Below are 57,671 nucleotides of genomic sequence, written 5' to 3'. Positions count from 1 at the left end.
CTGGGACGAAATTCATGAAATTGCAGAACAACTGGAACATATCGATTCGAAAGAGTTGACCGAAAAACTGGACAGTTTTCTGGGTAATCCGCAATTTGACCCACATGGAGACCCGATTCCGGATGCAAAAGGTAAAATGCCGATGCTGAGATCGCGCAAACTCTCAGAAATACCTATCGGGCAGACGGTTGCAATGGTTGGGGTATCGGTACATTCACCGGCCTTTTTACAACATCTTGATAAAAACCATATCACTTTAGGATGCCAGATCCGGATACAGGAAGTAAGCGATTTTGATAAATCGTATATTGTATCAATAGACAATACACACGTGGTATTTGTTAGTAATGAGGTAGCCAAAAATGTGCTGGTACAATAAAACGTGTTAAAGTTTTATAAATTCAGCAGAAGGTGCGCTTCTTTTCATAATTTTGTACGTTGAAACAGATAGCCTTGTAAGAGAATAGAGCATATTCTCTTCTTTTTTTGGTTATAGAGTTTATTAATAAGTCTTGCATGAATATACTTGATAAATATTTAATCAAACGATTTCTCACCACTTACATTTTTGCGGTTCTGGTTATCGTTTTGATTATTATGGTGATTGACTTCGTGGAGAAAAACGATGATTTCATCGAAAAACAGGCACCCATGCGGGCAATCCTTCTGCAGTATTATGCTAATCTGGCGCCTTATTGGGCCAATTATATAAGCCCTTTGATGATTTTCATCTCTACAGTTTTCTTTACTGCCCAGATGGCTTCTCATACAGAGATTGTTGCCATTCTGAGCAGTGGGGTAAGTTTCCCGAGATTAATGTTCCCTTATTTTATCGGGTCTTCTATTATTGCCGTTTTTTCTTTTGTAATGGTAGGATGGATACTCCCCCGGGCAAATACCGAGCGGCTGGCCTTTGAGAATGTGTATGTGAACGATAAGTTTTACTTCTCTACCCGTGATTTCCACATAGCCGTGGCGCCGAATACCTATGCGTATATGTCGAGCTATAATAATGATGCTAAAACCGGATACGATTTTACGCTTGAAAAAATTGTCAACAATAAACTGGTAGAGAAACTGTCGGCCAAAAGGATTGACTGGAATGATAGTACTAAAAAGTGGCGTATTCACGATTACAAAATCCGGAACCTGGGTATTATGAAAGATAAAATGGTATACGGAACGACTCCTAAAGATACTGCTATCAATTTGTCTCCCAGTGATTTTGAGAATGAGCATCAGATACACGAGTCGTTTACGATTCCGGAATTGCGCGAAAAAATAGACCTGATAAAAACCCGTGGTGCCGAAGGCATAGAATCTTATGAAATTGAGTTATACCAGCGCTTTGCTACTCCCTTTGCTGTTATTATTCTCTCATTGATGGGTCTTATTGTTTCAGCTCGTAAAGCAAGAGGTGGTGTTGGTTTTCAGATTGCCGTGGGTTTTGTACTGGCCTTTGTCTACATTCTGTTTTATATCATGTCTAAAGGTATTGCCGAGTCGGGCAATATGCCACCTATACTGGCCGTCTGGCTGCCGAATATTGTTTTCGGAGCCATAGGTACTGTGATGTATTTTACTGTGCCGAGGTAATCGTCAGTCCTTTGTTCGCGCATGTCTACAATATTTGTAATTTAATACGGGAACTTAACGGCAGAAGTCCTATTTTTGCAAAATTTTATTAAAACTTACATTCCCGTTTCGGCGGCTGATATAATTATGAAAGTTGTTTTAGCCTATAGTGGAGGATTAGACACCTCGTTTTGTGTAAAATACCTGACCGAAGAATTAGGTCATGAAATACATTCCGTATTGGTAGATACGGGTGGTTTTACTGAAGAAGAAATCAAGGATATTGAAACAAAGGCGTATGAATTGGGTGTAAAAAACCATCATACTGCCCGCATGGTGGGTGAATATTATCAGAAATGTATCCGTTATCTGGTGTATGGTAATATCCTGAAAAACAACACCTATCCGCTTTCAGTAAGTGCCGAGCGCATGTTTCAGGCAGTGGCTGTTGCTGATTATGCCAAAGAAATTGGGGCCGAAGCCGTAGCTCACGGAAGCACGGGCGCCGGAAACGATCAGGTTCGTTTCGATATGGTTTTCAGAATTGTATTGCCCAATGCACAGATTATTACGCCAATACGCGACTTACGTTTATCGCGTGAAGCTGAAATAGAGTTTTTGAAATCGAAAGGAGTGGTGCGCGAATGGCACAAAGCGGCCTATTCTATTAATAAGGGTTTGTGGGGAACATCGGTAGGGGGGAGAGAAACTCTGACTTCAGACGGTTTCTTACCTGAAAGCGCATTCCCGACACAGGTAACCAAGAAAAAAGGCAGTGAAGTAACCCTGCAGTTTGTAAAAGGTGAACTGAAAGGTGTAAATGGCCGTAGATTCAAAAATCCGGTAGATGCCATCCGTCGTTTATCTGAGTTGGCATCGCCTTATGGTATAGGTCGTGATATCCACGTGGGCGATACCATTATCGGTATCAAAGGCCGTGTGGGTTTTGAGGCTGCTGCACCGTTGATCATCATCAAGGCGCACCATTTATTAGAAAAACACGTGCTAACCAAATGGCAACAATACTGGAAACAGAACCTGGCTGAATGGTATGGCATGTTACTACACGAAGGTCAATTCCTGGAGCCTTTGATGCGTAACATTGAGACTTTCCTGGAAAGTACGCAGGCAAATGTAACGGGCGAAGTACGTGTACAACTGGCACCGTATCATTTCCAGTTATTGGGTATAAAATCAGATTATGATATGATGTCTCCGGTATTTGGCAGCTATGGTGAAATGAACAATGCCTGGTCGGGTGACGATGTGAGAGGATTCTCGAAAATTATGTCAAATCAGGTAATGATTCATGAGAAAATAGCAGAACTGGCAGCTAAGAAGTAATGCTTATTAATAATATTTCGGAAAGCCTGTTAACATTCTTGTGTTGACAGGCTTTTTTGATTAATCAGAATGGCCCTTTGGCATTTATTTTGTCCGCATGTTTTGCTGCTCCGGGCATTTCTCCTCTGATATCTTTTTCCGGCAATGCTTTTCCTGTTTCTCTGTGATACCAGTCAGGAGTCAGTTTTGCAGGACTTGTATCACCTGTTTGCGACTGCCATAGCTGCAAGGTATTCTTAAGTTGACTAATAGTAGCCTGATATTTGGGAACGTTAATCAGATTTTTCAATTGCTCAGGGTCATTTCTCATATCATAAAACTCGACAGACGGCCGGGGTTGTATGAAAACCTCTTTTTGTAACGGTGTGAGTTTATCTTTATATTCTTTCAAAGCCAATGCAGCTGGACTCTGATTGGCATCAATAGGGCCGCCGTTATCGAGTTCGGGTCTTTGGTTGATCAGGTATAGAAAGTCTTTCGTGCGCACAGCCCTTTCATACGCTTCATAATCATGCCAGTTGTGCTCAGCAAAAACATAATTTCTGAATGATGCTTTAGGCGTTTTTAAAAGTGAGGCAAAGTTTTTTCCCTGAACAGTGCTGGCTGGTTTTATCCCTGCCAATGCTAATAGTGTAGGGGCAATGTCGATGGTGCTTACCAGAGCATCGGTTTTCTGTGAGCTTTTGATACCCCCTTTCCATTTCATGATAAACGGCGTTTGAATGCCTCTGTCATATAGCAGCGTTTTATTGCCGGGGAAAGGCCGGGCGTTATCAGCCGTGAAAACGATAATGGTATTATCTGCAATGCCCTGACGCTCGAGTTCTTTCATTAACTCACCAATGTAATAATCCAGCCGGCCAATTTCATTATAATAAGAGGCGAGGTCTTGTCTGGTTCCTTTGGTATCAACGAGGGTTGTTGGCACTCGTACATCTGTTTCAGGATTGTGTCTGATTTTAAAATCATCTGCAGACCAATTCCGGTGTGCATCAAAAGGAGCCAGCCAGAAAAAGAAAGGTTTGTCTTTAGGTCTTGACTGTAAGATATTAATCCATTGGTCTTCACCGCCTAAGCCGTTTAGTTTTTCACCCGCCAGTAGAGTGTCGTAGGCTCGTTTGGTATTTTTGCCCTCATGCCATTTACCCAAAAGCGCTGTAAAATAGCCTGCTTTCCGAAGCTGTTCCGGGAAATAAGTCAGATGCGTAGGTAGCTCAGTGTGTAATTCAGCCGCACCTGTATTATGCGGGTATCGGCCTGTGAGAATACTGCTTCTGCTGGGGCTGCAGGAGCTGGAAGTAACAAACATATGGTTGAACAGCAAGCCACCTTTAGCCAACTGGTCAATGTTAGGCGTTTTTACAAGAGGGTTGCCATAGCAACCGATATCATCATGGCTGATGTCATCACCGATAATGAAGATAATATTCGGGGGTGAGGGCTTAGGAGTGATCTGCCAAGCAGAAAAACTTAGCCCTATTAACAGCAGAAAAGATATCCAGAGATATTTTTTCATCTTTTATAGTGATTAGAGGTGATATTTTTCAGCAGCTACAATGGTAGCTACGGCTTTGCACTTATCAAAATCGGCTTCGTATATTTCAAATTCGTTGGTAAGGGCGGCACTCGCCATGCTCACATCGGCTTTACGGTATTCCATCTGGCTATTTACAATTCCTTTTCCGGTCATGTGCAGAGCATGAACACCCGCTTCTAATAATTGCGCTGCATTCTGGACACTCACACCACTCCCTGCCATAATTTCAATTCGGTTGCCAGCCTTTTCCGCCAATTGTTTTAATAAATCTATTCCTTCAATAGCAGTATTTTTTTGTCCGGAAGTAAGTATTCTTTCACATCCGGTCTCTATAATTGTTTCTAATGCCTTAAAAGGCTCTGCAGTTACATCAAAAGCCCGGTGAAAAGTTACTTTCATGGGGTGGGCCAGTTCAACCAACTCCTTGGTACGGATAGTATCTACCGATCCATCCGGATTTAAAATACCGAATACAACGCCATCAGCACCTAATTCTTTGGCAGTCTGGATATCTTCTTTCATCACTTCAAACTCGGTATCTGAATAGCAGAAATCACCCCCACGCGGACGAATCATGACATATAGTTTGATAGAAAGATGCTGCCGCGCCAGTTTAATCAATCCGGCGGAAGGACTGGTTCCCCCCTCAAACATACCCCCACATAACTCAACACGATACGCTCCCGCCGTCTGGGCTGTCAGGCATGATTCTAAAGAAAAGCAACAGATTTCAAGCATAAATTGAAATATAAGAGTGTGAGATTATACAGGAAAACGCATTTCACACTGTCAACTCCCTAAAAACCTCTTCCATAGCTTTACCATCTTTTTTGAGATTGGATAAGATGCTGTCGGCTACTATTTTCCCACGGTTAATGATTACCACGCGGTCGCAGATGGCCTCTACTTCCTGCATGATGTGCGTGCTGAAAATCACGGTTTTATCTTTACCAATGTTCTTAATCAGGTCTCGTATTTCAACCAGTTGGTTAGGGTCAAGGCCGGTAGTAGGTTCGTCCAGAATCAGTACGTCAGGATTATGTATCAGTGCCTGAGCAAGACCTACCCGTTGGCGATACCCTTTCGATAATTGTCCTATTTTTTTATGTTTTTCGAGGCCAAGTCCTACACGTTCAATTGTGTTCTCTATTTTGTTCTGTAAATCTCTGCCTTTCAAACCATATAGTGAACCTGCAAAAGCAAGAAATTCTCGCACGTACATATCCAGATACAACGGATTATGTTCAGGCAGATACCCTACGTTCTTTTTTACCTGTATCGGGGCGGTTTTTACATCAAAGCCGTTTACCTCCGCCGTCCCTTCTGTAGCCGGAATATATCCGGTCAGGATTTTCATAGTCGTTGATTTCCCGGCACCATTCGGCCCAAGAAAGCCAATGATTTCTCCCTTATTTACTTCAAAAGATATATTATCAACGGCTTTTTGTATGCCGTAAACTTTACTGAGATGCTGAACTTTGATAGACATGGTCTGGCGGTTCTATGATAAAATACTGATAATTCAGGGTCAGATAAACGGCTGTTTTAGTCAGTATACCTAATGGTTTTACTAGTTCTAAACGCAAAAATAAGTTTTATAGTGAAAAGATTCTCTAAAAAATATCTTTGCTCCGCTTTTTAATTAAATTTGTTTTTATTCAACCTGATTTATACCTATGAAAAAAATTATTCTTCTATTATTTGTTACCATTCAGGTAGCCTTTGCACAAGACAAAGTGGTTCGTATGGGTATTGTGGGCATGACCCACGACCACGTAAGACAAATCCTGCACACCATTAAACATGAAGGTGTTGAAATTGTAGGCTTTGCCGAGCCTGATAAAGCCCTGGCCATGAAGTATCTGGCACAGTATAAATTGCCTGAAAGCCTGTGGTATGCCAGTCTCGACGAAATGATTGAAAAAGCGAAGCCGGAAGCCGTTTGCGATTTCAGAAGCATTATTGAGCACCTCGAAACCGTGCAAAAATGTGCACCTAAGGGTGTGCATGTAATGGTTGAAAAACCACTGGCAGTTAATTTTGAAACGGCCAAACAAATGGAAGCGCTGGCTAAAAAGCACAAGATTCAGTTGCTGACCAATTATGAAACTACCTGGTATGCCAGTAATCATGAAGCCTACAAAATGATTAACGAGCGCAATGAAATAGGTGAAATCAGAAAAGTGGTGATACATGACGGACATTCAGGTCCTAAAGAAATCGGTGTGACCAAAACTTTCCTCGACTGGCTGGCTGACCCGGTGAAAAACGGTGGAGGAGCCATTATTGATTTTGGTTGCTATGGTACAGATATTATGGCCTGGATCATGAAAGGCGAAAGACCATTGTCGGTAACGGCAGTGACGCAGACCATTAAACCGGAGACCTATCCGAAAGTAGATGACGAGGCCACTATCATTGTTACTTACCCTAAAGCACAAGGTATTTTTCAGGCCTCATGGAATTGGCCTTTTGATAGAAAGGATGCCGAGTTTTACGGTAAAAACGGATACATTATTGCCGACAGAACCTTGCAAATGCGTGTAAGAAAAGGAGGCAGAAATGCACCACCGGAAGAAAAGGTGGAGATACAGCCATTGGCATCGCCAATGAATGATCCTTTCAGTTACTTTGCCGCGGTGGTACGAGGCAAAGTAAAATCTGAAGATGATTTAGGGTCTTTGAAAATCAATATGGTAGCGATGGAAATTCTTGATGCAGCCGTGAAATCGGCCAAAGCCAAAAAAACCATTGAACTGAAATAACTAACGTGGGCCGATTACGTCGCTTATGGTAGAAACACCGTTTTCGTTGAAAGCCTCAATTGCGAAATAATACTTTTGTCCTACGGTTAAAGCCCTTAATTCAAGATTGGATGGGGCATCGCCCCAAATCTGATAAGTCTGATACAGCTTGTCAGGGGCGATGCCCCATAAAATATTATAGCCTACAGCATCAGGTACTTTCTGCCAGCTGATGTCAGCATTGCGGTCGTCAGCTTGTCGGCTTATTGTAAGTCTTTGTGGTGTAATCGGAGCCTTGCCGGTACCTTTTCCAAAGATACGTATATCGCTTATCGCCAGATTAGGCATAGGCACGTGTACATTTTCAAATTTGATATAACGCGCGCTTATAGGCTTGGCCAATTCTTCATAGGCATTGGGGCGGTCTCGCTTCTCATTCGTATTATCTACAATCTTCGCCCAGCTTTTACCGTCTGTAGAGGCATAAATTCTGTATTGGATATATACTTTTGGTAAAGCGCTATCGTAGATGTCCGACTTATAATCGGTATAATTGATTTGCAGTGAATGCACCTCCTGTACCTTTTCTAAATCAATAGTCAGGGTTTCTCCGCTTTTGTTGGTTTTCGCTACCCAGAATGTCCGCGGGTTTTCATCCGTTACCAGATTAGCCGAAAACTTATCATCCTGCATTGATGAAGACGTAACAGGCTTTTTATAAGAAAGCAGCATCCAACCGGCAAAAAGTTCGTTTTTGTCTGTCCATTTCTTGGTAGGCAACAATTGTGGGAAATCGGCAAAGCGGGTGTTGGCATACATCTGTCCGTCTTTATCAAAACCAGTCGGAACCATTTCGATGCGGCGTTCAAAATTCCAGTTAACCGCTATCCAGGGCGTACCGGTGTTCCAGTAATTACCATACAAATCTTTAAAAGTGTTGCCATGCCCCATGCCGGTCATGAATCCCCCCGGTTTGTAAGAAACCGGATTGTAAGGCGCATAGGTAAATGGCCCCAGCGGGTCGTCGCCCACATAAGTGCCATTGGCATAGACATTAAACTCTGTACCGGGGGCACCATATTGCAGGTAATATTTGCCATTGTGTTTAGTCATCCATGCGCCCTCGGTGAAAGGTTTGATGGTATCGCGATGGTCGCGACCGAAACGCTCCCAGCCATGTTTTTCAGGATGCAGGTATATCAGCCCTTTATAGTTATTTTTCTCTTTGTAGGTCAGGTTTTTGCTTTTGTCAAGTTCCGCTCCGAAAAGAGGATATACGTTCGATGACCCCCAGTACATAAACCAGCGGTCGGTATCTTCGTCATGAAACAATGCCGGATCCCAGGGTCCAATATCTTTCGGCAACTGTGGCAACCAGCGGTTATAAAAATGCAGTTTGCCGTTTTCGGGCGTGGTAGTATAGAAAATGGGTCTTTGTTGAAATGTCGATTGAAAGAGATAAAGCGTGTCTCTCACCGAAATTGCCGCAGGCGCACACATATCTTCCATTGGCCATCGGCTAGGTATAATGTAATGCCAGTTCAGCAGGTCTTTCGATTTCCAATAGCCACCCTGAATGGTATGAAAAAGATAGTACTCGTTTTTATGAGTGATAATCACAGGGTCGGCACCAGAGCGATAGGATATTTTTTCGTTGGTCTGTTCCCAGTTATACTGGTAATTAATATCCATCGGATTACAGAAGGTTTTCTGCTTAAGTGGCTTGGGTTTGGCAATGTTGAGTTGAGGGCTTTGTGCAAAGCTAAGCGTAGTAAAAAACAATAGGCTGATTAATAGTTGAAAGAGTTTCATAGGTTATAGTTTAAGTTACAAATATAAAATAAGTCAGTAGAAAACCATGACAATGAAGCAGGGGGAGAAAAAACAAAAGAGGCTCATGACGAGCCTCTTTTAATATAGTTTATCCGGATATTATCTCGAATAGTTCGGAGCCTCACGCATAATCTGAATATCGTGCGGATGGCTTTCCTTGATACCTGCGGCAGTGATTTTTACAAACTTAGCCTGTTGCAAGGCTTCTATGTTACCGGCCCCACAGTACCCCATACCGGCTTTTAAGCCACCTACCATCTGATACAAAATCTCGGCAGCGCGGCCTTTGTAAGGTACACGGCCTACGATACCTTCCGGAACCAGTTTCTTGATGTCGTCTTCGGCATCCTGGAAATAACGGTCTTTCGAGCCATCTTCCATCGCTTCAACCGAACCCATACCACGATAGGTTTTAAATTTACGTCCTTCGTAGATAACCATTTCGCCGGGTGCTTCTTCTGTTCCGGCTAATAGTGAACCCATCATAACCGTATTGGCACCCGCTGCAATGGCTTTGGTAATATCACCCGAGAAACGGATACCACCATCAGCAATAACAGGGACACCATATTTAGCCGCGGCTACTGCCGAATCGGCTACGGCTGATAATTGTGGCATACCGATACCCGCAATGATACGGGTGGTACAGATACTGCCCGGCCCTACACCCACCTTGATAGCGTTGGCACCTGCCTTAGCCAGCGCTTCGGCGGCCTCGGCAGTGGCAATGTTCCCAACAATTACATCCAGTTTCGGGAAAGCTAATTTAATGCGTTTCAGTGTATCAATTACTCCTTTCGAGTGTCCATGGGCAGTATCAATGCTCACTACGTCTACACCGGCTTTTATAAGGCTCTCTACGCGTTTTTCAATATCAGGTGTTACACCAACTGCTGCTCCGGCAATCAAACGACCGAGACGGTCTTTAGCTGCATTGGGGCGGTCTTTCTTTTTCAGAATATCGCGGTAGGTGATTAAGCCGATTAGGCGGTATTCTCTGTCAACAATCGGAAGCTTTTCGATTTTATAATTTTTCAGAATTTCTTCTGCTTCTGCCAGACCGGCTCCTGCATGACCCACGATCAGATTGTCTTTGGTCATTACTTCTGCAATCGGTTTGGTCATTTCCGTCTGAAAACGTAAATCTCTATTGGTAACGATACCCTTCAATTTATTGTTTTCGTCAATAACCGGAATACCCCCCACTCTGAACTCAGACATTAAGCGTAAGGCATCGCCGATAACGGCTCCTTCACTCAAAGTAATAGGGTCAATGATCATGCCGCTTTCCGAACGTTTTACCTTGCGTACCTGCTCGGCTTGTTGTTCAATCGTCATGTTTTTGTGGATAATACCAAGACCCCCTTCCTGCGCCATAGCAATAGCCATTTCATATTCAGTCACGGTGTCCATAGCCGCTGATATGAGAGGAATATTCAGTTGTATATTTTGTGTCAGGTAAGTTTTCGTTTGCGTATCGCGGGGAAGAACTTCTGAATAAGCCGGAACGAGGAGAACATCGTCGTAAGTGAGTGCTTCGTAAAGCAACTTTGAAGAATCTAACATAGCAAATAATTTTCGTTTTCTTATTTGCCAAGCAAAATTACGGAAAATATTTTAATAGACAATTGGAGATGTCAAATTAATTGAAAATTAATATAAAAAGCCCTGTAATTTCTATTTTACAGGGCTTTCATATAACAAATCAGAGATTAGATATATTGATTGATAATCATCTCAAATAATTCCTGCTTGCCGCTGATAACTTTCGGCTCACCGTCTCTCAAGGCAATATCTCTTAAGTCGGTTAGTGTTAGTTTACCTGCTTCAAATGCAGCGCCATCACCACCGTCAAAAGACGCATAGCGGTTGGTACGTAGTTTTTTGTATTCCGATTTCTCCAGAATATCATTGGCAATCAACAAGGCTCTGGCAAATGCGTCCATACCAGCAATGTGCGCAATGAAGATGTCTTCCAGATCAGTTGAGTTTCTACGGGTTTTAGCATCAAAGTTGATACCGCCTGTAGTAAATCCACCAGCTTCAAGAATAACCAGCATAGCTTCAGTCAGTTCAAATAAATCAATGGGGAACTGATCAGTATCCCATCCGTTCTGGTAATCACCACGGTTGGCATCAATACTTCCCAACATACCCGCATCAGCTGCCATTTGCAATTCGTGCGCAAATGTATGGCCAGCCAATGTAGCGTGGTTCACTTCAGCATTGATTTGGAAATCTTTATCCAAGCCGTAATTACGTAGGAAACCGATTACCGTTTGCGCATCGTAATCATACTGATGCTTAGATGGCTCGCATGGTTTGGGCTCAATATAGAATTTGCCTGTGAATCCCTGGCTGCGAGCGTAATCACGAGCGATAGTCAGGAATTGCGCCAGGTGATCAATTTCACGTTTAGTATTTGTATTCAGAAGTGACATATAACCTTCGCGACCTCCCCAGAATACGTAACCTTCACCACCCAATGCGATAGTTGCATCAATGGCATTTTTCACTTGTAAGCCACCATGTGCTACAACTGCAAAGTCAGGATTGGTAGACGCACCATTCATGTAGCGTTTGTGCGAAAACAGATTGGCAGTACCCCACAGTAATTTCACACCGCTTTCGTCTTGTTTTTTCTTAGCAAGAGCTACTATGGTTTGTAGGTTTTTCTCGAATTCGCTTTGAGAGTTGCCTTCCGGAGCGATATCTATGTCGTGGAAACAATAGTAAGGTGTGCCTAGTTTGGTCATGAACTCAAACGCTGCATCCAGCTTGTCTTTAGCTGCCTGAAGCGGATCGCTTGCCTGATCCCAAGGGAAATCTTTAGTGCCCGGACCGAACGGATCACCACCGGTGCCACAGAATGTATGCCAGTAGGCGGTTGCAAAACGCAGGTGCTCTGCCATGGTTTTGCCTGCTACTACACGGTTAGCATCATAATATTTGAATGCTAAATAATTGTTAGATTCTTTACCCTCATAAGTAATAGGCCCTTTGATGAACGGGAAATATTCTTTTTCACCTAAGGTAACTTTTAGATTTGCCATGATTGCTGGTCGGTTGAGCTATGAATAATGTTAATGATGATGCGAAATAAATTATTAAGTGTCAAATGTACAATTATTTTTTGGTTTTTGTTCAAGAAAAACCAAAAGAGTTTGATACAGGTATAAACAAAAAAATCAGACATGAAAATGCCTGTTCAAAATTGTAAGAAAATTCTGAAAATTAAAAGAGCAGCACCGAAACAATACCTGATTACTTCAGAGAGTGGTTGTTATATTTAAACTTGAAGAACAGAATAACCAGGGCAAGTATCAGCGTAACACTATTGGCAGCAATGACAGGCAAGGCATTAACTTTGATACCATAGATCAACCACATGGTAACACCACTGGTAAAAATCAGGAACATGGCCAGAGACACGTCTTTGGCCGATTTGGTTTTATATATCTGTATTACTTGCGGCACAAAAGCAAGAGTAGTTAGTATGCCGGCTATATATCCTAAGGTTTCCATAATATTTTAACAATAAACGTCTATGATTCAATAAATTACTTTTCTGAAAACAAATCATATCTGCTAAAATAATGGAAAAATTATACTAATTAGTTCAAATTACCTGATAATCACAGGTAATACTTCATAAAGTGCAATTTTTGTCTGAGATTGAGCATTCAATTGTTCAGGTAGAGCGTGTCAGCTTTTTAATACAGCTTCTTTACTATGTATACTATTTGAGTCTGCTTTAACTGATGGCTTTTTCCAGAATCTGATAGCTGATATAAGACAGATGATACCTGTTCCTAACCAGAAAAAGTCTGTGCCTGCTACATAATATTGTTTGTCGGCCAGTGTTTTCCAGAGCCAATCGTTAGTAATCAATCCATTGGCTAATGGAACCAGTATAGAAAGTACTCCGCCAAGGTACAGATAATTACGGGTCAGCTTCGCTTCCGTTTTCCAGAACAGACCTATAATGGTCAAAGCCAGCCAGGAAAGGAAAAATGTATTATTGACTAAATCGATATGATTAGTTAGATGGGCAGGTATAACCAGCTCTGCAATGAACAGAATAGCCACTGCCGGAAACAGCCCGAAACAAATAGCCAGATAGCTCATAGTTACCCGATGATGAAAGCGCTTTTGCCTGTCGGTATAGCTTTTTTTATTGCGGGCTTCTTTCCAGAGCAAAACCCCGCTGATAATTACAAAACACGTTACTATTGCAAGAAAGAAGTACACAAATTTGAGCAGTATTCCGCCGAAAGTAGCAAAATGCACACCTGCAATACCAAACAATACCGACTGCACATAAGTCTTGTTTCCCGGCATCATATCCACCAGCTTTTTGCCATCTTTTAATTGTATGGAGATCATCCCATCGCCTGAAAAGAAATTTGGGTCCTTGCCATATACAGTCATCAATGCATCTTCGCGGTCATAGTGTTTCAGGCTTATGGTTTTCAGCGTAAATTCCGGGTATTGTAATCGTATTTCATCCAGTGATTTGCTGATTCTGGTGTTGTTTTGGGTCTTGGGAGATTTTTCGTTCAGAACGATAGACTCATTCGGGCGTAGTAACTCCAATACTTTTTTCTGATCTCCCTTGAAAAAAACCATCACTACTGGCAAAAGTATCAGAATAGACAACATATAATAGGCGCCTGTAATGGCATACATCAATTGGAAAGGTAAACCCAGTAAACCCAGAACCGTATGTGAGCTGGTCCAGATTTGTTTTAATGAGCCTTTCAGCGAAAACCCATAGAATTTAGTGACGATGTTCCTCCAGTGAATCAAAACACCCGTAAGCACGGCAAACAAAAAGAACAAAGCTACAAACCCGGAAACATAACGCCCGATATAGAAAGGAACCTGATCGAAGAAGTGCAGGCGATAGAGGGTCTCACCAACGGTGGTTGCCTCTTCGTCGAGTATTAATTCGTTGTTCTGTGGATAATACTGGCCATGAAAATGGTCTTCTTCACTTTTGGTTTTGGGTATCTGGTGGCCGAAAAAACCAATAACCGGTTTATGTTCGGTAGGCGGATAAAGGTATATGTCATCCGTCTGATCAAAAGAGGGATGTTTTGCTTTAATGCTTGTCAGAAGCGCATCATAATCTACAGGTTTCGTAATAGGCTGGCGGGCTTTGGGGTTTTCCCATTGATAAAACTCATCTCTGAATAGTGTGTATGCCCCTGCAAAGAAAATAACATACAAGGCAAAGCTGATTACAATGCCCGAAACCGTGTGGGTATGAAATACAATATTGTAGGCTCTGTTGGGTAGTCCACCTAGTTTCATGAGAATTATCGGATATAAAATATAATGACAGAAAAAACTAAAATAAGAATGATATAAAGGCCGAGTATTTTCCAGGCGCTTTTAGCCAGAAACGGCAGAATCATCAAGACTCCCCAAAGAAAAAAGAGGGTAAATGTAGAGGTAAGCATCACAATGTCTCTCCCTGCTGTCGGCAACAACGCCCCAAGAAACATATGAAATGTGATAGAGAGAAAATACCCGCCTAGAATTGATGTGGCTATTTTAATGGCTCGCTGGCCCGGGCTTGTTAAATATTCTTTTTTTGCTGGCATGTTTCTATGCTACTTATAAGGTTCAGGGTTTTCTGGAAAGATGATCTCTTGACACAAGGGCTATCTGCAGAACTGCAATGGCAAGCATGTATATACTCAATGCAAGCAACAGCCCGCTGGTCCAGCCCCAATCTGCAACAAGCAGGGCGGCACCTGCAAGAATAAAAATAAGGTTTACCCACCGGTTGGTTCTTATATTTTTTATACTTTTTGGAAAGTACTTTGACTTGGAATAATACAATAAGATTCCTGTTGTTATCAAGGCGATAGCAATCATATTTTGGCTTCAATTTTATTTCTGCAAATATTATATTTATTTAGACTAATTCCAAATAATATCATAACTTTGTGTTTTCAAACTAAATTCGGATGAAAACACCACTATTTCTATTATTGCTATTTTCTGCTCAGCTATTATTGGCACAAAATGGGTCTGTTAAGGGACAGATTAAGAGTACTACGGGAGATCCCATTTCTTTCGCAAGCGTATCTTTAAAAAATACAAATAAAGCTTCACTGAGTGATAGTAGCGGAAGATTTGAAATCAAAGGAATATCTTCCGGAGAATATGTTCTGGTAGCCAGTTCCATTGGTTATGAAACCATTGAGAAAAAAATCAGGATTAATGCCAATACTTCTGTTTCTGAGGCGATTACATTGAAAAGTACAGATACCCAGTTGCAGGAAGTAGTGGTTACGCAGGAAAGGCAAAGCAGGGTGCAGGAAACCAGACCCATAGCCATCAAAAGCATTGAAATAAAGAATGTTATCACTCAGAATGTACTGTTGACAGACGTAATAGACCGGGTGTCCGGGGTTAGAATCCGGCGGTCAAGTTCTTTGGGCGACCGCTCTGATATTTCGATTAATGGTATCAGAGGAGATGCCATCAGGGTATATATTGATGGTATACCGATGGAGCTGCTTTACCCGAATTTTGATATTTCGACCCTGCCCATTGGCAATGTGAAGCGACTAGACATTTACAAAGGGGTATTACCGGTAGATGTAGGTACCGATGCACTTGGCGGAGGGATAAACATCATCACCGAGCAAAAATCTCATAATTCATTAAGAGCATCGTACAATATAGGGTCTTTTAACACGCATCTGGCTGATGTAAACCTGAGTCTTACCAACAAGCAGAATTACTTTCTTAATCTTTCAGGTGCGTATAATCATTCAGATAATGATTACACCATGAAAGCCCTGGTCTATGAAACCAACAAAATAGAAAAAGTAAGACGCTTCCATGACAAATTCCAGTTTTTTTACGGAGGTATTACTGCCGGCGTTCATAGCAAACCCTGGGCAGACGAACTGAGACTGACCTTAAACTATTCGAAAGGATACAAAGAACTACAGAATGGTGCCAGAATATCGCATATACCTTATGGGGAAGCAGATTATCATGCTGAAAACGTAGCAGCTACCGTTAAGTACGACAAGTCTTTTCTAAATGAAAAAATAATACTTAAAACCATAGGAAACTGGAGCGACCAGATACTAAACTATAAAGACACCACATCAAACGTATATAGCTGGAGTGGTAAAATAGTAGGGCGTAATACGCCGGGAGAATACACGGCGGACCAGCTAACAGATAATTACAGCCGAAGCTGGATAAACCGCAGCAGCCTTGCGATTCAACTGGCATCCAAGCACAGATTACTTGCGTCTAATCTATATGCCAAACAAAGACTGAAAGGTGTTGACCATCTTGAAAGAGACATTGCTAAAGATTACCTGCGTATACCCCAAACCCTGATGAAAAATATATCGGGGATTCAATACGAGGGTATCTTCTTCTCTCATCTTACCTTATCAGGAGCCATCAAACGCTTTGATTTTACCCTGAATGGAGCTGAAAATAACACGTTCGTGATGGTAAAGAAGAAAGACGGATTCTGGGGTTGGAATGCAGGCTTGAAGTATGACATCAACCAGAGCCTGTTTGCGCGCGTTTCGTATGAAAAAGGATATTTGATTCCGCAGTTTTTTCAGTTTGTGGGCAATGGTGCTGATATTCTTCGTAATACCAATCTACTGCCCGAGAGCAGCAATAATCTGAATGCCGGAGTTTCTTATCTGGATAAATCAAAACGACTAGTCACTTTTTCGGGTGCAGTAAACGGTTTCTACCGCCGTCAGAATGATATTATCTTCTTAGGTTCAAACATTACCAGAATCTACGAAAACGCCGATCAGGTACGAACCCTCGGTACTGAAGGTGAAGCTACCCTAAAATACAATAATGCCTGGAGCTTAAGCACCAATATTACTTTTTTGCGTAAAAACTTCACCAAAGTAAAAGAGGCTAAAAATCAATATATATTGGGAGCCGCATTTCCTAACACGCCCAACTTTTTTGGTAATCTGGAGCTGGCCTGGCAAAAAAATGGCCTGGGCATCAAAAACTCCTTCTTCAGAGCTTATGCTTTTTACAATTATGTAGCTCCGTTTAACCATATCATGATCGGCAAAAACAATAGCATCAAAAGTACTCCTGATGCCTTTGTACCCGTGCAACACAGGGTAGATGTAGGGTGTTCGTACAAATTCCCCAAACAAAACCTGACCGCCTCTATAAACGCATTGAATATTCTGAATGCTGAACTGTTCGATAACTTCCTGGTTCCACGTGCCGGCATCAATTTCAATGCGAAACTAATTTATGAAATCACTAAATTTTAATATCTAATGAAAACCAGACTACTTTTTTTAGCGCTGCTTGTCAGTGCCCTATTTGCTTGCGAGTCAAGCGAACCAGAAGTTACAGAAGAAACGAAGTACTATGAAGACGGCTACGTGATTTCGTCCGTATCAGAAACCACCGGAAATTTCAGTTACTATGCCGGTTACTATCCTACTGCACCATCGGGTAATATTGATATTACAACCAAAGCAAGCTACAACTACCTGTACCCAAGAGCTGTCTGGAAGAATTTTATATTTGGCAATAACCTGAAAGGCGAAAACGTATTATCTAAAATAGCGGTTTCAAAACAGACCGGCAATCTGGTAGAAGTAGCCAATATGCCATTACTCACTTCACTAAACCAGGTTTTAATTATATCAGAAACAGTGGCCGTGTATACTACATGGGACAACAAAGGGGTTACACTTTTTAACCCGACTACCATGCAGAAAATAACAGACATTGATATGTCTAAATCCAAATCAACCGGAGTTAGCCGTGAAAACTACTCACATCTGGTTTACAGAAAACAAGACAATAAACTATTCCTTTTTCTGTTAGCTGACGATAATAAAACCGGACAATTCTATGATATTCTTGATGTGCATGCCGAGGTTGTCAATCTGAACAATAACCAATGGGAAAAAACGCTTACTTTCCCTAACGCTACTTATGCTATTGCAAGAGGTATGGAGAACCCTTTAGTAGACGAACAGGGAAATATATTTGTGATTACACAGGGCCAGTATGGCTTGGACGGGCAACTTGGCCCAAATTCAAGAAAAGGTTCAAGACCTAAAATTTTGAAAATTCCGGCAGGAACAACCGAATTTGACCTAAACTATGCGTTTAATCCGGTAGATAAAATCGGACAAACTAACCTGATGTTTCAATTGGTTCTAGGAGGTGTTTATTACGCTAACGGAATTGCCTACGCGTGTATCTCAGGGCAACAGGATCCTCCGGCTCTATTGGCTCTTATTGCCAAGCTGGCCAATGGTACTATTACAGAGATTGAATACAACCAATTAAGAAGTCTGGCATTTTATGGCGCTAATCAGCGTTGGGCAAAGCTTGATCTGAACGCCCAAACGGTAACTATTATACAGGATATTCCGCTAACAGCAGGGTTTGCGTATCCTAATAACAGCATTGTTAATGGTAAGGTATACCTTCAGACGTATAACGGAGAGCTGAAAATGAATGGTTTCTATGAGCATGATCCGGCAACCGGAACCAGTAAAAAGGTATTTGATTTAACAGCCGGCGGTATGGCCATCAGTTTTATCAAACTCACTAAGTAATCAATATAAAGTAAAAACCCCGCTGTCACCGGCGGGGTTTTGTTTTAGTTCAGCTCCTGTTGCAGCACTTTGAAACTGTAAGCCAGACCCATAGCCACACTATTAAAATTATCTCCCGATTTCACCTTTTCTTCTCCGAAACGCTCAATAAAGATATTCTTCAGCGGGCGCACCATTGAGGTACCCCCTGTCATAAAAATAGCGTCAATATCCTGTGCACCGATTTGGTATTTCTCAAGGAAACCTATCAGGTAGTCTTCAATTTTTTCGAGGTTTTTATCAATGACATGATGCTCAAAATCTTCAATCGTGATATTCTCTTTGAAGCCAATTTCGTGCTGGTAAAACTCGAAAGTAGCCTCATTCTGATGCGTGAGGTCTATTTTGGTCTTTTCAATCTGTTTAAAGAGTACATAACCCAGGTTGTCTTCTATCAGGGTCAACAGGTTTTTTACCTGAGCATTTTTACCCGAAAACACATAAGATTTACCTATGTTGGTTCGCATCCGTAAAGTATCCAGAAAGTTCATTTTTTCCCATGAACAGATATTCTGAAAATAAGACAGAGGTAAATCCAGAAACTTGCCCGGTGTCAGCTCTTCTTTCACTCCCCGGCCAAAGTGCGTGGTGCCTTTGTGCCACATAATATCAGAATCGAAACTATCGCCACCTATATATACACCTCCTTTGGCAATCATATCGGCCTTACGATCAGCCTGATGAATGGCTTCAGGGTTTAGTCGCATCAATGAGAAGTCTGAAGTACCACCCCCAAAGTCGGCTACCAATACCAGTTCCTGTTTGGTAAGCTGGCGTTCATAAGTGAATGCCGCCCCGATAGGCTCCATCTGAAAATAGAACTCGGTGAAACCAGCAATTCTGGCTGCTTTTGACAAGCGTTCCTGTGCCAACGCATCTTTCTCCGGGTTTTCATCAAATACTACCGGCCGACCAATCACCGCAGTAGTGATGTTCTCTCCGAGAAAATCATCAGCCTGCTTTTTCAGATGAATCAGAATCAATGAAACCAAATCTTCAATGGTATAGCGTTTAGCGCCAATACGGGTGTCAACAAAACTTTTATTGGGCAACACTTTTTTGATTGATTTCATGAAACGCCCTTTTCTGCGGCTTTCTACATATCGCTCTACTGCTTCGTTGCCTATTGAGAAGGCAAGGGCGTCTTCCGGTTTACCTGTATCAGGGAAAAACAACAGGGAAGGAGTAGTAAATAGTTTGACAATGTTGTTTGTTGTGGTATCCAGAATAACAAGGGCAGAATTAGTAGTGCCAAAATCAATTCCGTAAATAAACTGACTCATGAGTGAAAATTCGGTGAAAATGTAAGTGGGGAAAGACACAACAGCGAAATTGAGGAAAAAAGTTTCCTGCGATGAAATAAAATTCAGTGTCGGATAATTTGTATAAGAACAGAACGTAAAGAATAAATGTAGTCTATGCGCCATGCCATCAACGGCGTTGGTGGATGAAAGTAAGGTCTTCGTCTAAATTCAAATAAGATATAAACGGTAAACAAAAAATAGAAGATATATTTATACCCTGAACCATGCCCAAAGGTATAGCGATAGTGGTATCAGTCAGATTCAATCAATGTTGCCTGTATACTTAAATTAAGAAGATGCGTATATTGCATTGAATTTAAAAAAACACAACGCTGTTACTATTTATGTTGGCCGTTACAACCCTTAATTGGCATTTTTAATTCTAAAATTTAATATGAAAAAAACGACACTACTTTCATTAGCTTTTTTCACTGTTACTTATGTTTCATTTGGTCAGGGTTCTTCTGCCTCTGTTGAAACCAAAGCACCGAATTCGACTTATAAATCTGCGTTTCCGGGACAAACAAGAATTGGCGTTGTAAAAACAAAAACCCCTTACGGATTCAAAGTACTTACCGAAGGATTGACTTTTCCCTGGGGTGTTACGAGTCTTCCGGATGGTAGATTATTGATTACCGAAAAAGGCGGGAATCTGCGTATCGCCAAAACAACAGGAGAGTTAAGCAAACCTATCACAGGTTTGCCGGAGGTAAATTCTAATGCGCAGGGTGGGCTGCTTGGCATTACAATCGACCCTGACTTTGCGAAAAACCGCATGGTTTATTGGACATTCTCTGAAAATGTAGAAGGAGGTACGCATACCTCAGTAGCGAAAGGTAAACTATCGGCCGACGAATCGAAAATTGAAGGGGCTACGGTAATCTACCGTGCGACACCGGCACATAAAGGAACATTACACTACGGTGGCCGTATTCTTTTTGACAAAAGTGGTAACCTTTTCATAAGTACAGGTGAACGCTCTGATTTGGTTACTCGTCCGCAAGCACAAGCACTTAATTCGAGTCTGGGAAAAATAATACATATTACTACCGATGGAAAACCTGTAAAGGGCAACCCATTTGAAGGCAAAGAAGGCGCGAAACCTGAATTGTATTCATACGGACACCGCAATGTGCAGGGGTTAGCGTTCCATCCGGTTACGGGTGAGCTTTTCTCAAACGAATTTGGTCCGAGAGGTGGAGATGAGATAAACCATGTTCGTGCAGGTAAAAACTATGGTTGGCCAACCATTACTTACGGAATCGAATATAGTGGCAAAACAGTTGGTGAGGCCATTCAACAAAAAGAAGGCATGGAGCAACCGGTTTACTATTGGGATCCATCGGTATCTCCAAGCGGTATGACTTTCTATAGTGGAAACATGATACCGGAATGGAAAAATAACCTTTTCGTGGGTTGTTTGAGCGGCATGCACATTGCGCGTTTGGTGATAGAAAACAATAAAGTGGTGGGTGAAGAGCGTTTGCTTTCTGAAGAATACCAACGTTTCCGTGATGTAACCCAAGGCAAAGACGGTGCTTTATATGCTGTTACAGATCAGGGAAGATTGTACAGAATCGCGAAGAAATAAGTTATCATTACTAAAAATATCCTCTGGCGACCAGAGGATATTTTTTTATTCATATTTAACCGCTGCACAAGAAAAAGATACTTCAAAACCATTCAAATCTTTAAAAGAAACAACTTTTCTCCCATAAAAAGTCTCAGGTTCTATATCTATTTTCACGCTTTTGCTTTTTAGCATTTCAATAATCTCATCAACGGTCTCAACATTGAACCACAAGCTGGTATCTTTCTTTTCAGGAATGATAGCTCTTTCATCCGGACCAAGCATAAAAGTCGCTCCTTCCCAATTTATTTCAGCCCAATTAAGTTCGAAACCCGGCTCCCAGATATGATTGGTAGCCGTGCACTGAAAGCCGATATACTCATACCATTGTATGGTAGCGGCAATGTCTGTAACTTTTAAAAAAGGAACACATTGTGCCATAGCATCAAGGTTTTGTTAAAATAAAATCAAGATGAAATATTTTCTGCAAAAGCTTTTAATGCAATTGTCGGCTTACCCAATTCTTCCCATGTCCGGATGGCTTCAAACTTTTCCGGGTATTTATTCAAAGCCGTTACAATGTGATAGCCGTAATTGAATTTCTGGCTTAAAGAACCCATCAGTTTCATCATAAACATAGGCGCCCACATGGTGTGCAGTTTTTCTTTGGTATAATGTTTCACAAATAGTTTGGCGGCGGCATCCTGTGTATAGGCTTCTGTGCCCTGTATTACATATTCTTTGTTTTCGTCTTTCAGTATTTTAAATGAAGCAGCTACTTGTCTGGCATAATCTTCCGCAGCTATATAGTAGAGCGGATATTCTGATTTGCCTCCCAGAGCAATCATGTTGCCTTGTCTGGACTGATAAAAAATGCTTTCCATAAAAGTAGACGGATAAAAGATAGTATATGGAATACCCGACGCCTTGATTTTTCTGACCGCCTCCTGCTTGATTCGGAACACCCACCAGTCGAAACCATTCATGCCCTGATACAGATGCACTAAAGATGAAAGATAGCCAATTCTTTTGATGCCCTCGCGTTGAGCCACAGCAATAACGGTATCAATACCTTGCTGCTCTGCATGCCAGTCAGATTCCTTTTCAGTTTGAAGAATAGAAAGGCTCAGGAAGATACCGTCTTGCCCATGGGTGGCCTTTTCAACATCGGCTTCGTTGCGTAAATCACCCTTGATAATAGTTGCCTGCGGGAACAATTTAGTGGCTTGCGGCTTATTTCTAACCAGAACAGTTACCTCAAAACCGGCTTGTATTAAGGCTTTAGTAACGGGCTTTCCTAAGAGCCCGGTTGAACCAAAAACAACTATCTTTTTCATGCCCGAATAATTGATTTTTCTTTATTTCAAAGGTATTTTATTTAGCAATCCGAGTCAAACAAAATTTAGACGGAGGCATTTTTTATTTATCTTTACCACCGGAAAAACTAAAGAAAATCAGATGAACTACATTGTTTTTGACGACAATCAGATAAGAAATCAACTTAAACCATTTACGTTTACCAAACCCGTGGCCGGAATCAGGTGTGGGATTCTTACCATTGCCGAAAAGTGGGAAAGGGTATTGAATACAACGGTTTTTTTTCTTACCGAAAACTACCTGCAAGGTAAGTTCGAACACATCAGTACTGATAATAATCTATACCTTAACGGAGGCGTATGTCCCAATGACCAGCTTCTCACAGAAATCAATCAACTGAATAATGGAGAGATGCTGATATCAGGCGATACCGCTATCGCCATTAAAACCGCAGAAAAACTAAGCTTCCCGATAGATTACACCCAATTTTCAATTAAAGAACTATCAGAACAAAATCTTGTTGTTATACAAAATCTACCGGATATTTATCTGAATAACGGCGGACAAATCAAATCTGACTTTTCATTAATTACCAAAGGCAGACAATCGAAATTTATTACCGATCCGTTTACGCGTATTTATGCGCCCGAAAATGTCTTTGTAGAAGAAGGTGCCAACATTAAGGCCGCCATTATCAATGCAGAAAACGGGCCAGTATATATTGGTAAAAATGCAACTGTTCAGGAGGGAGCTATCATTATTGGTCCCTTTTCAGCCGATAAGGGAAGCATTGTGGCTTGGGGTAGTAAAATGAGAGCTAATACAACATTGGGGCCATTTTGCAGGGCCGGGGGAGAAGTTGGTAATTCTATCTTATCGGCCTATAGTAATAAAGCACACGATGGTTTTCTGGGTAATTCGGTGATCGGCGAATGGTGTAACCTGGGAGCCAATACCAACAATTCTAACCTGAAAAACGATTATACAGACGTAAAACTGTATAGTTATGTAACCGGACAGCTAGAAAAAAGCGGTGAGTTGTTCTGCGGATTGTTCATGGGTGACTACACCAAGGCGGGTATCAGCACCATGTTTAATACCGGCACAGTGGCAGGCGTATGTGCTAATATTTTCGGAGCGGGTTTTCAGAACAAACATATACCCTCTTTCAAATGGGGTGGTGCCGATTCAGGCTATGAACCTTATCGTTTCGAAAAAGCCATTCAGGTGATAAACGAAACCATGAAAAGGAGGGAAAAGGAACTTTCTGCGGTCGACCTACAAATCCTGCAATACATTCATGAGACGGAATCGTCTATTTGATGAGAATGTCTTAACTTTGCGCTATGCTTTTTCGCGAAATCACAGGTCTTGACGATATCAAACAGTCACTTATTGGTACCATAACCAATAATCATGTGGCGCATGCCCAGTTGTTTCACGGAAACGAAGGAACAGCGAATCTGGCATTGGCGTTGGCTTACGCTACCTATATTAACTGTGAAGACAAACAATCGGATGATGCCTGCGGGCGCTGTGCAAGCTGCGCAAAAATGAGTAAACTGGCGCATCCGGATGTCAGCTATCTTTTCCCGACGGCAGGGGGTAAAAGTGTACTATCTGAGAACTTTATGTCTCAATGGCGGGACTTTGTTAAAGAAACACCATACGGCAACCTTTCTGACTGGCTTGAGAAAATAGGAGTAAAGCAGGGGAATATCCCTGCTGAAGAAGCCCGTCAGTTGATTCAGAAGCTTTCGTTGAAATCTTATGAAGGAGGATATAAGATTGTTATCATCTGGCAGGCGGAATATCTGCACAATACAACCGCCAATGCCTTATTGAAGATTCTGGAAGAACCACCCGAGCAGACCCTGTTTCTGCTGGTGGTAAGTAGCATGGAGCGTTTACTGACCACCATTATTTCCCGTACGCAACGCGTAGCTGTCAGGAACTTTACAGAGCAGGAAACAATCAGTTATTTGTCAGCAGGCAAGGAGGTTCCACCGGAAAGAGCCAGACAGATTGCCTTTTTAGCAGAAGGTAATATACACAGGGCACTTGAAATAGTAGATAAATCGGATGATGACGATCATGCCTGGTTTGTAAATTGGATGCGGATGTGCTATGCAAAAAATCTGCAGAAACTGGTGCCGATGGCCGACGAGTTTGATACTAAAACCAAGGAACAACAAAAAGCGATGCTGGAGTATGGTCTGAGCATGTTCAGAGAAATTTTCTTATATACCAATGGCGGGGGAAGTCTTATCAGACTGGAGAACGACGAACTGGTATTTGTACAAAGGTTCTCTTCTGCAATTAACCTCAATAATCTGGAACACATAACCGGGATATTCAGCGAATCGCATTATCATATTGAAAGAAACGCCAGGGCTAAAATAGTTTTTTTAGATATTTCGTTAATGATTGCCCGTTTAATGGCAAAAGCATAAATAGCATAGGTATATGAAAATAAAAATTGGTACCCGCGGCAGTAAATTGGCTTTATGGCAGGCTTATTATGTAGAAGATAAGCTGAAAGCTAAAGGAGTAGACACAGAGATAGTAATTATTGAAACCAAGGGAGATAAAATATTAGACCGCTCTTTGTCTAAAATCGGCAGTAAGGGAGTTTTTACAGAAGAACTGGAAGACCAGCTTCGCAGTGGTGAAATAGACATAGCGGTTCATTCGGCAAAAGATTTGCAATCAGAACTGGAGTCAGATCTCGAAATTATAGCCTTTACCGAACGCGAACAAGTGAACGATGTGCTTGTGAGTTTCAATCAACAATTGTCATTGCAAAGCGGTGAATCTTTTGTGATAGGTACCTCTTCCACCCGCAGGGTAGCCATGCTGAAATATTATTATCCGCATATTAGGGTGGTAGATATGCGCGGTAACCTGCAGACACGTTTACGTAAACTGGAAGAAAAACACTGTGATGCCCTTTTGCTGGCTTATGCCGGTGTACACCGCATGCATTATGACGAGCTGATAGCAGAGCATCTGCCGCTTAATGAATTTGTGCCACCGGTAGGGCAGGGTTGTGTGGCCATTGAAGCATCGAAAGATTTAGCCGACGAAAAAAAGTTGATGATAAAGCTTTTAATTAATGATGCCCAGACCGAGAAGTGTCTGCTGGCCGAAAGAGCTTACCTGAAAAGGCTGCAGGGAGGCTGTTCGATTCCTTCTTTTGGCAAAGCATCTCTTGAATCGAATGAGCGAGGGGGCGTTCATTTAAAAATGACAGCCGGACTCATCAGCCTGGATGGAACAAAACTTATTAAGGTAGAAGAAGAAACAACTGTTGATGACCCCGAAGGCCTGGGTATACAAGTGGCTGAAAATGTTTTAGCTAAGGGAGGAACAGAAATATTAAGAGAGATAAGAGAAAAATTACGGAATTAGCTCAAAAGCCCACGTAGTAGAATGGGCTTTCTTTATTTGTATTCGTGACAAATTCCGCCTGATTGTTTTATTTTACCAGCTTTTAGACACTCGGCTGCCCTCTTCAGTGTTTTCTATTTTTAAGAAAGTCTGTATTTCCTGCTGCAATTCTTCCACGTGCGAAATGATACCTACTATTCGATTTTCTTTACGAAGCGATTTCAAGGTTTCAAAAACTATCTGCAGAGACTCTTTATCCAAAGAGCCGAACCCTTCATCAAGAAAAAAGAAATTATGGCGTGACTGAACACGGGTATGAATATTATCTGCCAATGCCAATGCTAAAGACAAAGCCGCCTGAAACTTTTGCCCGCCCGAGAGGGTTTTGAGCAATCGGGTTTTGCCGCTATTCAGCAAGTCTCGTACTTCAAAATCATTATCGGCATTTACTTCTAAATGCAACTGATGGCGTGTCATGCGGTGAAAACGTTCATTGGCCGCATTAGCCAGGTTTTTCAGATAAATACTTGATACAAAATCTACAAACCCATTGGCCTTAAACAGCTTTTGAAGGGTATCCAGGTTATCTTTTCTTATTTCCAGCCTTTTCTTTTCGGCAGTGAGTATCTGTCTGTTTTTGAGATTTTCGATAGCGCTCTGAATCTCTTTTTCCAGACTTCCTTCCTCTTTCTTTAATTCAGTAAACCGTGCTTCGCTTACTTTAATGGCCTCCTTAATCAGAGTATGTTTCTCCGGCTCATATTGTTTGCCTTGCGCATCTTTTGATAGTTGTTCAAGTGTTTGTAAAGTGGCCAGCAATTCTGTCTGAAAGCTCTGAATCTCCTGTCGCTCTTTTTCAATGGTCAGGTTTTGTTTCAGAATCTCCGCTACTTCTGTTTCAGTTTCGAAACCATCTTGTTTTAATTGTATCCCGATATTATACCGTATCGTCTCCAGAGCCTTTGCATGATTGTCAAGGTTAGACAATAAAGTTTTCAAAACACCTTCAGTTGTTTTTATTAAACCTTCTACAGCACGGTGTTCAGCATCGAGCTGATTAAAACTCTCAACAATTTTTTTATGGTCACTTTCTGCTTTAATCTGTTGAGCTTCTATTTCTTCAATGCTTTTCTCTTCAAAATCACCCGGGATTAGTTGTTTCAATTGACCTGACAATATCGATTTTTGTGCCTCAATACCAGCCAGTTGTTCAGCAAGTTTGGCCAACCCTTTTTCAAATTTTTCGGTTTTCTCAGCATTTTCCTTTTCAATCTGCACACCGAAAAGTTTAATTTGAGCTTCTGCCTGTTCTAATTCAGCTTTCAGACTTTCTTTCTTCTGAACAATCGCACTGATTTTTGCATCAAAATCCTCATCTGAATTAAGGATTTCCGGATGATGCACCGAACCACAGAGAGGGCAGGGTTCGTTATCCTTTAGTGCATCAGCAAACTTTTGTAATGATCTCTGCACCCGTAGATGCACCAGGTCTTCTTCCAGTTTCAGTTCGGTTTTTTGTTCCTTTAGCTCTGTCTTTCTTTTTTCAAGATTGATTTCTACCGTATTTTTATCGTTCAGAAGCTTTTGTATACCCTCTTCTTTTGCTTTTATTAGGTCCTTCCCGTTTGCTATTCTTTCCTCAAGTTTAGTTCTTTCTTTTTCTATGGTTTTCAGACTTTTCAAAGTATTAAGTTCTTTAGCTTTCTCGACATATTCATCCCGTTTATCATAAAAGGGCCTGATTTTATGGAGTTCTGCCAAAATATTCTGAAAACGAATCTGTTTATCTGCCAGTAAGGTTTGGTTAGCACTGATTTCTGACTTTTCGCGATTATATTCTCTTTCTTTAATTATTTTCTGGTCAAATAAAGATTTAAAATTCAGCACGCATTTTTCATAGAGCTTCAATTTATCTTCCCGCATTTTAAACCAGTTTTCTTTCTCTTTCAGTATATCCAGTTTTTGGGTAGTAGTACTCAGGTTGGCAAACAGTTTAAAGAGCTCATCCTGCTTTTTTTCTTCATTTCGCTGGAGTGTGAGTTCGGTTTCAAGGTTTTTGCTCAGTTCTTTTTTCTGCTGTAAATCCTGTTCCCTTTTGGCAATGCTTTCGGGGGTGTCTTCGCCTAAACTTAATAGCTGCCCTTCTATTCGCTGTAATTCCTGCCCGTTCCGTTCAGTTAAACGCTTGTTTTTTTCGGCGAGATCGAACCGTTCCAACCCAAAAAGGACTTTCATCATTTCAGAACGCTCCCGGCCTTTTAATTCAATAAACTCCTGAAAATTACCCTGCGGAATAATTACCGTGCGCCGGAAATTCTCATAGCTTAAACCTATCACCTTTTCAGTTACTTCGTCGATCGAAATGGGCATCCATGTTTCATTGAGCCATTGATAAACCTTTCGCTCAACCTTTACGTCTCTGAAATTCCGGCTGTTACGTCGACCCTGAACAACAAAGCGATATTTGTTATCTTCTTTTCCGGCCAGACAAGTAAAATCTATGAGCAGTTCATCAGAACTCAGGTTGGTCATGTTATAGTAACGCTCATCGCCTGATTTATTCAAGCGTTCAGTGTCGCCATACAGTGCAAAAACGATGGCCTCAAGAATAGAAGACTTACCGCTCCCCACCGAACCGAAGATACCAAACAAAGAAGCCTCAGTAAGATTGAAAAAATCAATCTCCTGCTGGGTTTTATAAGAATAGAGCCCTTTTATTTTAAGATATTGAGGAATCATACATCTAATCAGTTTTTGTTATTCATCTCCTTCCGCCAGCACCTCTTTTAAAAGCAACATCAGTTCGTTTGACACTTCCTGCCCTTTTTTGCTTTTAAAATACTCCTCAAAGAGTTTTTCCACACTCATCGAAAGATCGATTCTTGTAGTATCAAGAGAATTGTCATTCAGGTTCTTGATTTCCGGGATTATCTGAATCAGGCCGTTGTGAGCATCCAATAAACGCTTTTTCTCGGTTGCCTCCAGGTATTTATCAGAAACAATAGTGAGTTGAACCAGCGCATCAGTGTTTTCCTGAAGCCATACCAGTGCCTCATCTATAGTTTCGCATCGTTTTCTCAACAGCACTTTTCCTTTAGTAAGCGCAATGGGTTTATATGTGCCTAATTTACCCATTTCTGCTTCAATGAGTACCACATACTTGGTTTGATTGGCCTCTGAAAAACTGTAAGCAAGTGGGCTGCTCGAATAAATCACAGGTGCGGGAACAGTGTCAATTTCCTGATAGCGATGTAGGTGCCCCAAGGCTACATAATGCACCTGTGGGGGCACATTTTCAGAGTAAATGGCAGAGGCTCCGCCAATATGTAAAATCGGTCTTTCGTCTTCCGGTTCTTCCGGCATTTCTCCGCCTTTTTTCATAAAAAAAAGGTGAGTTGCCAACAAGTTAAAACCCTGATCGTCCAGATATTTATCTGCCAGTGTTTGCCAATGGTTTTGCAGATGAGCACGAAGACCTTCATCGGTTTCGGTTATGCCCAGAAAGGTTTTCAGGCGTTGTTCATTGGCATAGGGAGTCAACAAAATACGCAGCGGGAAATCGTTGCCGGGTATCTGCAATTCAATGAAACCGTTGTCAACTTTTGTAAGTTCAAGCCCGGCGCGGGTTTTAAAAGGTTTGACACGCATATTCGGAAACCCGACAAAGATTATTCCACAGGCCCGTGCCAGGGCATCGGGCACTTCAATGCGTTCGGGGGAGTCATGATTACCGGCAATGGCCACCACCGCACGGCTCCCATTGGCTGATAACCTGTGAAGGGTAGCATATAATAACTCCATCGCTTCCGACGACGGGTTGAAATTATCGAATAGGTCTCCAGCTACAATAACTGCATCAACCGCCTCACGCTCGGCAACTTCACATATTTCCTGCAAAACTTCCCGTTGCTCTTCCAGGCGCAGGTAATTATCCAGCCTTTTCCCTAAATGCCAGTCGGCAGTGTGTAAAATTTTCATGGGTTTGTTTAGATTGTTGAACCTACCCCGATTTGCTTTGAGGGTATTAAACACAAAAGCCACTTATTTCATAAATGAGTGGCTTTAAAACGGGCATCAGTAAGTACTGATATCAAGTTTTTACCATCTCAAGAATATCATCAATATATTCGCGCGAATTACTCAGGCGTGGTACTTTGTTTTGTCCACCCAGCTTCCCCCGTTTCGACATCCATTGATAGAACGTACCATTTTCTACAAAATGTACTTTAGGAGCCAGCAGGGCCATATCTTTATAACGTTTGGCATCATAATCTGAATTAACCTTTCGCAGGGTTTCATCCAGAATCTGCACAAAAAGGCGTTCATCATCCGGTTGTTTCGAAAACTCAACTATCCATTCGTGGCAACCCTTGTTGCCCTCACCCATGTAGACAGGACCGGCAGTATAATCAACCATAGTTACTCCGGTTGCAACGCAGGCTTCTGTAATGGCCACATCTGCATTTTCTATAACAACCTCTTCACCAAATGCATTAATAAAATGCTTGGTGCGGCCGCTTACTTTAATTCTAAACGGATACTTAGAGGTAAACTTCACAGTATCTCCTATTTTATATCGCCATAAACCTGCATTGGTCGAAATCACCAGTGCATAGTTTTTGTCCAGTTCTACTTCATCAAGCAACAACGTTTTCGGATGGTCTTTATCCCATTCTTCCATCGGTATAAACTCATAGAAAACACCGTAGTCGAGCATTAATAACATTTCACCTACTCTTCCAAGTTCATCCTGTATGGCAAAAAAGCCTTCAGAGGCGTTGTAGGTCTCCATATAAGCCACCTGGTCAGATGGAAAGAATTTCTTCTTAAACAGCTCCCGATAAGGCTGAAAAGCAACAGCGCCATGCACAAATACTTCGAAGTTTTCCCACACTTCCAGCATGTTTTTCTTCCCTGCGCGTTCCATAATGTTTTCAAGCAACACGACTGTCCACGTCGGTACGCCGAGAATACTTGTTACGTTCTCCTGCGAGCAAATTTCTATCATTTGCTGCATTTTGTCTTCCCAGCTTTCCATCAGCGCTACATCGATGGGCGGAGTGCGGATAAAATCTGCCCAGGTAGGCAGGTTTTTCATGATTACCGCTGATATATCGCCTGCCTGCGTATTTGGATTAAATGGATTTTTATGAAGCGTTCCTCCTATAGATAAACCTTTGCCTTCAAAAAGCCGGGTGTCTGGACGGTTGTTCAGATACAACGTCATCACGTCTTTACCCCCTCTGTAATGGCAGTCTTCCAGTGATTCTTCAGAAACCGGCAGAAACTTGCTGCGCGAATTGGTAGTGCCTGATGATTTTGAAAACCATTTGATATCTGACGACCATAGCACGTTCTGTTCGCCTTTCAATACCCTTTCTATATACGGATAAAGCTCTTCGTAAGTAGAAATCGGTACCCGCTCCTGAAAATCCTTAATAGTTTCTATGCTTCCATAGCCATATTTCAGCCCCCATTCTGTATAGCGGGCATTTTCTACAAGCTCATGAAAAATACGTTGCTGGGTTTCAATGGGGTATTGCAAAAACTCTTCAATGCGCTCAATACGCCTCTTGATAAAAAAACCGAGTATGTCGTTTAAAATGCTCACACCAAATAAAGTGTTCTAAAATACGGTCTAAATTATATAAATTTCTTTGTATGCTATTTGAAAAATCTTGTTTTATGTACTTAACCCGAAGTGTTCAGATTTGTTTATGAAACATAGTTTTACAAACCTTTTGCTCGGTCAGGGTAGTCGGTTATTACGCCGTCGCAACCCAAAGCCTTTACCTTTTCCATCTCGTCACGTTTATTGACTGTCCATGGAATAATTCTGATGCCCAAATCATGCAGCTGTTTTACTCTTTCAGCATTTACCTGCGTGAAGTAAGGGCTCCAGATATCAGGTTTAAAACCCAGTTTATCAAGATTCACCTGCACATCATTATTAGCTCTGGGGTCTAATAGCACAGCGATGGCCATTTTTTTATATTTGCCTGCCTGTGTTTGTGCATACCAGTGTTTCAGGATATTGTAATCGAAACTCTGCACGTTTACTCTTTCAAGAGGCACTTCTTTCACAATAATATCATAAACCAGATCTGAAAACGCGGTAACATCAGGTTGAGTTTTTCCTATTTCTTTTTCGCTGCTTTTTATTTCCACATTGTATTTTATAGGAGGCAGACCTTTTTTTCTGGTATATTTTTCAATCTCTCTGAAAGTCTCTGTCAATAAAGGTTTATAAGCCTTCATTTTCTCCTGCTCCGGAAACCCCTTATTGCCTCTCGAACCCACGTCATATTTTTTGATTTCCTTATAATCCAGTTCATACAGATTCCCCTGTGTTTCTTTACTTATAAATATGCCTTTAGGGTCGGTTGTGATGTCCGGATTAAAGTAAGTATCGTGCGATACCACCACTTTTTTGTCCTTTGAAATAACCACGTCTAGCTCAATGACATGGGCGCCCAGATCAATGGCTTTTTTAAACGACTGAATGGTATTTTCTGGTACTAAACCACGCGCTCCACGGTGGCCTTCAATTTCGAAAGTTGTAGTTTGTGCCATTGCTAAAACCGGAAACAAAAAGAATAATAAGGCTTTCATTTAATGTTATGATTGAATAGTAAATAATAAACGCAGCACAAAGGTGTGTTATGCGGATTAATCGGAATCAAACGTTCCACCAATAAGTAAATTTCACAACCAGACTTCTGTTCCTGACCTGAAAGGTATCAGAAAAATAGTTGTCGGTATAAACCAGAAACAAGTCAGACGCCGGGCTATACCGCCATTGTAAACGGGTATTGATATTGAAATTGTTGTTCTGGTTGTTAAACTGTACAAAATTAGTCAGGAACAATTTATTTGTAAAGGTAACATCAATTTTAGGGCCTAGCAGCCAAAGATTATATTGTTTATTTATTAATTCTTTCGGCAGAATCGGGTCTTGTTCAAAAGCCAGTCGGTTATAGTTGGCGCTCATGGTAATGGCCACATAAGGCTGGAACCGATACCCTACCTCACCATTTAAACGCAGGCGTGTTCCGTTGGCATAATACCCACCATAGCGCGTTGAAACCAGATAGGTCAACAAGGCCTGTGGCTTAGACGTATAATCAAAACCAAAGGAATTCCATTTGTGTTCGCTCCCGGCCGGTAAAAATACGCCGGCGTAGTTGGTTGGGTCAAAACGATTAAGGAGTTTTACATAATTATGCGCGCCCCATATAAACAGGGTATTGGTTTTTCTGAAATTGATTTTATAGCCAATCAGCTTTTCGTTTTCAGTTTCCTGCGAAAAATCCTTTGTAAGGTAATGAGTCAGTATTAAAGACGGGCCATGACTCAGAATTGTACCCCCGGCTTTCGGAAACAGCAAATATGCAATTTGTGGGTTTACTTTGCCATAATTGATACGTGGCACATATCCGACCTCGGCCGAATAACTGTACCCAACCCGCTCAAACTGCACACCGGTAACCCATTTTTTGGAGGTATAAAGAATATTACCTGCAAAAACATCATCATTATTTTTAGCAGTTGGCGTAAACGAAGTTAAATACAGAAGTTTCCCTGTCCATACATTGTTTTTTGAAGCAAGGTTATACTCAACACCAATATTGCGATTGAATTGTGTGAGATTATTCAATTTAATGATAGAGTCTGAGGTAACTCCATAATTAAGTGTCTCTTTATTAACCATCATAATAGCTATATTAGAACGGGCAAACACCCGGCGCTGCAAAGCTATTACACCGAAATTCTGCGCGGGTATACCCGTTTCATTTTTTCCGGTTTGCATGTTCATAAAGCCAATTCGCCAGTCTTTATTAAGCTTACCGCTTAGTCTGACTCCGAAGTTAATCGGCGCATTCAAACCGATACGCCGCGAAAAGAAAGGACGGATATTCTGGTAACCGAAGTTGGAGAATAAATCGCCGTTTTCCAGAAAGAACTGTCTTCTTTCCGGAAACAATAATTCAAAGCGGTCCAGGTTGGTTTGTTGCTGGTCAACATCTACCTGAGAGAAATCCGGGTTAACGGTTAAATCCAGATTCAGAGAAGACGTAAGACCAATTTTGGCATCGAAGCCGATATCTCCCCGCAGCTTGGTAGGGGAGCTGGTTTCATGATTAGCCCTGACACCGCCCAAAGTATACGGAATAATAGAAATATTCGAGCCTGCCTGTGGTGGTGGTTCATCCCAAACCAGTGAGGCGGCATAAGCTAATGAAGCCGTTGGAAACTGACGGGGAACAGGCGCCCAGGCTGATTTTTCAGTGGTTTTTAAATCCAGACGACTGAAATTTACACCCCAGCGGGTAATACCCTTTTTATAACGGAGTGTCTTAAACGGAATGGCGGCTTCCCAAACCCACTTGTCGTCATCATATTTAACTTCAGACGTCCACTTGTTTTCCCAGCTCAGGTTGGCCGAACTACCATTGTATAATAAGCCATCCCATTGCGCGCCATGTGCATTGGCACCAAAAGTAAAACCGTTGGTCTGGTCGTCGAAAGTATCAATAAAAAGTAAATCGTTGTCGTTTTTACCGAAGTTAAAATCACGTTTCAGCGATTCAACCATGTACGGACCCGGGACTTTTTCGTAATTGATGAATAGAACGTAAAGATTTTTGTCGTCGTAGGTCATCTTTACCTCTGTTTTCACAAAAGCTTTGCTGGTGTCCATAGGTAAAACCTGATAAAAATCAGAGGCCAGTTGTGATTCTGCCCAGGCTCTTTCATCCGGAATCCCGTCGATCTTAATCGGAGAAGTGGCCCGATGAATGCGATATTCTATTTTATCATTTTTCTTCTGAGCATAAGTGTTTAAGGTAAGAAAAACAAAAAGGCTAAGGGTAATGTAAAAAGGTTTTTGTAATACAGGTTTCAAAGTATTAATAAAGATTATAAGGTTGAGACAGTAAATTTACGAAGCTAAAAACAAAAACCTCACAGAATTTAAAATTCTGTGAGGTTTTTGTTTTTAATAGTATTAGATGTGCCTATTGGCTTAATTCATCTGTTGAATCTTTCGTTTTCTTTGCCTGCATATCAAAAATCAGCGTGATACGCCAGGTATTGGCCAGTGCGTTTCCTTGCGAAACCGGAATCAGGTAAGCAAGATCAATACCATAGTTGTTTTTGAATTTTAAACCCAGACCACTTGTAACATATTTCTCCCCGCCTTTGAACGCGCTTTGTACGAAGTATCCTCCCCGAACGGCAAACATATTATTATACAGGTATTCAACACCAAAAGAACCTGTAAATTCTCTCAATTCTTCCTTGAAGCCATCAGGGGCGTCGGTAAATGACGAGAATATGGCCTGAATGGAACTAACATCTTTAGGGTCTTTCCCTTTTACAACGTTTCCGTTATTATCTCTTAACGGAGGTGTCGGTACCAGTAATTTATTTACGTCAACCAGAAAATTGAACTGGTTATAATTATCTATTTTATAGTTTAATCCACCACCCAGTTTAAGATTGGTTGGTATGAAGTATTTCGTCTCACGGCCATAGCTTATTTTACCACCGATGTTCTGAATTACTGCACCACCCGAAAAAGAAGCGCCTTTTTCACGGTTTTTCACACTTGGCGAATTATTCATATAGAAAAATGAGATGTCGCCGGCCACTGTATTCGCCGGTTTACTTGCCACCTGATTAATTACCTGTGTACCAACAAGGTTAGAGTGTATGTATTTAAGATTTACACCCATTGACATGTCTCTGTTCAGTTTACTCGAATAACCGGCTGTAATATTGAAATCTTTTGATTCAAATGTTCCGGTATTTTCGCCATACATATTCATGAAATCAAATCTCCCCTGATCAAAATAGGTCATAGATAAACCTACCGCCTGGTCTCTTTCAAATTTCTTATAAATAGCCGCATGTAGTAGACCCATGTCGTCGATTATATCTCTCAGCCAGGGTGTATATGTAACAGTTGAACCCAGATCCCGGTCAATAAATGACAATTTAGCGGTGTTCCAATACAAGGAATTTGCATCCGGAGAAGAGGCGGCACCGGCATCGCCTAAAGCGGCTCCTCTTGAGTCTGGTGAAAAGGTAAGAAAGGGCACAGCAGTTGAAACCACTCTTTTCTCAAACGTAGGGTTCGTTTGTGCTTGAGCAGACAATGAATTTATTAAAACTAAACATGCCAAAGTGGCCAATAATTTGCTTTTCATGAGAGCTTTTTTTTCATTCCACCCTTTTGGGGGTACTTTTTATATTATATGTATATATCAGATTCTAGTAATTGAAGGCACCAAATATAACAGTTTTTCTTATTTACTTCCAAAATACTAATTTCCCGGACGCATAAGTTTTTATTTTTTTCTCTGAAAAACTGGCAGTAATCCGATAAAAATAAGTGCCGTCTATCAAGTTCTGAGAGTCGAGTGTCATGTCTATGTTTAAGGTATTTAAACAAACATAACATTGTTCATACTTCTCAAAAACTTTCTTACCTGATTTATCAAACACCTCAACGTGAAAGGTAATGTCTTCACCATCAGCGTTATGTTCAATCCGAAAATTAGTTGCTCTCTGAAAAGGATTAGGGTAATTATATACCTGAAGTAGTTTAAACTTTTCGTTGTCTACTACGAAATCTAACGATACCTCCGTGGAATTATTATAAGTATCCCATATTTTTAATTTAAGGTTGTGTGTGCCCGCCGGGAGTTTCCCCAATGCATATTTTAATAAGCCTTTCGTATAATCGTCTGTGCTTGTAAAATATTGATTAGCAACTATTTGTAAGGTATCGTTAAGTGTAATAATTATCTCATGACCAATTCCTGCCTGAGACAGATTAATACCGCTTTCGTCGGAAATGCTGGCTTCCAGAGTATTGTTTTTATCTACAAAAAGTTCAATTTCGGGGCCTTTGGTATCTGCGTTTGTAATGGGCGCGCTTTCGCCTACAAGAATATCGTCAAAACTGCCGATAGCATCGCGGCTACTATCTGCATTAACGGCATAGCAGGTAATTTTCCCTTGCCCCAATTGGTAGTTGATATCTTTAGGAACTATAAAATTAACAGAAAAAATACCTTTTTTAACAGCTACCTTTCCTTCGAAGAGCTTGTTCTGATAAATCTGGTACCTGAATTTCTCCGTTTTCTGGCCAAGTGTGCTTACCGTTGAAGGCTTGTCAAAAACAGAAACGATAACATAACCGTTAAAATCATTTTTTAGTTTGTCGGTATCAGCATCTCTTGTTTCGCCCTCAATAGAAACTTTTGCCAGGGCTTTCAGAACCTGATTCTCCGGATTCTGATTATTTATTTTTGTAATAGTAACTTTATCAGCCGGATAAGCCAGCTTCATAGACGGATCGCCGAGAAGTGAAAAATTACGATTATTGACATGGCTGAGCGAGTTGTTTTTGGTAATTCTGAAAATATCGCCCAACCGCGAGTCAGTATTTTGTTTGTGTAAAACGAAGCCCGAATAAAAAGCCTTGTTCAATAAAAAATTGGTATACGAATAAACAGGTCGGGTGGTAGTCAGTAAACCAATGGCTCCGCCTCGTGGGCTAAGCAAGGCCAGTTCTGCTCCTGAAACTACTGAGGGGTCATCAAAACGACCGAAAGAACACGTGGCGGTCAAAAACAAAGGCATGTTCCCCAGATTTTTCCAGGTCGCAATCTGGTCAGTGGTCAGTATTTTTTCCTCGGTCCATCCTTCAGGGCCACCATGGCCGCTATAATTTACAATCAGACTACCCTCGTTTACTGCTTTGTTTAATGCCTTGTTGGCATCGGGGGCTATTGTACCGGTTGAGGTTGCCAACTGTTTGAAATCATCAACATAAATTTTGTTGATAGATAGGTTTTTATCCTGTGTTTCAAGCGTAGTTGCAATCTGGTCAGCGTCTGACTGATGAACGTTGCCGTCGCCGTCGTCAGCTATAAAACTTATTTTCCCTCGCCATTTTCCGGTTGTTTTGTTGGTTTGCGCATAATAGACCAACTTATCAACAATATTCCGGGCTTCTTCGGCCGACTTGGCGGGCAAGCGCCCCACACCAATATCAAGTGTATGATTCCCCTGATTATCTTCTGTCCAGTCGCCCTCATGTGTTTCCAGAAAACCAAGGTAATCATCAGAAGAAAAACTTAAAACGGGATTCAACGATTCCCGGCTTTCGTAAGTAGGTATATAGAGATTCGGATTGACAAACGAAAACTGATTGTTGTTTTTGTAATCGTAGGTGGCATCGCCGAATAGGAGTAGGTATTTCAGTTTCCCGGACTTTTTAAGCCATAAAAACCGGGCAAAATCGCGAATGGCACTTACATCAGGTTTGCCAGAAGCAAATTCATTGTAAACTTTCTGCGCTGTTACTACCAATACCGAAAGGCCGTCGTTAGCGGTTCTGAAATCGGCCAGTCTTTGCGCCTGGTTTTTCCATTCAGGTAATGTTACAATCAATAGATCCGGCACTTCAGCTTCATGCAGGTTCTGACTACCAATTTTTTCAATGGTTCGGGGTTCCGGCAGGTTTTTATCTGAGAACAGCACAAATGTTTTTAACACACCTTCGGTTGTTATTCCGAAACTGACTTCTGAACCATTGCGTGTATAGGAGATATTTCGGGGAAACAGCGGATTAGTAATATCCCAGATTTTCGATTGCGGCGTGCTTTGGGTTACTCTAAACAAGCTCGTTGCATTTGAACGGCTTTCTAATGACCGGACAATGGTTTGAGATTCATAAAATTGCAGACTCCGTTTCGACTGAATTTCATAATGGTTCAGGTAGGCATTAGCAGTAGATTGTCCGCCTTTATTGTACGTGTAAGTAAGTTTTACTGTATTTCCGTTACCAATGGTAGTGGTAAAAGTGCCGTTGCTTTCGGTTCCTTTCAGGTCATAAATACCTTTTGCATCGTATTGCCCGGCTCTGATCGGAGTAAAGGTGAGATTACCCAGTGAGTTACCGTTAAGTTTCAGATTTAACAGGGTAGCAGCATAAGCAACCCCTATACCTGATGTTTTTACTTTTATGACTGAATTCGGCACCAGACCTTCAATGGTATGGTCAAAACTGAGTTCGGTACTTAGTCCTAAACCCTCGCCATACCATTCTCTGCCAGACCCTCCCAGTTCTCTTGTCCCTGAACTTATCAGGTTTTTAAGGTCTGACTCGTGGAATCTGAAATCATCAAAAGTAGTGATAGCGTTAGTCGATTCAACAGTATTCGCATCCGCAATGCGCAGACCTTTTGAATCAGAAATAGTCAGAAAATAAAACGTAGTATCTGAATAGTAGTTTTGCTGATGCCCGAATTGCTGCGTGGTTTCATTATAAAATGTAATATTCGGGCTTTCGGCATAAAAAAGAATATAATCGGCGTCATCAAATCTGCCGTCGTTTTCACCGGTTACCTCAATGGCATTTTCTGTTAAATCTGTAGGTCGGCTTTGAGAATTGGCCTGAGGTAACATAGCTCCGCCATTACCATAGAGTCTTATATTTTGCGGATTAACTTTGCTGATGTCAACACCGGCTTTTTTCAGAAAGTCAGCGTTTATTTTGTGTATGCCCGTTTGGTTAGTTGCAATTTTATACCATGTACCTTTGCTCAAAACAGAAGGCTGTGCCTGAAGCTTATACAGGCTCAACAGAAAAATACAGGCAGAATATAACCAACTCTTCCATTGAAAAGAAGAGCCTGAAAATCTCCAAAAAGCATTATTTGTCCGATAGAGAGCCATGCACTTATTATCCTTCTGTTAAATCAACCCTCGCAGTGGCCAATATAGTGTATCGTCGTTTAGAATTACGTTCCATGCATAGCACACGGGTGCGACGTTTCTCAATCCGTTGAAAAACCGTATTCCGGAAAGTGAACCATTGATTATCTGGTACATCCGACAACAAGATGCCGCTTTGGGGTGTCAGGTCATGACTTTGTAAAGCTTTTGCCAGAGGCGCATAACTTACTGACGAGGCAGCCGGATTACTCATATATTTTTTCAGAGGTATCAGAATCGGCTCCGGAAAAACATGTTGATTCAGTAACGGAGCCATCAAAACCTGAAAACTTTTCTTCCATTCGGCGCCATGAGGGTCTATTTTCCTGCGTGTTTTGTTAAGCCAGGCGCGCTGATGCGCAATTTCATGAATATAGGTGATCGTGAACGCATAGGCATTCAGATCGTTGTTAATCGTAATTTTATGCTGCCCGTCTTTAAACGTGTAATTGCCAAAGCACGAACTGCGCGTGCGGGTAATTTTAAAAGAAAAGGGTTGTTCTTTCCAGAGTGTCAGGCAATAGTCTACGGCCCATGCAGGCACGTGCTTGTTCAGCATTTCATGCATTTTTCGGGCAACATCCGGGCTGTAGGTAACAGGCGGAGGCGGCGACGGTTTTTCCTGCAGAGCTCTTGTAACGGTTTTAAATAATCGGGTAATGGACATGGAAAACACTTTTTTAATCAAAAATAGAAGATAAAATCTTCAAAGGCACTTTTTTCTTGCAGAAGATACACAGCACACTTTCTATATCTAACAAAATTGTAGCATGAAATATTTCAAAAGTATATGAAATGATAATTTCAGCTGATCCGGCTCCAGTTGGTTTCGTTGTTTCGCAGATTCAACAGATGGTGTTTTACAGGTGCATTTTCGGGGTTTTCTATTTCAGGATCATTATCCAGAATTTCAATGGCGGCCTCCCGGGCATATTTCAGAATCTCTCCGTCTTTGGCTAAATCGGCCATTTTCAGGTCTAGCATACCGCTTTGCTGGGTGCCCGCCATATCTCCCGGTCCACGAAGCGACAAATCAACTTCTGATATTTCAAAACCATTGTTGGTTCTTACCATGGTTTCTATGCGGGTGCGGGTTTCTTTGGCCAGTTTGTAGTCGGTCATTAGTATACAATAAGACTGTTCTGCCCCGCGCCCCACGCGGCCCCTTAATTGGTGCAGCTGCGATAAACCAAAACGATTGGAGCTCTCAATGAGCATAACAGAAGCATTGGGGACGTCAACACCTACTTCAATTACCGTAGTAGCCACCAGTATCTGCGTTTCCTGATTTTTGAAACGCTGCATTTCATAATCTTTTTCTTTCCAACCCATCTTACCATGCACAATGCTCAGGGCATATTCCGGAAAAGCCCGGGCAATACTTTCATAGCCATCCATCAGGTTTTTAAATGAAAGTGTTTCAGATTCTTCAATCAGCGGATACACAATATATACCTGCCTGCCTTTCCGGATTTCGCTACGCATAAATTCAAATACTCTCAGCCGGTCAGAATCATAGCGATGGATGGTCTGGATAGGCTTACGCCCTTTCGGCAGCTCGTCTATCACCGAAACATCCAGATCACCATAAAGTGTCATAGCCAGCGTGCGTGGAATAGGCGTGGCTGTCATCACCAGAATATGAGGCCTGAAATCCAGGTTTTTGTCCCACAGTTTGGCCCTTTGTGCCACCCCGAAGCGGTGTTGTTCATCAATAATACACAGCCCCAGATTTTTGAACTGCACGTGGTCTTCCAGCAAAGCATGTGTGCCTACCAGAATCTGGATACTGCCGTCAAGGATGCCCTCATCAATCAGCTTGCGTCCTTTTTTGTTGACAGAGCCTGTCAGCTCGGCAATTTTGATGCCTATCAGGTCGGCGAACTTTTTCAGATTGGTATAGTGTTGATCTGACAATATTTCCGTCGGAGCCATCAGGCAGGCTTGTGCGCCGTTATCTATGGCCAGTAGCATGGTTATAAATGCAACAATGGTTTTGCCACTGCCCACATCGCCTTGCAACAGCCGGTTCATTTGCTTGCCTGAGCGCAAATCTTCAAAAATTTCCCTGATTACCTTCTTTTGTGCATTGGTTAAATCAAATGGCAGATGATGCTGGTAAAACTCGGTGAGTAACTGCGTTTTGATGAATACCTGTCCGGCAAAATCCTGCTTACGGATAAGCTTTTGCTTAATAAGCCGGAACTGATTGTAGAACAGTTCTTCAAATTTCAAACGCCGGGTGGCTTGCCTGAGTGTTTCGGCATTCAATGGCAGATGAATATGATAAAGCGCATCCTGCTTAGAAATAAGCCTGAACTTATGAATCAAAGAAACAGGCAGTGTCTCGCGGATGTGGGGCCTGGCAGAACCCAGCAGTACTTTCATCCAACGGCTCATCTGTTTACTGTCGATGTATCGTCTGCGGAGTTTTTCAGTCAATGAATAAACGGACTGAAAGTAACCGCCTTGTTCGTTTTCCGGGGTAAGCACATCCATTTCCGGATGGCTTATCTGCCATTTGTTGCCAAAAATAGTAGGCTTACCATACACAATATATTCGCCTTGCAGGCGCAGGGTTTTTTCTAGGAAAGTTAGTCCCTGAAACCAGGTCAGTTCCATGATTCCGGTGCCATCGGTAAACTGGGCTACTAGCCGTTCTTTGGCGCCTTCACCAATTCTGTCCCATGAACGCAACCGGCCTTTGATTTGCGCCGCATACATGGTCTCGTTCAGTTCGCTGATCCGATGAAACTGCGTGCGGTCTTCGTGCCGGAAAGGATAATATTCGATAAAATCGCCGTAAGTGAAGATATTGAGTTCCTTATTAAGCAGCTCGACTTTCGTTGGGCCGATTACTCTCAGGTTTTCAATCTTTGTATCAAAAAAAGATGTTCTTCGCTCGCTCATGGTATCGAATTTAGCAGTAAGGGCAAAAATGAACAAATTTTTTTTGATTTTTTGCAAAAAGTCTCTACATTTGCAATCCTTAAACAGGTATGGAGGTCTTAGCTCAGCCGGTTAGAGCGTCGGATTGTGGTTCCGAAGGTCGTGGGTTCGAGCCCCATATTCCTCCCTTAAACTCCCTTGAAACTTGGTTTCTTGGGAGTTTTTGTTTTTAGGAGATTTTTTTAGAAAAAAAAGGCGACTCTTCCGCTGAAATTATTCATCTGCCTTTTGTAAAATACGTACTTAAAATCCCACATTTTTTCAATAAATTGCTATACGAAAATTAACAAGTATGATATCCAACTCCACCATATCATGCAATTCAAAGTTGAAAAGGTAACGCTGAACGATATCCTGCCGTATCGTGATTTGTTTCTGCAGGAAATAAACCGGCAGGTAAGAAATAATGCCTGTCATGGGCGTGGCTGGTCAGATTCTTATCTGATTTATGCCGATGATATAATCATCGGCTACGGCTCAGTACAAGGGCAGGAAATACCTGACAGAGATACCCTCTTTGAGTTTTATCTGCTGCCTTTGTATCAGCATCTGGCCAGCAGGGTTTTCCCATACTTATTGTCGGCTTCCGGCGTTAAATACATTGAAACGCAGAGCAATGCGCTGTTGCTCACTACGATGCTTTATGAATTTGCTGTGAACGTACATGCACCGGTTGTTTTGTTTGAAGATGGCCCGTATCCCAACTTGCCTGCCCCCGAGGGTGTTACTTTTCAGGCCAGAAAAGAATTTGAAGAGTTATACGGCAAACAAACAGAAAGCGACAGCGGTTATGTGCTTGAGAAAGCAGGGGAAGAAGTAGGCAATGGAGATTTTTTATTGCACTATAACAAACCTTTTGCAGATTTGTATATGGAAATAAAAGAGAGCCATCGCCAACAAGGCTTAGGCTCTTTTCTAATACAGGAACTGAAGCGAGTATGTAACAGGGCCGGGAGAGTACCTGCCGCCCGGTGCAATGTAGAAAATAAGGCTTCGAAGGCTACTTTGTTAAAAGGCGGCCTGAAGGTGGCCGGTGTAATGCTGATAGGAGAAGTAAAAAAATGACAAAACCATGAATTATCACATTTTAAATGGAGGTGCTCTGGCTCATACTTTCAGAGAGGCAGAAATAGAAGGGGATATCATTATTACCCGCGAAGCACTGATTGACGGCAACCTGGCAGGTGAAACTCTTGAAGAGTTCTGGCGAAACAGAGCTGAAAGCCTGGGTATCAGTCTTGATGAATATCAGGCATATTCGGTTTCAGAGTTTGAACAAATATTCAATGCACCGGCCGACGCAGTTTTCAACCTCTGGTTCGGGTACGACTTGTTTTGTCAGGTCAATATGTGGTTTGTTATTTCTTTAATTGATGAATTACCCAATGCCAGAAAAGCATACGTTGTTTACCCGACTTTTCTGGCTGAGGCCGACATCTGGCTGGAATTTGGTCGTGCCGGGGTGGACGATTTAGAGGCAAGTCTTTTAACCCGGATAAAGCTGGAACCGGAAGATATCCAGCTGGCTAAAGATTTATGGCAGGCATACCGGAAACATGACCTGGAGGCTTTGACTCAACTATCTCAGCGTCAATCGGTGTGTTTCCCATATTTGAAAGAAGTCTGTCAGGCACATATAGACCGGTTTCCGGCTGACGGACAATTATCCAGACCTGAGCGTGTGCTGACAGAAATTATGGAAAATGGAGAAACAGCTTTCTACAAGGTGTTCGGACTATTTAGTGAAAAAGAAGGGGTGTATGGTTTTGGAGACGATCAGCTAAAACCTATTTATGATAAATTAGTGTCACGCTGAGCATTTAAGCAAAAAACTCAATGGCTTATAGCGCGATGCCCTGGTTTTTATTAACTTCGTATACAAATATTGAATGATGATATGCTTAAAACTTTGTTTTTGATTTGTATTTCAACAGTAGCTTTTGCACAGAATAGTAAAGAGAATCTGGTAGGAGATTGGATAAAAGAAGAGATTAATTTAAAAGACGGAAGCCCGATTCTGGATAGAAATATAAAGAATATGCAATTGCGCTATATTTTTCAGGAAGACGGCATTCTGAGAGTGGTCTATGACGGGAAAGCCGGTGACAGACCATATAAGGTGAAAAATGATACAATAGCAATCGGAAGCGATACCTTTTATAAGATTGAGCAACTAAGCGATATTAAGCTGGTATTAAAGCAAATATCGGCTGATTCTTCTGCAAACACCCTCCGAATTTCTTTTACACCTGCACATTTATATAACATCGGATTTATGCCCGATAAGTACCGGACCCGTGGTGGTGATACGATTTATGTGCTGAAACCCAATTACATTGAACCCTTTTTTATGGATTCGGAGTTATCGGCAAGCAACTATATTTCCCGGAATTTTGATTTCCCCGAATACAGAGCGGCTGATTTTTATGCCCGCTTTATTATAACTACCACAGGAGAAGTAAAAGGAATAGAGATTCTGAGAAGCACCAGTGTGCGCCATAATAGTAAGTTGATTGCAGCCATTAAAAAAACGGAAGGTAAATGGCAACCGGCAGAATGGGAAGGTAAACCTGTGAACGTGGAAGTAAAAATGGGTTTTGATTTAGGTTGGTCTGAGCAACAGAATCCTTATGCCACTGAAGATGCCGATGAAGATAAATTAATGGAGTCGAACGAGTTTCTGTCGGAAGGGAAGTATTACCTTACACTGAAAAACTATAACGAGGCCATCAGAAATTATACCTGGAGTCTGGAAAAGAACCCCTTAAACGTAGATGCTTATTATGGCAGAGCCAGCGCCTATGCCTTGAAGAAAGATACAAAGCGGATGTGTGAAGACCTGCTGCAACTCAAAAATCTGCAACAAGCAAAGGGAACAGAGTTGTGGGAGAGGTTCTGTAATACTGCTAAAAAATAAATCCTACCCTCTTGAACGAAAGATAGGATTTATCAATGTTATAAAGAAGTATCGCTTAAGAAGCAATCCAGCTGAATTCGTATTCCAAAGTAGGAACCTTCGTACGCTCAGCAACGCGACGTAGCCTGGCAGGTAATGCCATTATGTAGTCGCGGGCGCGTTCACCTGCATCGTTCAGGTTCGGTATGCTGCCTATTTTCCATTCGTCCAGCAAAGACTCCATAATCTCAATGTAGTCAATCGTAGTATATACTCCCAGGCGTTGCGCGGCATCAGAAAAATGTGAGAAAGTCTGACCGATTTTCACACCTGTTTCTCTCAAAAAGTGAGCAGGCATTACAATTTTCTTTTTCATCATATCTTCAAAAGCCAGCATCATTTCAGATGGATCTACCTCAAAAATATGGCTGATAAAAGTTTTGTATGCTTTAGCATGGCGCATCTCGTCAGAGGCAATCACTCCACACATTTTCGACAACGTGTTATTGTTGTATTTCTTAGCTAATGTAGCCGTGCGGCGGTGCGATATATTAGTGGCCAATTCCTGAAACGAAGTATAAACAAAGTTACGGTAAGGGTCACGTCCTGTGCCAATATCAAACCCATCAGCAATCAGAAACTGTGTAGATGTTTCCATGGCACGCATATTCACCCGACCCGACAGATACAAAAACTTATTGAGCAGGTCGCCGTGGCGGTTTTCTTCGGCTGTCCACGCGCGTACCCATTTTGCCCAGCCGTTGGGCTCGTTTACCTGATCAACACCCACTACATCAATCAGCCACGACTCATACGTCGGCAGCGCCTCTTCTGTAATAGTATCACCAATTAATACAGCTATATAATCATAAGGCAATTCTCTGGCGTTTTCTTGCAGATACTTTACTTCCTGAAAAAAATCTTCTTTTGTTGCGTCTGGTAGAAAGTCGGAGGGTTGCCAATTTGTTTCGATGGGTTTCAAAAATTCATCAACAAAAAAATCAATTTTTTGTCCTACAAACTTCATCACCTCTAATCTTAAATTGGATAATTCCATGATAATGTCTTTTAAAGCTCTTTTATTTTATAAAACGTTACAAGGTACGGGTATTTTATCTAAGAATAGTAAAATATTGGGCCAATTTATGAAAAAGCCCATTTTCTGACTAGTTTTGTGCAAAAAAAACTTCATGAAAAAAGGGCTTGATTATATACTCAGTATTATTTATTTACTCTATTTTGGACTATTATTAGTTATTTTTCATGCAGTTCAGGTTATTGCCTTTAATGTTTTCGGTAAAAAAGCGCATAAAAAGGCGGTAGATTTCTTTAACCTGATGCTTACCACCAGCTTTTACGTTACCGGCACTACGGTTCACTTTGAACAATGGGAGGAATATCCCACAGACCGCCCCATTGTCTTTATTGCTAATCATCAGAGTACTTTCGATATCCCGGCTATTATCTGGTTCCTGAGAAAACACCAGCCCATTTTTGTATCAAAGAAAGAACTGGCCAAAGGGATCCCCAGCATATCATATAATCTCAGAAAAAGCGGTGCCGCACTCATTGACCGCAAAGACGGCAAGCAGGCGGTCTCTGAAATTCTGAGACTGAGTAAGTATATCCATGAAAATAATTTTTCTGCCGTGATATTCCCGGAAGGGACAAGGTCAAGCACCGAAGAAATGAAACCCTTTGCAGAGGGGGGGATTTCAGCGCTGTTGAAGCGGGCGCCGAATGCACTGGTTGTACCGGTTGTTATTCAAGGCACCCGGAAATTCAATCCTACCAATGGCATGTTTCCGCTGACTTCGTTCTCCAGATTATCGTGGACTGCCCTAAATGCCATAGAACCTAAAGGAAAAACTACTACAGAAATAGCAGAAGCGGCCAGAGAAGCCATAGCAAAAGTATTGAATGCCAATAAATAGTGTGTACATACCCTCAAACAAAGAGAGACGTAAGTTATGCTTACGTCTCTCTTTGTTATATATACCGGCAGTTATTACAGTGCTACACTTGTGGTTTCTGCTTCAGGCGCTATTTTCTTTACCAGACCCTGTAATACCTTACCCGGGCCGCATTCTACAAATTTAGTGGCGCCATCGGCTACCATGTTCTGAACCGACTGAGTCCAACGTACGGGGGCAGTCAACTGGGCAATCAGATTGGCTTTGATTACTTCAATATCTGTCGAAGGCGATGCGTTTACGTTCTGATAAATCGGGCAACCAGGTGTTGAGAAATTCGTATTTTCAATTGCTTTTGCCAGTTCTTCACGTGCAGGTTCCATTAATGGAGAGTGGAACGCGCCACCTACCTGCAATATGAGTGCTCTTTTAGCACCGGCTGCTTTCAGTTCTTCGCAAGCTATATTGATACCTTCAATGCTACCTGAAATAACCAACTGCCCGGGGCAGTTATAGTTGGCTGCCACCACTATGTTTTCAGCCGCTCTTGCAGAAATTTCAGCACAGATATCTTCTACTTTTTTATCGTCAAGGTTCAGAATGGCCGCCATAGTAGAGGGTGTCAGTTCACAGGCACGTTGCATGGCTGCCGCTCTTTGTGCAACCAGTTTCAAGCCGTCTTCAAAAGACAAGGCTCCTGCCGCAACAAGCGCCGAAAATTCACCTAATGAATGCCCGGCTACCATATCAGGATTAAAATCAGGTGCGTTCAGTGCTAATATTACCGAATGCAGAAAAACAGCCGGTTGTGTAACGTTGGTTTGTTTAAGGTCTTCGTCAGAGCCTTCAAACATGATTTTGGTGATATCGAAACCGAGAATTTCGTTGGCTTTATCAAAAAGAGTTTTGGCTTGAGGAAAATTTTCGTACAGGTCTTTGCCCATTCCGCTGAATTGAGCTCCCTGTCCCGGGAAAACATAAGCTGTCATAAATAATGTAAATGGTTTGTTGTTAGATAATCAGTCAGACCTACCGAACTTGCTGCATGCTTTTGCGGACATCAATTCTTTCAGGAACAATCATGGCAGCAGAATAGCGTTGGCGAATGGTATTGTAATATTTTTCAGCCTCTGCTCTGCTCAAAAAATCACCTGCCTTCAATCGATAGGTAGGCTGGCTGAATGAGAGATAAGTATTTAAGTCAGGAAAATTCTGATAAATAAAAGATTTGGCCTCGTCTACTTCCCGGCGTTCGTTGCCTACATATACCTGAATCCTAAACCCTGCCGAATAACGTATGTTCTTGTTTTGTTCTGAGATAGCGTCAAGCGCTTTGTCAATCTGACCATTCACATTCATCGGAACCTCTTCTTTGGTTGCCGTATTGGAGTTGTCTCGTATGGTTTTGTTTTCCTGACTGTCAAAATCAGGCTTTTTCGCATATTTGAGCCGAACGGAAGATAAATCCTCGTCGTATTCACCAACCAGCGAACCCTTTGAAGGGGTAGAAGATCTTTTGCAGGAATAGAAAATTCCTGTCAGGAGAAGACAAACTACTATTTTCTGAAAAATGCGCATAGGCTTTTTGTGATTACCGGAGATTTCTTCACATGAAATTTTTGTCAAAATTATAAAAATATTCTAAAACCCCCTTAAACTAATTTCTTTTACAAATGAAACGCATACAGGTATAATATGTTTTGATAAACTTTTATAAAAGAGAAACAGGCGAAAAAAAACAGCCCGCTTTCGGCGGGCTGTTTTTTAGAAAATATACTTCGTAGACAGAAAATGAGAACTATGATCTTCTACAATTTCATTGAAAATCTTTTTGTTTTCCGGTGTTTCCTTGGTGGCAACAACCGTTCTGATGGAGAAGGCTCTCAGGGCATCTTCTACAGATAGAGTTCCTTCGGCAGAATCTTTTCTGCCCGTAAACGGAAAAGTATCAGGCCCTCTCTGGCATTGCGCATTGATATTTACCCGGCTCACCTGGTTTACCAGCGGGTCTATCAGGTTTGCAATCTGGTCAGGGTTTGTACCGAAAATACTTACCTGCTGTCCATGAGAAGAATTAAGCAGATATTGAATAGGCTCTTCTACGTCGTCGAAAGGCACAATAGGAATCAACGGCCCGAACTGTTCTTCTGAGTATACCTTCATTTTATCATTTACCGGATACAGCACCGCCGGATAGAAGAAAGAATGCACAACAGTGCCTCCACCTTCATTGATAACCTCGGCGCCGTGGGCTTTGGCATCTTCAATACATTCGGTCAGATACGCAGGCTTGTTGGGTTCGGGTAGGGGAGTAAGATTTACTCCGGCTTCCCAAGGCATGCCATATTTCAGTTTTTCAAGCTCTTCTGTAAAACGGTTCAGGAATTTCTTGGCAATGGAACGGTGTATCCAGATAATCTTAATGGCTGTGCAACGCTGCCCGTTAAATGACAACGAACCCAGAATACACTCTTTTACTGCCAGCTCAACATCAGCATTTTTTAATATTATACCGGCATTTTTGGCATCAAGCCCCAGTACCGCTCTGAGGCGATTAAGCTTGGGGTGCATTTTCTTCAGGTCGTTAGCTACTTTGCTGGACCCAATCAATGTAAGAATATTGATTTTACCACTCTGCATAACTGGTGGCACAACATTGGCTCCACGGCCATAAATAGTATTGACCACGCCTTTCGGGAAACACTCTTTAAATGCCTGTAGCATAGGATAATGCAATAAGGTACCGTGCTTTGGCGGTTTGAAAAGAATGGTATTCCCCATCAGAATAGCCGGAATCAGAGTGGTATAGGTTTCATTGAGGGGGTAATTAAAAGGCCCCATACAAAGTACTACACCAAACGGTGAACGGCGTATTTGCCCTATAATGCCCTGTTCTATTTTGAAACGCGACGAAGCGCGATCAATGTCTTTCAGGCAATCGATTGTATCATATATGTACTCAACAGTACGATCAAATTCTTTAATTGAATCTCCCAGAGACTTTCCGATTTCAAACATCAGCAGATTCACAATCTCTGTTTTCTTTTCAAGCATTTTCTTGATGAAGTTTTCCATGCAGGCAATGCGTTCGCTTACGCTCATGGTCGGCCATTCGCCACGACCATTATCAAAGGCTTTCAGGGCTGCGTCCAGAGCTTCCATTGCTTCGGGGACATCAGTAATAGGGAAACTGCCAATGTGTTTACTGACAAATTTTCCGTCTTCTCCTTTTACATACACAGGCGAGTAGACATCCTGCGTGGGGCCAGCCCATTGGCGCATTTCTCCGCCCACCAGGTATTCCCGTTGGTGAAGGGGCTGAATCTGATAGTTTTCGGGGATCTGGTCGGCACTTGGGAAGATGGCCGTGATTTTCTCTTTCAGGTTGCTCATTTTGTTTCTTTGGCTATGGATGGTTTTAAAACAGAATTTCCTTAAATAGGGTACTATTATAAGAAACACTATTTAAACCCGTTCCGTTGGCGTTTCGTTGTAATTAGATGACTAAATTACGTACCTCCATATGAAAACCAAAAAGAATTAAGATTTTGTAAAATATTGGACAAAAATCTACTACAAAATGTTAAAGGAATACTAATCTGTCAGAATACTTGCAGATGACCTTATTTCTTCTGAATTTTGAGATTTAAACCCGTTTAAGCGCCCCTATTCTGGGCTGTTAAGCCTTGCTTTAAGGTTCTTGTAAACAAGGGTTTCAGCATCATTAAACGGTGTCCTGAGTTATTTTTGTACTACCTAAATTTATTCTGTTTTGCTATATTACATTTTAAGACCTTTCGTAAAATTCCTGTTAAAATTCTTTGCCAAACGCATTCAGATTAATGGTATTGAAAACATTCCGAAATCGGGTGCTGTTCTTCTGGCTTCTAATCATTCCAATTCCTTTTTCGATGCGGTGTTGCTCGGTGCTTTGTTCGAACGACGTATCTGGTCACTGGCACGTGGCGATGTATTTAAAAAGCCATTAGCAAAAAAAGCATTGAATAGTCTTTTTATGATGCCTATGTACAGACTTTCTGAGGGGAAAGAATATCTGGGCGAAAACGACGAAACTTTCAGAAAGTGTATCGAACTTTTCAGACAGGGCGAAATGGTGCTGATATTTTCGGAGGGGCTATGCGTTCATCAGAAAGAATTATTGCCCTTAAAGAAAGGTACGGGGAGACTGACGCAAAAAGCCTGGAATGATGACATAGACCTCATTATTGTGCCGGTTGGTATTAAATATAACGACTTCGATAAATTCGGGAAAATAGTAAATATCCAGATAGGAGAACCGACATATCAACAAGATTTACCCCAGGAAACATCCGAAGGGTTGTTTTTAAAAGAGTTCAACCGCAGCTTAAGCGAAAAACTGAATATACTTTTAAGCAAAGGGCTACCTCAGGTCGGATTCTTGAAAAACCCATTGTATTACATAGGTCTGCTTGTCAATTTTCCGGTTAATTGGCTAAGTATTACCCTCTCAAGAAAACTAACCAAAGGCAGCGTGTTTTTTGATTCAATAGCCTTGGGCATATTTATAGTGTTGATTCCTGTTTACTGGCTTCTGTTAGCTTTACTGATTTATTTTATTGCCAAATTTGTGTAGATTTGTTGGGTAACCATACACAAAGCTGATGACTGAAAATGAATTAAAAGAACTTAAGAACGTTCTGTTTATAGATATTGAAACGGTTTCGCAGGAGCCGGACTTTAATTTACTGACCGAGCCTCTGAAAAGCCTGTGGCTGAAAAAAGCCGGGTATCTGCAAAGTAAAGAGAAAGAAGAAATTCCGGATGAAGACTTCTATTACAAACGAGCCTCTATCTATTCTGAATTCGGTAAAATAATCTGTATCGGTGTAGGAGGAATTGTCTTTGACGAGAACCTTGTACCGACGCTTCGTGTTAAAATGATAGGCGGAGAAACAGAGGCCGAAATTCTGACACAGTTTAAAGCGATAATCGAAAAACATAAGGCGGGTTCAAACCTGTTGCTTTGTGCCCATAACGGAAAAGAATTCGACTTCCCTTATATTTGCCGGAGAATGCTCATTAACGGTATTTCTTTGTCGAGAATATTGCAGCTGTCTGGCAAAAAACCGTGGGAGATCAGACATCTTGATACCCTTGATCTGTGGAAGTTCGGTGATTATAAACATTATGTGTCATTAGAATTGCTGGCAATAATTTTTAATGTGCCGGAAGGTGATACTGAAGTAAGTGGCGACCAGATTAATGACATTTACTATAAAGAACAAGACCAGACTAAAATTGCCCGGTACTGTGCCGATGACGTAATACTTTTAACCCAGTTATATATGAAAATGAACAACTGGGCGTTAATAGATGAAAATAATATTGAAGTACTTTTGAAGTAATAATTCTTAAAAGCATGAGAAAAATCCTTTTTATATTGTTATTCGCCTCTTCTTTGGCGGCTTCGGCACAGATTCTTAAACCTGCCAAGTGGACTTTTACTCCCTCGAAGACTTCAGCGAAAGTAGGTGAAACCATCGACCTGGTTTTCACAGCTAAAATTGACGACAACTGGTATATGTATTCGTCTGAACTGAAAGTTGACGGCCCATTACCAACTACTGCCAATTTTACCAAAAATGATACTTACACTTTAGTAGGCAAGTTGGTGCCTGTAAAGCCCAAAGAAAAATATGACGATATATGGGGTGGCAAAGTACATTACTTTGAACATGAGGCCAGGTTTATTCAGAAAGTGAAAATTACGAAGGCAAACCCTGTCATTGAGGGCAAAATAGAAAGTCAGACCTGTACCAATAAAGACGGTAAATGTATACCAGGTAAAGATAAATTTAAGTTTGCCGTAAAAACGATATAAGGCGTTTACGAGGCAACAAAAAAGCGGTTTGAGTTTTCAAACCGCTTTTTTTATAAGTATCTGGTAGTAAATCAGAATTTCCATCTCACAAAGGCTTCCATTGCTTCATATTCAGCCAGACCCAGTTTGTTGTAAAGGCCGGCTGTGCCTCTGTTACGCTCTTCTGCACGTTGCCAGAATTCGCGGGCATCGGCACCCTGAAACACCACTCCGTCTTTTTGCGACTGATGTTTGAAAATACCCATACGTTTCTGGAGAACCTGGTCAGGAGACATCGGCACTGCCATTTCAATTTCATGGATATCCCACTCTGCCCAGGCGCCACGATACAACCACAACCAGCAGTCTTTCATGAAGTTTTTATGTTTAATACTTTCAATAGCTGCAAAGATGGCATCCAAACACACCTTATGTGTGCCATGCGGGTCAGCCAGGTCACCGGCGGCATATACCTGATGCGGTTTAACTTCCTCAATCAGCTCAGCTACAACCTTCACATCGTCTGCTCCCAGAGGTTTTTTCTCAATACGACCGGTTTCATAAAACGGCATGTCTAAGAAATGAACATTTTCTTCCGGAATCCCCACAAACCGGCAGGTCGCTTTGGCCTCTCCCCGGCGAATCAAACCTTTTACATATCTTACCGCAGAGCTGTCAATGTCACTGCCTTTTTTGTTTTTCAAAAACTCCTTGGCTTCCTTAAACAGGTTACGGGTTTCTGCATTTTCTATACCAAACTTATGATTAAAATCTACTACGAAATCAATAAAGCGGATGGCTTCGTCGTCAGCCACGGCAATATTGCCCGAAGTCTGATACCCAATGTGTACATCATGTCCCTGATCAACGAGTCGTTGGAAAGTACCCCCCATTGAGATAATATCGTCGTCGGGGTGAGGGCTGAAAATAATCACACGTTTTTTAGCCGGTAAAGCTCTTTCAGGGCGATTGGTGTCATCAGCATTAGGTTTGCCACCCGGCCAGCCTGAAATAGTATGTTGTAATTGGTTGAAAACATCAATGTTGATTTCATAAGCCTGACCGTGGCGTGCCAGTAGGTCGCTCAAACCATTGTCGTTATAGTCTTTGTTGGTAAGTTTCAATACCGGTTTACCCAATGAAAGCGACAAGGTAGTGACAGCTTTTTTCACCATTTTGCTCGTCCATTCTACGTCCTCTACCAGCCATGGTGTCTTCATACGGGTAAGTTCAGAGGCGGCTCTTTCATCAATTACAAACAATGCGTTGGCATGTGTTTGCAGATAGGAGGCCGGTACTGACTCAACTACTCTTCCTTCTACTGCTTCGGCAATAACTGGTGCTTTTCTTTCACCCCATGCCAGCAAAACTACTCTTTTGGCATTCAGAATCTTAGACACCCCAAGGGTAATGGCTTTTTTAGGAACATTTACCAGGCTACCGCCAAAATCAGAAGCAGCTGCTACACGGGTAGAGTGGTCGAGCATCATCAGACGGGTTCTTGAATTAACCAATGAGCCCGGCTCATTGAAACCGATGTGACCATTGGCACCGATACCCAGTAACTGAAAATCAAGACCTCCTATTGCATCTATTTTTCTTTCATATTCATCGCAGAATTCCTTTATCCTATTAGTGGGAATGGTTCCGTCAGGAATAAAGTAGTTTTCTTTCGGCATATCAACCTTATCAAAAAGCTGCTCTTTCATGAACCGGACATAACTTTGCAGAGAATCAGGCTCCATAGGATAGTATTCGTCAAGATTAAAAGAAACTACATTTTTGAAACTCAGACCTTCTTCATTGTGCATTCTTACCAACTCGGCATAAACCGATTTGGGAGAGGAGCCCGTAGCAAGGCCTAATACACATTGTTTTCCTTGTTTTTGTTTTTCGCGAATCAAATCAGCAATTTCCTGCGCCACTGCTTTAGATGCATCTTTTGAATCTTTAAAAATTTTGGTCGGAATCTTCTCGTAAGCAATAGGTTCATTTGTAATAATCTGCTGTTCCATTGTACTTGTAGTTTTGTTTTAGAGGCAATAGAGGTAGAAAGTTTCGACAAATTTAAGGCTTTTCTGATTACCAATGTATTTTTTTATTAGTCAAAAAAACTAATTTTTAAATTTTTTTAAAAATGTAAAATACACACTTAATTGGTAAAATGGTTTAGCCTATATAATAAGTATATTATTTGGTAGGAAAACCGCTATTTTTCAGTTCTTCAAAAAATGTTCTGGTTTTTTCAATGCCAGGGTCGCCGTTAATTGCAAAATACCAGAAAGTCTCCAGTTCGCCCTTGTGCATGGCTGCATTCATATCTCCGCTTTGCGATTTATGGCAGGCTTTTACCCAGTCGGCTACTATCATGTAGCTGTGCTTGTTGTTTTCTCCAAAACCATAAGAACGATCGAAATAGAACACAGGTGCTTTTTCAAGAATTTTCGTTTCCGGATAATTCTCCAGTCCGGTAAACTTAAAAGTATAGTCTCTGTTGGTTGCCCAGCCACCTAAAACGATAGGCTTCTTGCTGCCCTTCACTCTTTGGGCAGCACGCAAGGCCATAATCGTAGCCGATTTATGGTGAGCATGCTGACCGGCATCAGGCACCAGGCAAAAAATAAAATCATATTGGCCCTGTTCAAGTATTTTATCAAGCTTACGTTCACAATAGGCTATTTCCCAGCGTTCACCTGATAAAAACGGTTCGGGATTCAACTGATAGTAATCATCGATCTGATCGAAAAAATAAAAATTTCTGATTCCCATTACCTCGCCCGAGCACATAAGTTCCTTTTTTCTGATAAGTGGCAGATAAGTGCGGCCTGTAGCTGAGTCGGTCATGTTTTTTCCATAGTAGCTTGATGCAACGAGACCGTTGTATCCACCAGAACCATCAGTTATCAATGCCAGGTCAGCGGTTCCTTTCATTTCCCGGGTTATTTTAAAAATGGTGACAGGAAACATGGTTTCATCGTCAGGGTGGGCGGTCACAATCAATACTTTAGGTCCCTGGCTGTAAGTACTGCCATATAAGAATGAAAGGAAAAAGAAAATGCAGGAGATGTGCTTAGCTTTTTTCATAGGTCAGGAGGAAAATCAGGTTGAAAATAATAGTTGTAATGATTGAGGTCCGGAAGCCGGATAATGGCCAGCAATTCCTTAAGGCTACATACTTCTCTTTAAGTATTCACAAACTATTAATGATAACGAATAATTTTTAAAAAGCGATAAATGCAATTATAAAATCTTGTGAGTATACGCATAGAGAGCCGGTATGGTAAAGTGAAGGAGCAGAACAAAATGGAGTCGGTTAATAGGTATCGCTATAATTTTAATATTTTTGCAAAAAACTACGCAATGCTTATACGATACGTAAGAATGACTTTCCGTGAGGAAAAAGTGGAAGAGTTCCTGACAATATTTGATGAGTCGAAAGAACTGATCAGAGAAACGCAGGGATGCCGGTATCTTGAGCTGATGAAAGACCTTAATCAGCCTAATGTGTTTATGACCCACAGCCATTGGCTTTCGGAAAAAGACCTGAATAATTACAGGCAATCGGAGCTTTTTAGAAACGTATGGGCAAGAACGAAAGTGCTGTTCTCTGATAGCCCTATGGCTTTTTCGGTTGAAAGTGTACTCGTCGTGTAATTTTAAGTAAGAATCTTTCGTTCAAATTGAAAACATACTAGTTAATGAAGAGAGTAATCATTTTTTTGATTTCAGGTCTTTTTATCATCACACCTGAGTTTTCAAACGCCGCCACATCGTTTGATAGCAAAGCCGCGGTGAGTGTAAAAAAAGAAACAGGCAAAGGCCGTAAAAAGAAAAACGGCCGTTATAAGAGAAAAAAGGGCTTCATGTGGGGGCTGTTTGGAAGTAAAAAACAGTGCGATTGCCCCAAGCACTAAGCTACTCCAGAAACTTAGTACGGTAGTTCAGTGGTGTTATCTTCTTGATGGCTTTAAACTGCCTGTTGAAATTTGAAAGATTGTTGAATCCGCTTTCAAAAG

General features: G+C 41.6%; 48 protein-coding genes and 1 tRNA gene (2 of these 49 only partly in view). 20 read left to right on the top strand and 29 right to left on the bottom strand.

Annotated features, from left to right (window positions below; all coding sequences use genetic code 11):
- The 3 genes from AC1RRY_RS14110 to AC1RRY_RS14100 all read left to right on the top strand — a co-directional run.
- A protein-coding gene (locus AC1RRY_RS14110) for a metal-dependent transcriptional regulator (RefSeq protein ID WP_492819719.1) crosses the window boundary here: on the top strand, window positions 1-379 show its 3' portion. The gene continues 278 nt to the left of window position 1, outside the view; only the last 379 of its 657 coding nucleotides appear in the window; the start codon falls outside the window, past its left edge; the stop codon is at window positions 377-379.
- Between the two features lie 137 nt (window positions 380-516).
- Window positions 517-1,596, top strand: a complete 1,080-nt coding sequence (locus AC1RRY_RS14105) for an LptF/LptG family permease (RefSeq protein WP_492819721.1) — start codon at window positions 517-519, stop codon at window positions 1,594-1,596.
- A gap of 126 nt (window positions 1,597-1,722) precedes the next feature.
- Entirely contained in the window at window positions 1,723-2,919 is a 1,197-nt protein-coding gene (locus AC1RRY_RS14100) for an argininosuccinate synthase (RefSeq protein ID WP_492819723.1), read from the top strand.
- 64 nt (window positions 2,920-2,983) lie between these two features.
- Here the strand turns inward: AC1RRY_RS14100 and AC1RRY_RS14095 are convergent, their stop codons facing one another.
- From AC1RRY_RS14095 to gldA, 3 genes are read right to left on the bottom strand one after another with little or no spacing between them, the layout of a single operon-like run.
- A complete protein-coding gene (locus AC1RRY_RS14095) occupies window positions 2,984-4,435 on the bottom strand; it encodes a sulfatase family protein (protein WP_492819725.1) in 1,452 nt (483 codons plus the stop codon).
- 12 nt (window positions 4,436-4,447) lie between these two features.
- The gene (locus tag AC1RRY_RS14090; protein ID WP_492819727.1) at window positions 4,448-5,194 is read right to left on the bottom strand and encodes a copper homeostasis protein CutC; all 747 of its coding nucleotides are present in this window, start codon (window positions 5,192-5,194) and stop codon (window positions 4,448-4,450) included.
- A 43-nt stretch (window positions 5,195-5,237) separates the two neighbouring features.
- On the bottom strand, window positions 5,238-5,945 hold the full coding sequence (gldA, locus tag AC1RRY_RS14085) for a gliding motility-associated ABC transporter ATP-binding subunit GldA (RefSeq protein ID WP_492819729.1): 708 nt from the start codon (window positions 5,943-5,945) through the stop codon (window positions 5,238-5,240).
- A 187-nt stretch (window positions 5,946-6,132) separates the two neighbouring features.
- Between gldA and AC1RRY_RS14080 the strand changes: the two genes are divergently transcribed.
- Window positions 6,133-7,221, top strand: coding sequence for a Gfo/Idh/MocA family protein (locus AC1RRY_RS14080; RefSeq protein WP_492819731.1), 1,089 nt, complete (start codon window positions 6,133-6,135; stop codon window positions 7,219-7,221).
- Here AC1RRY_RS14080 and AC1RRY_RS14075 read toward each other — a convergent pair whose 3' ends face one another.
- The 7 genes from AC1RRY_RS14075 to AC1RRY_RS14045 form a co-directional block, all read right to left on the bottom strand.
- The gene (locus tag AC1RRY_RS14075; RefSeq protein ID WP_492819733.1) at window positions 7,222-9,012 is read right to left on the bottom strand and encodes a family 43 glycosylhydrolase; all 1,791 of its coding nucleotides are present in this window, start codon (window positions 9,010-9,012) and stop codon (window positions 7,222-7,224) included.
- 120 nt (window positions 9,013-9,132) lie between these two features.
- Window positions 9,133-10,599: an IMP dehydrogenase gene (gene guaB, locus AC1RRY_RS14070; protein WP_492819735.1), complete on the bottom strand. Its 1,467-nt coding sequence runs from the start codon at window positions 10,597-10,599 to the stop codon at window positions 9,133-9,135.
- A gap of 146 nt (window positions 10,600-10,745) precedes the next feature.
- Window positions 10,746-12,086, bottom strand: a complete 1,341-nt coding sequence (xylA, locus tag AC1RRY_RS14065; protein ID WP_492819737.1) for a xylose isomerase — start codon at window positions 12,084-12,086, stop codon at window positions 10,746-10,748.
- A 211-nt stretch (window positions 12,087-12,297) separates the two neighbouring features.
- Window positions 12,298-12,558 carry a SemiSWEET transporter gene (locus AC1RRY_RS14060; RefSeq protein WP_492819739.1) on the bottom strand — a complete coding sequence of 87 codons (261 nt, stop codon included), beginning with the start codon at window positions 12,556-12,558 and terminating at the stop codon, window positions 12,298-12,300.
- Between the two features lie 180 nt (window positions 12,559-12,738).
- Window positions 12,739-14,349, bottom strand: coding sequence for a PepSY-associated TM helix domain-containing protein (locus tag AC1RRY_RS14055; protein WP_492819741.1), 1,611 nt, complete (start codon window positions 14,347-14,349; stop codon window positions 12,739-12,741).
- Window positions 14,350-14,354: 5 nt separating this feature from the next.
- Window positions 14,355-14,642, bottom strand: a complete 288-nt coding sequence (locus AC1RRY_RS14050; RefSeq protein WP_492819743.1) for a hypothetical protein — start codon at window positions 14,640-14,642, stop codon at window positions 14,355-14,357.
- 22 nt (window positions 14,643-14,664) lie between these two features.
- Entirely contained in the window at window positions 14,665-14,919 is a 255-nt protein-coding gene (locus tag AC1RRY_RS14045; RefSeq protein WP_492819745.1) for a hypothetical protein, read from the bottom strand.
- 92 nt (window positions 14,920-15,011) lie between these two features.
- On the opposite strand from AC1RRY_RS14045, the gene AC1RRY_RS14040 reads away from it, so the two are divergent.
- Entirely contained in the window at window positions 15,012-17,336 is a 2,325-nt protein-coding gene (locus AC1RRY_RS14040) for a TonB-dependent receptor (RefSeq protein WP_492819747.1), read from the top strand.
- Window positions 17,337-17,342: 6 nt separating this feature from the next.
- Window positions 17,343-18,644, top strand: coding sequence for a DUF4374 domain-containing protein (locus AC1RRY_RS14035; protein ID WP_492819749.1), 1,302 nt, complete (start codon window positions 17,343-17,345; stop codon window positions 18,642-18,644).
- A gap of 44 nt (window positions 18,645-18,688) precedes the next feature.
- Here the strand turns inward: AC1RRY_RS14035 and AC1RRY_RS14030 are convergent, their stop codons facing one another.
- Window positions 18,689-19,966: an Hsp70 family protein gene (locus tag AC1RRY_RS14030; RefSeq protein ID WP_492819751.1), complete on the bottom strand. Its 1,278-nt coding sequence runs from the start codon at window positions 19,964-19,966 to the stop codon at window positions 18,689-18,691.
- 415 nt (window positions 19,967-20,381) lie between these two features.
- Between AC1RRY_RS14030 and AC1RRY_RS14025 the strand changes: the two genes are divergently transcribed.
- Window positions 20,382-21,578: a PQQ-dependent sugar dehydrogenase gene (locus tag AC1RRY_RS14025; RefSeq protein WP_492819753.1), complete on the top strand. Its 1,197-nt coding sequence runs from the start codon at window positions 20,382-20,384 to the stop codon at window positions 21,576-21,578.
- 45 nt (window positions 21,579-21,623) lie between these two features.
- On the opposite strand, the gene AC1RRY_RS14020 is transcribed toward AC1RRY_RS14025, so the two are convergent.
- Complete coding sequence (locus AC1RRY_RS14020) at window positions 21,624-21,998, bottom strand: VOC family protein (RefSeq protein WP_492819755.1); 375 nt, start codon at window positions 21,996-21,998, stop codon at window positions 21,624-21,626.
- A 26-nt stretch (window positions 21,999-22,024) separates the two neighbouring features.
- Window positions 22,025-22,894: an SDR family oxidoreductase gene (locus tag AC1RRY_RS14015; RefSeq protein ID WP_492819757.1), complete on the bottom strand. Its 870-nt coding sequence runs from the start codon at window positions 22,892-22,894 to the stop codon at window positions 22,025-22,027.
- 121 nt (window positions 22,895-23,015) lie between these two features.
- On the opposite strand from AC1RRY_RS14015, the gene AC1RRY_RS14010 reads away from it, so the two are divergent.
- Genes AC1RRY_RS14010 through hemC form a run of 3 tightly spaced genes read left to right on the top strand, consistent with a single transcriptional unit; the run spans window position 23,016 to window position 26,285 of the window.
- The gene (locus AC1RRY_RS14010) at window positions 23,016-24,197 is read left to right on the top strand and encodes a putative sugar nucleotidyl transferase (protein ID WP_492819759.1); all 1,182 of its coding nucleotides are present in this window, start codon (window positions 23,016-23,018) and stop codon (window positions 24,195-24,197) included.
- 23 nt (window positions 24,198-24,220) lie between these two features.
- Window positions 24,221-25,327 carry a DNA polymerase III subunit delta' gene (gene holB / locus AC1RRY_RS14005; protein ID WP_492819761.1) on the top strand — a complete coding sequence of 369 codons (1,107 nt, stop codon included), beginning with the start codon at window positions 24,221-24,223 and terminating at the stop codon, window positions 25,325-25,327.
- Between the two features lie 13 nt (window positions 25,328-25,340).
- Window positions 25,341-26,285: a hydroxymethylbilane synthase gene (gene hemC / locus AC1RRY_RS14000; protein ID WP_492819763.1), complete on the top strand. Its 945-nt coding sequence runs from the start codon at window positions 25,341-25,343 to the stop codon at window positions 26,283-26,285.
- Window positions 26,286-26,357: 72 nt separating this feature from the next.
- On the opposite strand, the gene AC1RRY_RS13995 is transcribed toward hemC, so the two are convergent.
- The 9 genes from AC1RRY_RS13995 to recG form a co-directional block, all read right to left on the bottom strand.
- Window positions 26,358-29,003 (bottom strand): AAA family ATPase, encoded by a 2,646-nt coding sequence (locus AC1RRY_RS13995; RefSeq protein WP_492819765.1) that lies wholly within the window; start codon window positions 29,001-29,003, stop codon window positions 26,358-26,360.
- An 18-nt stretch (window positions 29,004-29,021) separates the two neighbouring features.
- Window positions 29,022-30,242 carry a metallophosphoesterase family protein gene (locus AC1RRY_RS13990; RefSeq protein ID WP_492819767.1) on the bottom strand — a complete coding sequence of 407 codons (1,221 nt, stop codon included), beginning with the start codon at window positions 30,240-30,242 and terminating at the stop codon, window positions 29,022-29,024.
- A gap of 112 nt (window positions 30,243-30,354) precedes the next feature.
- On the bottom strand, window positions 30,355-31,875 hold the full coding sequence (locus AC1RRY_RS13985; RefSeq protein WP_492819769.1) for a GH3 auxin-responsive promoter family protein: 1,521 nt from the start codon (window positions 31,873-31,875) through the stop codon (window positions 30,355-30,357).
- A gap of 119 nt (window positions 31,876-31,994) precedes the next feature.
- Window positions 31,995-32,876: a glycerophosphodiester phosphodiesterase family protein gene (locus tag AC1RRY_RS13980; protein WP_492819771.1), complete on the bottom strand. Its 882-nt coding sequence runs from the start codon at window positions 32,874-32,876 to the stop codon at window positions 31,995-31,997.
- A gap of 67 nt (window positions 32,877-32,943) precedes the next feature.
- Window positions 32,944-35,169 (bottom strand): carbohydrate binding family 9 domain-containing protein, encoded by a 2,226-nt coding sequence (locus AC1RRY_RS13975; protein ID WP_492819773.1) that lies wholly within the window; start codon window positions 35,167-35,169, stop codon window positions 32,944-32,946.
- Window positions 35,170-35,281: 112 nt separating this feature from the next.
- Window positions 35,282-36,475 (bottom strand): type IX secretion system outer membrane channel protein PorV, encoded by a 1,194-nt coding sequence (gene porV / locus AC1RRY_RS13970; RefSeq protein WP_492819775.1) that lies wholly within the window; start codon window positions 36,473-36,475, stop codon window positions 35,282-35,284.
- A 103-nt stretch (window positions 36,476-36,578) separates the two neighbouring features.
- Window positions 36,579-40,016: a type IX secretion system sortase PorU gene (porU, locus tag AC1RRY_RS13965; RefSeq protein ID WP_492819777.1), complete on the bottom strand. Its 3,438-nt coding sequence runs from the start codon at window positions 40,014-40,016 to the stop codon at window positions 36,579-36,581.
- A 7-nt stretch (window positions 40,017-40,023) separates the two neighbouring features.
- Window positions 40,024-40,722, bottom strand: a complete 699-nt coding sequence (locus tag AC1RRY_RS13960; RefSeq protein WP_492819779.1) for a SprT-like domain-containing protein — start codon at window positions 40,720-40,722, stop codon at window positions 40,024-40,026.
- Window positions 40,723-40,859: 137 nt separating this feature from the next.
- Window positions 40,860-42,965 carry an ATP-dependent DNA helicase RecG gene (gene recG, locus AC1RRY_RS13955; protein ID WP_492819781.1) on the bottom strand — a complete coding sequence of 702 codons (2,106 nt, stop codon included), beginning with the start codon at window positions 42,963-42,965 and terminating at the stop codon, window positions 40,860-40,862.
- 91 nt (window positions 42,966-43,056) lie between these two features.
- Here recG and AC1RRY_RS13950 point away from each other — a divergent pair.
- From AC1RRY_RS13950 to AC1RRY_RS13935, 4 genes are all read left to right on the top strand, one after another.
- A tRNA-His gene (locus AC1RRY_RS13950) sits at window positions 43,057-43,132 on the top strand.
- 187 nt (window positions 43,133-43,319) lie between these two features.
- On the top strand, window positions 43,320-44,069 hold the full coding sequence (locus AC1RRY_RS13945; RefSeq protein ID WP_492819783.1) for a GNAT family N-acetyltransferase: 750 nt from the start codon (window positions 43,320-43,322) through the stop codon (window positions 44,067-44,069).
- A 7-nt stretch (window positions 44,070-44,076) separates the two neighbouring features.
- Window positions 44,077-44,820, top strand: a complete 744-nt coding sequence (locus AC1RRY_RS13940; protein ID WP_492819785.1) for a hypothetical protein — start codon at window positions 44,077-44,079, stop codon at window positions 44,818-44,820.
- Between the two features lie 81 nt (window positions 44,821-44,901).
- Window positions 44,902-45,921 (top strand): energy transducer TonB, encoded by a 1,020-nt coding sequence (locus AC1RRY_RS13935; RefSeq protein WP_492819787.1) that lies wholly within the window; start codon window positions 44,902-44,904, stop codon window positions 45,919-45,921.
- A 55-nt stretch (window positions 45,922-45,976) separates the two neighbouring features.
- On the opposite strand, the gene AC1RRY_RS13930 is transcribed toward AC1RRY_RS13935, so the two are convergent.
- Window positions 45,977-46,957, bottom strand: coding sequence for an acyl-ACP desaturase (locus tag AC1RRY_RS13930; RefSeq protein ID WP_492819789.1), 981 nt, complete (start codon window positions 46,955-46,957; stop codon window positions 45,977-45,979).
- A 133-nt stretch (window positions 46,958-47,090) separates the two neighbouring features.
- Here AC1RRY_RS13930 and AC1RRY_RS13925 point away from each other — a divergent pair, with 133 nt between their 5' ends.
- The gene (locus AC1RRY_RS13925) at window positions 47,091-47,834 is read left to right on the top strand and encodes a lysophospholipid acyltransferase family protein (protein WP_492819791.1); all 744 of its coding nucleotides are present in this window, start codon (window positions 47,091-47,093) and stop codon (window positions 47,832-47,834) included.
- A 74-nt stretch (window positions 47,835-47,908) separates the two neighbouring features.
- On the opposite strand, the gene fabD is transcribed toward AC1RRY_RS13925, so the two are convergent.
- From fabD to AC1RRY_RS13910, 3 genes are all read right to left on the bottom strand, one after another.
- Complete coding sequence (gene fabD, locus AC1RRY_RS13920; protein WP_492819793.1) at window positions 47,909-48,802, bottom strand: ACP S-malonyltransferase; 894 nt, start codon at window positions 48,800-48,802, stop codon at window positions 47,909-47,911.
- 40 nt (window positions 48,803-48,842) lie between these two features.
- Window positions 48,843-49,439: an SPOR domain-containing protein gene (locus AC1RRY_RS13915; protein ID WP_492856654.1), complete on the bottom strand. Its 597-nt coding sequence runs from the start codon at window positions 49,437-49,439 to the stop codon at window positions 48,843-48,845.
- A gap of 138 nt (window positions 49,440-49,577) precedes the next feature.
- The gene (locus tag AC1RRY_RS13910) at window positions 49,578-51,206 is read right to left on the bottom strand and encodes an NADP-dependent glyceraldehyde-3-phosphate dehydrogenase (protein ID WP_492819797.1); all 1,629 of its coding nucleotides are present in this window, start codon (window positions 51,204-51,206) and stop codon (window positions 49,578-49,580) included.
- Window positions 51,207-51,585: 379 nt separating this feature from the next.
- Between AC1RRY_RS13910 and AC1RRY_RS13905 the strand changes: the two genes are divergently transcribed.
- From AC1RRY_RS13905 to AC1RRY_RS13895, 3 genes are read left to right on the top strand one after another with little or no spacing between them, the layout of a single operon-like run.
- A complete protein-coding gene (locus AC1RRY_RS13905) occupies window positions 51,586-52,428 on the top strand; it encodes a 1-acyl-sn-glycerol-3-phosphate acyltransferase (protein WP_492819799.1) in 843 nt (280 codons plus the stop codon).
- Window positions 52,429-52,456: 28 nt separating this feature from the next.
- Complete coding sequence (locus AC1RRY_RS13900) at window positions 52,457-53,200, top strand: 3'-5' exonuclease (RefSeq protein ID WP_492819801.1); 744 nt, start codon at window positions 52,457-52,459, stop codon at window positions 53,198-53,200.
- Window positions 53,201-53,214: 14 nt separating this feature from the next.
- Entirely contained in the window at window positions 53,215-53,676 is a 462-nt protein-coding gene (locus AC1RRY_RS13895; RefSeq protein ID WP_492819803.1) for a protein-disulfide reductase DsbD domain-containing protein, read from the top strand.
- Between the two features lie 71 nt (window positions 53,677-53,747).
- Here AC1RRY_RS13895 and nagB read toward each other — a convergent pair whose 3' ends face one another.
- The gene (gene nagB, locus AC1RRY_RS13890) at window positions 53,748-55,670 is read right to left on the bottom strand and encodes a glucosamine-6-phosphate deaminase (RefSeq protein WP_492819805.1); all 1,923 of its coding nucleotides are present in this window, start codon (window positions 55,668-55,670) and stop codon (window positions 53,748-53,750) included.
- A 175-nt stretch (window positions 55,671-55,845) separates the two neighbouring features.
- On the bottom strand, window positions 55,846-56,739 hold the full coding sequence (locus tag AC1RRY_RS13885) for a PIG-L family deacetylase (protein WP_492819807.1): 894 nt from the start codon (window positions 56,737-56,739) through the stop codon (window positions 55,846-55,848).
- A 168-nt stretch (window positions 56,740-56,907) separates the two neighbouring features.
- Between AC1RRY_RS13885 and AC1RRY_RS13880 the strand changes: the two genes are divergently transcribed.
- On the top strand, window positions 56,908-57,309 hold the full coding sequence (locus AC1RRY_RS13880) for a putative quinol monooxygenase (RefSeq protein WP_492819809.1): 402 nt from the start codon (window positions 56,908-56,910) through the stop codon (window positions 57,307-57,309).
- 44 nt (window positions 57,310-57,353) lie between these two features.
- Entirely contained in the window at window positions 57,354-57,569 is a 216-nt protein-coding gene (locus tag AC1RRY_RS13875; RefSeq protein ID WP_492819811.1) for a hypothetical protein, read from the top strand.
- Between the two features lies 1 nt (window position 57,570).
- On the opposite strand, the gene AC1RRY_RS13870 is transcribed toward AC1RRY_RS13875, so the two are convergent.
- On the bottom strand, window positions 57,571-57,671 hold the end of the coding sequence (locus AC1RRY_RS13870; RefSeq protein WP_492819813.1) for an AraC family transcriptional regulator. The gene runs 763 nt beyond the window's last position; the window shows 101 of its 864 coding nt (coding positions 764-864); its start codon lies beyond the right edge, outside the window; the stop codon is at window positions 57,571-57,573.

This window comes from Emticicia sp. GW821-FHT11C11 (genome assembly GCF_058808615.1).
The sequence above is the reverse complement of the archived record's forward strand: the minus strand, read 5'-3'. Positions and strand labels throughout refer to the sequence as shown.

What these genes read in the sequence shown, in the direction of transcription:
- porU (WP_492819777.1), bottom strand. Translation starts at nt 40,016, where the DNA reads ATGGCTCTCTATCGGACAAATAATGCTTTTTGGAGATTTTCAGGCTCT.
- gldA (WP_492819729.1), bottom strand. Translation starts at nt 5,945, where the DNA reads ATGTCTATCAAAGTTCAGCATCTCAGTAAAGTTTACGGCATACAAAAA.
- AC1RRY_RS14020 (WP_492819755.1), bottom strand. Translation starts at nt 21,998, where the DNA reads ATGGCACAATGTGTTCCTTTTTTAAAAGTTACAGACATTGCCGCTACC.
- AC1RRY_RS13875 (WP_492819811.1), top strand. Translation starts at nt 57,354, where the DNA reads ATGAAGAGAGTAATCATTTTTTTGATTTCAGGTCTTTTTATCATCACA.
- AC1RRY_RS14060 (WP_492819739.1), bottom strand. Translation starts at nt 12,558, where the DNA reads ATGGAAACCTTAGGATATATAGCCGGCATACTAACTACTCTTGCTTTT.
- AC1RRY_RS14030 (WP_492819751.1), bottom strand. Translation starts at nt 19,966, where the DNA reads ATGAGTCAGTTTATTTACGGAATTGATTTTGGCACTACTAATTCTGCC.
- xylA (WP_492819737.1), bottom strand. Translation starts at nt 12,086, where the DNA reads ATGGCAAATCTAAAAGTTACCTTAGGTGAAAAAGAATATTTCCCGTTC.
- AC1RRY_RS14100 (WP_492819723.1), top strand. Translation starts at nt 1,723, where the DNA reads ATGAAAGTTGTTTTAGCCTATAGTGGAGGATTAGACACCTCGTTTTGT.
- AC1RRY_RS13900 (WP_492819801.1), top strand. Translation starts at nt 52,457, where the DNA reads ATGACTGAAAATGAATTAAAAGAACTTAAGAACGTTCTGTTTATAGAT.
- AC1RRY_RS14025 (WP_492819753.1), top strand. Translation starts at nt 20,382, where the DNA reads ATGAAAAAAACGACACTACTTTCATTAGCTTTTTTCACTGTTACTTAT.
- recG (WP_492819781.1), bottom strand. Translation starts at nt 42,965, where the DNA reads ATGAGCGAGCGAAGAACATCTTTTTTTGATACAAAGATTGAAAACCTG.
- AC1RRY_RS14050 (WP_492819743.1), bottom strand. Translation starts at nt 14,642, where the DNA reads ATGCCAGCAAAAAAAGAATATTTAACAAGCCCGGGCCAGCGAGCCATT.
- AC1RRY_RS14045 (WP_492819745.1), bottom strand. Translation starts at nt 14,919, where the DNA reads ATGATTGCTATCGCCTTGATAACAACAGGAATCTTATTGTATTATTCC.
- AC1RRY_RS14095 (WP_492819725.1), bottom strand. Translation starts at nt 4,435, where the DNA reads ATGAAAAAATATCTCTGGATATCTTTTCTGCTGTTAATAGGGCTAAGT.
- AC1RRY_RS14080 (WP_492819731.1), top strand. Translation starts at nt 6,133, where the DNA reads ATGAAAAAAATTATTCTTCTATTATTTGTTACCATTCAGGTAGCCTTT.
- AC1RRY_RS13945 (WP_492819783.1), top strand. Translation starts at nt 43,320, where the DNA reads ATGCAATTCAAAGTTGAAAAGGTAACGCTGAACGATATCCTGCCGTAT.
- porV (WP_492819775.1), bottom strand. Translation starts at nt 36,475, where the DNA reads ATGAAAAGCAAATTATTGGCCACTTTGGCATGTTTAGTTTTAATAAAT.
- AC1RRY_RS13990 (WP_492819767.1), bottom strand. Translation starts at nt 30,242, where the DNA reads ATGAAAATTTTACACACTGCCGACTGGCATTTAGGGAAAAGGCTGGAT.
- AC1RRY_RS14035 (WP_492819749.1), top strand. Translation starts at nt 17,343, where the DNA reads ATGAAAACCAGACTACTTTTTTTAGCGCTGCTTGTCAGTGCCCTATTT.
- AC1RRY_RS14090 (WP_492819727.1), bottom strand. Translation starts at nt 5,194, where the DNA reads ATGCTTGAAATCTGTTGCTTTTCTTTAGAATCATGCCTGACAGCCCAG.
- AC1RRY_RS13930 (WP_492819789.1), bottom strand. Translation starts at nt 46,957, where the DNA reads ATGGAATTATCCAATTTAAGATTAGAGGTGATGAAGTTTGTAGGACAA.
- AC1RRY_RS14105 (WP_492819721.1), top strand. Translation starts at nt 517, where the DNA reads ATGAATATACTTGATAAATATTTAATCAAACGATTTCTCACCACTTAC.
- AC1RRY_RS14075 (WP_492819733.1), bottom strand. Translation starts at nt 9,012, where the DNA reads ATGAAACTCTTTCAACTATTAATCAGCCTATTGTTTTTTACTACGCTT.
- AC1RRY_RS14015 (WP_492819757.1), bottom strand. Translation starts at nt 22,894, where the DNA reads ATGAAAAAGATAGTTGTTTTTGGTTCAACCGGGCTCTTAGGAAAGCCC.
- AC1RRY_RS14055 (WP_492819741.1), bottom strand. Translation starts at nt 14,349, where the DNA reads ATGAAACTAGGTGGACTACCCAACAGAGCCTACAATATTGTATTTCAT.
- fabD (WP_492819793.1), bottom strand. Translation starts at nt 48,802, where the DNA reads ATGACAGCTTATGTTTTCCCGGGACAGGGAGCTCAATTCAGCGGAATG.
- nagB (WP_492819805.1), bottom strand. Translation starts at nt 55,670, where the DNA reads ATGGAACAGCAGATTATTACAAATGAACCTATTGCTTACGAGAAGATT.
- AC1RRY_RS13960 (WP_492819779.1), bottom strand. Translation starts at nt 40,722, where the DNA reads ATGTCCATTACCCGATTATTTAAAACCGTTACAAGAGCTCTGCAGGAA.
- AC1RRY_RS13895 (WP_492819803.1), top strand. Translation starts at nt 53,215, where the DNA reads ATGAGAAAAATCCTTTTTATATTGTTATTCGCCTCTTCTTTGGCGGCT.
- AC1RRY_RS13925 (WP_492819791.1), top strand. Translation starts at nt 47,091, where the DNA reads ATGAAAAAAGGGCTTGATTATATACTCAGTATTATTTATTTACTCTAT.
- AC1RRY_RS13885 (WP_492819807.1), bottom strand. Translation starts at nt 56,739, where the DNA reads ATGAAAAAAGCTAAGCACATCTCCTGCATTTTCTTTTTCCTTTCATTC.
- holB (WP_492819761.1), top strand. Translation starts at nt 24,221, where the DNA reads ATGCTTTTTCGCGAAATCACAGGTCTTGACGATATCAAACAGTCACTT.
- AC1RRY_RS13940 (WP_492819785.1), top strand. Translation starts at nt 44,077, where the DNA reads ATGAATTATCACATTTTAAATGGAGGTGCTCTGGCTCATACTTTCAGA.
- AC1RRY_RS13935 (WP_492819787.1), top strand. Translation starts at nt 44,902, where the DNA reads ATGCTTAAAACTTTGTTTTTGATTTGTATTTCAACAGTAGCTTTTGCA.
- AC1RRY_RS13910 (WP_492819797.1), bottom strand. Translation starts at nt 51,206, where the DNA reads ATGAGCAACCTGAAAGAGAAAATCACGGCCATCTTCCCAAGTGCCGAC.
- AC1RRY_RS14040 (WP_492819747.1), top strand. Translation starts at nt 15,012, where the DNA reads ATGAAAACACCACTATTTCTATTATTGCTATTTTCTGCTCAGCTATTA.
- hemC (WP_492819763.1), top strand. Translation starts at nt 25,341, where the DNA reads ATGAAAATAAAAATTGGTACCCGCGGCAGTAAATTGGCTTTATGGCAG.
- AC1RRY_RS14010 (WP_492819759.1), top strand. Translation starts at nt 23,016, where the DNA reads ATGAACTACATTGTTTTTGACGACAATCAGATAAGAAATCAACTTAAA.
- AC1RRY_RS13995 (WP_492819765.1), bottom strand. Translation starts at nt 29,003, where the DNA reads ATGATTCCTCAATATCTTAAAATAAAAGGGCTCTATTCTTATAAAACC.
- guaB (WP_492819735.1), bottom strand. Translation starts at nt 10,599, where the DNA reads ATGTTAGATTCTTCAAAGTTGCTTTACGAAGCACTCACTTACGACGAT.
- AC1RRY_RS13980 (WP_492819771.1), bottom strand. Translation starts at nt 32,876, where the DNA reads ATGAAAGCCTTATTATTCTTTTTGTTTCCGGTTTTAGCAATGGCACAA.